Annotated in this window: 44 protein-coding genes, 1 riboswitch and 1 other annotated feature (2 of these 46 running past the window's edge); of the genes, 34 read left to right on the top strand and 10 right to left on the bottom strand. The window is 48.7% G+C overall.

Annotated elements, in window-relative coordinates:
• Positions 1–179, top strand: partial view of an SDR family NAD(P)-dependent oxidoreductase gene (locus tag MUB35_RS04365; protein ID WP_033142625.1) — the 3' end only. Its footprint begins 592 nt before the window's first position; only the last 179 of its 771 coding nucleotides appear in the window; its start codon lies beyond the left edge, outside the window; the stop codon is at positions 177–179.
• 70 nt (positions 180–249) lie between these two features.
• Positions 250–350, top strand: a riboswitch (SAM riboswitch).
• 143 nt (positions 351–493) lie between these two features.
• Complete coding sequence (gene metK / locus MUB35_RS04360) at positions 494–1,681, top strand: methionine adenosyltransferase (protein WP_033142626.1); 1,188 nt, start codon at positions 494–496, stop codon at positions 1,679–1,681.
• Positions 1,682–1,733: 52 nt separating this feature from the next.
• Here the strand turns inward: metK and MUB35_RS04355 are convergent, their stop codons facing one another.
• From MUB35_RS04355 to MUB35_RS30995, 3 genes are all read right to left on the bottom strand, one after another.
• Complete coding sequence (locus MUB35_RS04355; RefSeq protein ID WP_033142627.1) at positions 1,734–1,976, bottom strand: helix-turn-helix transcriptional regulator; 243 nt, start codon at positions 1,974–1,976, stop codon at positions 1,734–1,736.
• Positions 1,977–2,090: 114 nt separating this feature from the next.
• Entirely contained in the window at positions 2,091–3,485 is a 1,395-nt protein-coding gene (locus tag MUB35_RS04350; protein WP_103730932.1) for an ATP-binding protein, read from the bottom strand.
• Positions 3,486–3,614: 129 nt separating this feature from the next.
• A complete protein-coding gene (locus tag MUB35_RS30995; RefSeq protein WP_353963995.1) occupies positions 3,615–3,728 on the bottom strand; it encodes a DUF6783 domain-containing protein in 114 nt (37 codons plus the stop codon).
• A 47-nt stretch (positions 3,729–3,775) separates the two neighbouring features.
• Here MUB35_RS30995 and MUB35_RS04345 point away from each other — a divergent pair, with 47 nt between their 5' ends.
• From MUB35_RS04345 to MUB35_RS04320, 6 genes are all read left to right on the top strand, one after another.
• Positions 3,776–5,272 carry a sensor histidine kinase gene (locus MUB35_RS04345; protein WP_033142628.1) on the top strand — a complete coding sequence of 499 codons (1,497 nt, stop codon included), beginning with the start codon at positions 3,776–3,778 and terminating at the stop codon, positions 5,270–5,272.
• Positions 5,265–5,954 carry a response regulator transcription factor gene (locus tag MUB35_RS04340; RefSeq protein ID WP_033142629.1) on the top strand — a complete coding sequence of 230 codons (690 nt, stop codon included), beginning with the start codon at positions 5,265–5,267 and terminating at the stop codon, positions 5,952–5,954. Before MUB35_RS04345 ends, MUB35_RS04340 begins: the two co-directional genes overlap by 8 nt.
• A gap of 295 nt (positions 5,955–6,249) precedes the next feature.
• The gene (locus MUB35_RS04335) at positions 6,250–7,146 is read left to right on the top strand and encodes a hypothetical protein (RefSeq protein WP_103730933.1); all 897 of its coding nucleotides are present in this window, start codon (positions 6,250–6,252) and stop codon (positions 7,144–7,146) included.
• 310 nt (positions 7,147–7,456) lie between these two features.
• Positions 7,457–8,374, top strand: coding sequence for an ABC transporter permease subunit (locus MUB35_RS04330; protein ID WP_033141246.1), 918 nt, complete (start codon positions 7,457–7,459; stop codon positions 8,372–8,374).
• A 9-nt stretch (positions 8,375–8,383) separates the two neighbouring features.
• Entirely contained in the window at positions 8,384–9,256 is an 873-nt protein-coding gene (locus MUB35_RS04325) for a carbohydrate ABC transporter permease (RefSeq protein WP_033141245.1), read from the top strand.
• A gap of 37 nt (positions 9,257–9,293) precedes the next feature.
• Positions 9,294–11,054, top strand: a complete 1,761-nt coding sequence (locus tag MUB35_RS04320) for a hypothetical protein (RefSeq protein ID WP_033141244.1) — start codon at positions 9,294–9,296, stop codon at positions 11,052–11,054.
• Between the two features lie 90 nt (positions 11,055–11,144).
• On the opposite strand, the gene MUB35_RS04315 is transcribed toward MUB35_RS04320, so the two are convergent.
• Both MUB35_RS04315 and MUB35_RS04310 read right to left on the bottom strand, forming a co-directional pair.
• Entirely contained in the window at positions 11,145–12,992 is a 1,848-nt protein-coding gene (locus tag MUB35_RS04315; protein WP_103730934.1) for a cache domain-containing sensor histidine kinase, read from the bottom strand.
• 14 nt (positions 12,993–13,006) lie between these two features.
• The gene (locus MUB35_RS04310; RefSeq protein ID WP_244805815.1) at positions 13,007–14,596 is read right to left on the bottom strand and encodes a response regulator transcription factor; all 1,590 of its coding nucleotides are present in this window, start codon (positions 14,594–14,596) and stop codon (positions 13,007–13,009) included.
• Between the two features lie 155 nt (positions 14,597–14,751).
• Here MUB35_RS04310 and MUB35_RS04305 point away from each other — a divergent pair, with 155 nt between their 5' ends.
• The 11 genes from MUB35_RS04305 to MUB35_RS04255 all read left to right on the top strand — a co-directional run bounded on the left by MUB35_RS04305 (position 14,752) and on the right by MUB35_RS04255 (position 32,352).
• Positions 14,752–15,771 carry a Gfo/Idh/MocA family oxidoreductase gene (locus MUB35_RS04305; protein ID WP_103730936.1) on the top strand — a complete coding sequence of 340 codons (1,020 nt, stop codon included), beginning with the start codon at positions 14,752–14,754 and terminating at the stop codon, positions 15,769–15,771.
• 16 nt (positions 15,772–15,787) lie between these two features.
• On the top strand, positions 15,788–16,684 hold the full coding sequence (locus tag MUB35_RS04300; protein ID WP_103730937.1) for a D-psicose 3-epimerase: 897 nt from the start codon (positions 15,788–15,790) through the stop codon (positions 16,682–16,684).
• Entirely contained in the window at positions 16,671–18,089 is a 1,419-nt protein-coding gene (locus MUB35_RS04295) for an L-fucose/L-arabinose isomerase family protein (protein ID WP_033141239.1), read from the top strand. The genes MUB35_RS04300 and MUB35_RS04295 overlap by 14 nt, the downstream gene beginning before the upstream one ends.
• A gap of 11 nt (positions 18,090–18,100) precedes the next feature.
• The gene (locus tag MUB35_RS04290; RefSeq protein ID WP_103730938.1) at positions 18,101–21,232 is read left to right on the top strand and encodes a hypothetical protein; all 3,132 of its coding nucleotides are present in this window, start codon (positions 18,101–18,103) and stop codon (positions 21,230–21,232) included.
• A 29-nt stretch (positions 21,233–21,261) separates the two neighbouring features.
• Positions 21,262–22,764 carry a xylulokinase gene (locus MUB35_RS04285; RefSeq protein ID WP_103730939.1) on the top strand — a complete coding sequence of 501 codons (1,503 nt, stop codon included), beginning with the start codon at positions 21,262–21,264 and terminating at the stop codon, positions 22,762–22,764.
• Between the two features lies 1 nt (position 22,765).
• Positions 22,766–23,461 carry a deoxyribose-phosphate aldolase gene (deoC, locus tag MUB35_RS04280; RefSeq protein ID WP_033141236.1) on the top strand — a complete coding sequence of 232 codons (696 nt, stop codon included), beginning with the start codon at positions 22,766–22,768 and terminating at the stop codon, positions 23,459–23,461.
• Positions 23,462–23,475: 14 nt separating this feature from the next.
• Positions 23,476–26,028, top strand: a complete 2,553-nt coding sequence (locus MUB35_RS04275) for a glycoside hydrolase family 2 protein (protein WP_103730940.1) — start codon at positions 23,476–23,478, stop codon at positions 26,026–26,028.
• Positions 26,029–26,040: 12 nt separating this feature from the next.
• Entirely contained in the window at positions 26,041–27,087 is a 1,047-nt protein-coding gene (locus tag MUB35_RS04270; RefSeq protein WP_103730941.1) for an alcohol dehydrogenase catalytic domain-containing protein, read from the top strand.
• 44 nt (positions 27,088–27,131) lie between these two features.
• Positions 27,132–28,100 (top strand): acetylxylan esterase, encoded by a 969-nt coding sequence (locus tag MUB35_RS04265; protein WP_103730942.1) that lies wholly within the window; start codon positions 27,132–27,134, stop codon positions 28,098–28,100.
• A 132-nt stretch (positions 28,101–28,232) separates the two neighbouring features.
• Complete coding sequence (locus tag MUB35_RS04260; RefSeq protein ID WP_103730943.1) at positions 28,233–30,686, top strand: beta-mannosidase; 2,454 nt, start codon at positions 28,233–28,235, stop codon at positions 30,684–30,686.
• Positions 30,687–31,044: 358 nt separating this feature from the next.
• Positions 31,045–32,352 (top strand): apiosidase-like domain-containing protein, encoded by a 1,308-nt coding sequence (locus tag MUB35_RS04255; protein WP_158587243.1) that lies wholly within the window; start codon positions 31,045–31,047, stop codon positions 32,350–32,352.
• Here MUB35_RS04255 and MUB35_RS04250 read toward each other — a convergent pair.
• Positions 32,331–34,244 carry a DUF2961 domain-containing protein gene (locus tag MUB35_RS04250; protein WP_103730945.1) on the bottom strand — a complete coding sequence of 638 codons (1,914 nt, stop codon included), beginning with the start codon at positions 34,242–34,244 and terminating at the stop codon, positions 32,331–32,333. The two genes, MUB35_RS04255 and MUB35_RS04250, sit on opposite strands and share 22 nt — an antisense overlap.
• Before the next feature lie 268 nt (positions 34,245–34,512).
• On the opposite strand from MUB35_RS04250, the gene MUB35_RS04245 reads away from it, so the two are divergent.
• From MUB35_RS04245 to MUB35_RS04205, 9 genes are all read left to right on the top strand, one after another.
• Positions 34,513–36,870, top strand: a complete 2,358-nt coding sequence (locus MUB35_RS04245) for a glycoside hydrolase family 3 protein (protein ID WP_103730946.1) — start codon at positions 34,513–34,515, stop codon at positions 36,868–36,870.
• 172 nt (positions 36,871–37,042) lie between these two features.
• Positions 37,043–37,310, top strand: a binding site (T-box leader).
• A 409-nt stretch (positions 37,311–37,719) separates the two neighbouring features.
• Positions 37,720–39,438 carry a proline--tRNA ligase gene (locus MUB35_RS04240; RefSeq protein WP_054352997.1) on the top strand — a complete coding sequence of 573 codons (1,719 nt, stop codon included), beginning with the start codon at positions 37,720–37,722 and terminating at the stop codon, positions 39,436–39,438.
• A gap of 4 nt (positions 39,439–39,442) precedes the next feature.
• Positions 39,443–40,879, top strand: coding sequence for an aminotransferase class I/II-fold pyridoxal phosphate-dependent enzyme (locus MUB35_RS04235; protein ID WP_103732988.1), 1,437 nt, complete (start codon positions 39,443–39,445; stop codon positions 40,877–40,879).
• 269 nt (positions 40,880–41,148) lie between these two features.
• Positions 41,149–41,739, top strand: coding sequence for a guanylate kinase (locus MUB35_RS04230; protein WP_103732987.1), 591 nt, complete (start codon positions 41,149–41,151; stop codon positions 41,737–41,739).
• Positions 41,740–42,971: 1,232 nt separating this feature from the next.
• A complete protein-coding gene (gene holB / locus MUB35_RS04225) occupies positions 42,972–43,961 on the top strand; it encodes a DNA polymerase III subunit delta' (protein WP_018595388.1) in 990 nt (329 codons plus the stop codon).
• A 1-nt stretch (position 43,962) separates the two neighbouring features.
• A complete protein-coding gene (locus MUB35_RS04220; RefSeq protein WP_033144218.1) occupies positions 43,963–44,841 on the top strand; it encodes a PSP1 domain-containing protein in 879 nt (292 codons plus the stop codon).
• A complete protein-coding gene (locus MUB35_RS04215) occupies positions 44,838–45,608 on the top strand; it encodes a tRNA1(Val) (adenine(37)-N6)-methyltransferase (RefSeq protein ID WP_054350344.1) in 771 nt (256 codons plus the stop codon). Before MUB35_RS04220 ends, MUB35_RS04215 begins: the two co-directional genes overlap by 4 nt.
• Positions 45,605–46,450: a 16S rRNA (cytidine(1402)-2'-O)-methyltransferase gene (gene rsmI / locus MUB35_RS04210; protein ID WP_033144220.1), complete on the top strand. Its 846-nt coding sequence runs from the start codon at positions 45,605–45,607 to the stop codon at positions 46,448–46,450. The genes MUB35_RS04215 and rsmI overlap by 4 nt, the downstream gene beginning before the upstream one ends.
• 46 nt (positions 46,451–46,496) lie before the next feature.
• Complete coding sequence (locus tag MUB35_RS04205; protein WP_054350345.1) at positions 46,497–47,738, top strand: CapA family protein; 1,242 nt, start codon at positions 46,497–46,499, stop codon at positions 47,736–47,738.
• A 52-nt stretch (positions 47,739–47,790) separates the two neighbouring features.
• On the opposite strand, the gene MUB35_RS04200 is transcribed toward MUB35_RS04205, so the two are convergent.
• From MUB35_RS04200 to MUB35_RS30780, 4 genes are all read right to left on the bottom strand, one after another.
• Positions 47,791–48,513 carry a GntR family transcriptional regulator gene (locus MUB35_RS04200; RefSeq protein WP_103732770.1) on the bottom strand — a complete coding sequence of 241 codons (723 nt, stop codon included), beginning with the start codon at positions 48,511–48,513 and terminating at the stop codon, positions 47,791–47,793.
• A gap of 214 nt (positions 48,514–48,727) precedes the next feature.
• Positions 48,728–49,390, bottom strand: a complete 663-nt coding sequence (locus MUB35_RS04195; RefSeq protein WP_033141591.1) for a DUF1638 domain-containing protein — start codon at positions 49,388–49,390, stop codon at positions 48,728–48,730.
• A gap of 280 nt (positions 49,391–49,670) precedes the next feature.
• Positions 49,671–50,201, bottom strand: coding sequence for a nitrilase-related carbon-nitrogen hydrolase (locus tag MUB35_RS04190; protein WP_244805814.1), 531 nt, complete (start codon positions 50,199–50,201; stop codon positions 49,671–49,673).
• The gene (locus MUB35_RS30780; protein ID WP_255785560.1) at positions 50,101–50,472 is read right to left on the bottom strand and encodes a nitrilase-related carbon-nitrogen hydrolase; all 372 of its coding nucleotides are present in this window, start codon (positions 50,470–50,472) and stop codon (positions 50,101–50,103) included. Before MUB35_RS30780 ends, MUB35_RS04190 begins: the two co-directional genes overlap by 101 nt.
• A 171-nt stretch (positions 50,473–50,643) precedes the next feature.
• Between MUB35_RS30780 and MUB35_RS04185 the strand changes: the two genes are divergently transcribed.
• From MUB35_RS04185 to MUB35_RS04160, 6 genes are all read left to right on the top strand, one after another.
• A complete protein-coding gene (locus tag MUB35_RS04185) occupies positions 50,644–51,288 on the top strand; it encodes a nucleoside recognition protein (protein WP_033141589.1) in 645 nt (214 codons plus the stop codon).
• Between the two features lie 259 nt (positions 51,289–51,547).
• Positions 51,548–53,275, top strand: a complete 1,728-nt coding sequence (locus tag MUB35_RS04180; protein ID WP_103731517.1) for a sensor histidine kinase — start codon at positions 51,548–51,550, stop codon at positions 53,273–53,275.
• Complete coding sequence (locus MUB35_RS04175; RefSeq protein ID WP_103731518.1) at positions 53,272–54,897, top strand: helix-turn-helix domain-containing protein; 1,626 nt, start codon at positions 53,272–53,274, stop codon at positions 54,895–54,897. Before MUB35_RS04180 ends, MUB35_RS04175 begins: the two co-directional genes overlap by 4 nt.
• 103 nt (positions 54,898–55,000) lie before the next feature.
• Positions 55,001–56,257, top strand: a complete 1,257-nt coding sequence (locus MUB35_RS04170; protein WP_033141586.1) for an ABC transporter substrate-binding protein — start codon at positions 55,001–55,003, stop codon at positions 56,255–56,257.
• A gap of 31 nt (positions 56,258–56,288) precedes the next feature.
• Entirely contained in the window at positions 56,289–57,161 is an 873-nt protein-coding gene (locus tag MUB35_RS04165) for a carbohydrate ABC transporter permease (RefSeq protein ID WP_033141585.1), read from the top strand.
• A 13-nt stretch (positions 57,162–57,174) separates the two neighbouring features.
• Positions 57,175–57,671: the 5' portion of a carbohydrate ABC transporter permease gene (locus MUB35_RS04160; protein WP_103731519.1), read on the top strand. 328 nt of this gene lie beyond the right edge of the window; the window shows 497 of its 825 coding nt (coding positions 1–497); its start codon is at positions 57,175–57,177; its stop codon lies beyond the right edge, outside the window.

The following is a 57,671-nucleotide window of genomic DNA, read 5'->3' as shown; positions in this document are numbered from 1 at the left end:
ACAAGGCGCTTATGGATCCGGAAAATCCAAGATTTGCGTCTATTTCGGAGAGAATCCCGGCACACCGCTGGGGAACCGGGGATGACATGAAGGGCGCGGCTATTTTCTTGGCCTCCCATGCAAGTGATTACGTGAGCGGTGCGGTGATCCCGGTCGACGGCGGGTATCTGGTGAAATAAATCCATTACCCATTGACAAACCATAGAAAAAGCGTTATCGTATATAAGACAAGTGAATAGGTTATAATTTCTCTTATTCAGAGTGATGGAGATACATAGGATCTGTGAAGTCACGGCAACCCCTTGCAAAAGGAAGGTGCCAACCTGAGCGAAATAGTCGAACAATAAGAGGATTCATTTATGTAAGATATGGGTCCGCTTAAGCGGACCCTTTTTATTGCATACGGCGAGCAAGAGGAACATAACCGCAGGCGGCCGCGCTTCGGCGCAGGAATCAGCCGCAGGATAAATCAATCTTAAAAAAGGAGAACAACATGGAAAAAAGATTATTTACATCCGAATCAGTAACTGAAGGCCATCCGGATAAAATGTGCGATGCCATTTCTGACGCCATTCTGGATGCATTGATGGAAAAAGACCCCATGAGCCGTGTGGCCTGCGAGACCTGTACCACAACGGGTGTGGTTATGGTAATGGGCGAGATCACAACGAATGCCTATGTAGATATTCCGAAGATCGTAAGGGAGACCGTACGTGAGATTGGCTATACGAGAGCCAAATACGGCTTTGACGCGGATACCTGCGGTGTGATCACCACGATTGATGAGCAGTCAAAGGATATCGCCATGGGTGTGGACAAGGCTCTGGAGGCAAAGGAAAACAGCATGTCTGAGGAAGAGATCGACGCCATCGGCGCCGGTGATCAGGGTATGATGTACGGCTATGCCACAGATGAGACAGAGGAGTTCATGCCTTATCCCATCTCCCTGGCACATAAATTGTCACGCCAGCTGACAAAGGTTAGAAAGGATGGCACACTGACTTATTTGAGACCGGACGGCAAGACACAGGTGACGGTTGAGTACGATGAGAATGACCGCCCGATCCGCCTGGATGCAGTGGTACTCTCCACACAGCATGACCCGGATGTCACACAGGAGCAGATTCACGAGGATATTAAGAAATACGTGTTTGACCCCATCCTTCCGGCAGACATGGTGGACGCAGAGACAAAATTTTTCATCAATCCTACAGGACGTTTTGTTATCGGCGGACCTCACGGGGACAGCGGCCTGACAGGACGTAAGATCATTGTGGATACTTACGGCGGATACGCCCGTCACGGCGGCGGCGCTTTTTCCGGTAAAGACTGTACAAAGGTGGACCGCTCCGCAGCATATGCAGCCCGTTATGTGGCAAAGAATATGGTGGCAGCAGGTCTTGCAAGAAAATGTGAGATTCAGCTTTCCTATGCCATCGGCGTTGCGCATCCCACATCCATCCAGGTGGAAACATTCGGCACAGGTAAACTTTCAGACCAGAAGCTGACGGAGATCGTACGTGAAAACTTTGACTTAAGGCCCGCCGGAATCATTAAAATGCTGGATCTGAGACGTCCGATCTACAAACAGACCGCAGCTTACGGACATTTCGGAAGAAATGATCTGGATCTGCCCTGGGAGAGACTGGACAAGGCTGAAGACTTAAAGAAATATTTATAAGAAATTAAAAGGTTCCGCATTCTCTGCTTGAAGGAATGCGGAACCTTTTCTGCTATTGCTGCTGTTCACGGAAATTGAACAGGTCTCTGGGCTGTATGTCCAGTGCATCTGCAATATCAAACAGACTTTCCAGGGAAAGGGATGTTTTGATCCTGGGCGCTTCGATATTACTGATGTGTGTACGGCTCAGACCAACGGCATTTGCAAGCTGTAATTGTGTGAGCCCTTTCAGTTTTCGGTAATACGATATAGTCAGTCCCAGTTCCCGAAACTGGCGTTCTCTTTTCTCGTCCATTTCTGCCGTGTCTCCTTTTTTCTTTTAGTATATCCAAAAGGAAACTTGATAAAAACTAACTGGGAATTGACATTTATATCGTAAAAATTGTCATGTGCATCTATTTTACCAATTTTAGCAGATATCTGGTGTGCAGACAACGGCATCTGCCCGGGTACACATCTGTTCCAGTGTAAAGACTTTCACAGTGTCCCCGAAGATGGTTTCCATGCCGGAGACAAAGTCGGATTTGGCAAACAGGCAGTACCAGATTGTACTGTGCGGGAACAGGCCGGCATGTTTTTGAAGACCCTGCAGGCCCTCCAGATCGATCCACTGGTCTGTCCAGAAACAGTCTCCCAGAAGCATGTTGCTGTCATCCGCGGCAGCGATGGGGACGTACTCGGTGCGTTTTCTGGTGGGATGCTGTCCCCACCAGCTTCCCGCGTGGTCATAGGGGAAAGGAGCCTCTCCCAGAGAGGCGAGAAGATCCAGATACTGCCTGCAGATATCCTCAAAGGTCTCTTTGGAGTAGCTGTCCAGGGCAGGGAGTATTTCCTTTTCAAATACATCTCTTCCGCACCCGAGTTCAATGGCGCTGCGGTGAGGCGCGGCAAAGGTATACCAGAAGCGGAATACGCCGTCAGCAATCCGGTAGAGCGTCCTGCGGCTTCCCGCGTCTTCCGTGACGGGAATGATCTTATCCACCAGACCAAGCAGGTCCAGGGTATTCATAAGGCTCCCCGCGGCGCTTGGGGTCAGTTCTGTCCGCTCGCAGATCTCGTGGAGCTTGCGCCTTTTTGCGCCGAGACACAGAAGGGCAGAGTGGGCCAGTTCCGGCTCGGACAGATGTACTTTTAAAAACTTGGTGGGACGTCGGTAAAAGGCACCTTCCTCCGTGAAAAATAACTGATACAGATTCTCCTGAAACGGCCTGCCATTGACAAAGTAGGCCAGATAGCCGGGCACGCCTCCCGTAATGCCGAATATACAGATTTGCTGTTCTATGGGCAGATGGCGGAATAGCTGCCGCGTCTCGAAGAAAGTAAAGGGCTTTAAGAGCAGTGGATTGGCAGCCTGGGTACTTTCTTTTTCGTACAGGGAAGCTGGTTTACATAAAATCACAAAAAGTTTGGAAGTTTTCCACTCTTTTGTCATATAAGACTGGATCAATGTGGATAGTCTGCGGTTTTTATTGATGAGATGTGGAAAATCGTCAATAATAAAGAGCAGAGGTTCCTCTTTGGCGGATCTTCCTATGGTGCGGAACAGTTCCGCGAATCTTTTGGCAGCTTTCAGTTTTTCCAGAGCACCAAGCACACGGATAGCCTCTTCCTTCAGGGCCAGGAAGTTTTCACGGTCCGTAGTCTCCAGGGGTTTGAAATACAGGGTGCGTTTTCCAGCTGAAAATTGTCTGAGAAGAGTGGTCTTTCCCATACCGGCGTCACAGTAGAGGGAGGCGGACTGAAAGCAGTTCTGCCCGTACAGTTCATTTAATTTTGCGAGATGGTTATCTTTATCTAAAAACATAGTTTCTCCTCGGTGGGTCCTGCGGTCTGGCCGCTTTTCCTGTTGATTATATTTTAGAAGGTGTTTCAGGTAAAGTCAAAGGATTTTGCAGGGTTTTTTATAGAAAGTTTAGATTTGATTCACTTTTGTTTAGAAGAAAATGCAGCAAATTATGCTATAATATTTACCAGAAGACATTATGCCCGTTTTAGAGCGTGTTTGAAAATTGCTTTCGGCAAGCTGTGCGCCACAGTTTGTCGGAATGAATTTTCAAACAGGCTCTAGGGCAGAGGACAGAAAGGTGCCGGAACATGAAATTAAAGACAAGGATTATCGTTTCTTTTTTCATCATCATACTGGAGCCTCTGCTGTTTACCGGTGTGGCGTTCTGGGGTTTCAGCCAGTATCAGCTCAAGGCCATAGAAAAGCAGTATGGAATTGAGAATGCCACATATGAAAGCCTGACCAACACGGCAGAGGTGATCAACAGCATGACGAGCGGCGCTATCGGCCGGTTGTCGGAGGCAGCCAAGGAATCTCCCAAAGATTTGGAAAATATCGAATATCTGGATTCCATTAACAAGGAATTGGAGCAGGTACACTCCTATCTTATTGTGCGGGAAGATGATAAAATAAGATATATAGGATGTGATCCCTACCCGTCGGAGCTTATCAGCAGGCTGCCGGATTACAAGGATGACAGCGGTGACAGCAGCGATGGTTTTTATCTGGGAGGCAAGATAAAGGCGCTGGTTAAGCAAATTGACTTTGAGACCAGCGAGCACGGAAAAGGCAGTCTTTTTGTGGTTTCCAGTGTGTTTAAAACGCTGCCGCAGATAGAGGAGCTGATTCGGAATATGCTGGCAGCCGTGGTGATCATCCTCACGGTTACGGCTTTGGGGCTTACCTGGTGGATTTACAGGGGCGTTATCTCACCCCTTGATAAGCTGCGGACAGCGACCCAGAAGATCAAGGAAGGGAACCTGGACTTTTCTATTGCCAGCGAGGGTGTGAATGAGATATCCGATCTGTGCCAGGATTTTGAGGCCATGAGGCAGAGACTGAAGGAGAACGCTGAGGAGAAGCTGGAGTTTGACAAGGATAATAAGGAACTGATCAGTAATATTTCCCATGATTTGAAGACACCGATCACTGCCATCAAGGGATATGTGGAAGGAATCATGGATGGCGTGGCAAATACACCGGAAAAGATGGACAGATATATCCATACAATCTATAATAAAGCTAATGACATGGACAGACTGATCAATGAGCTGACGTTCTACTCCAAAATGGATACCAACAGGATACCCTACACCTTCAATAAGATTTCTGTGACGGAATTTTTTGATGATTGTGCAGAGGAGCTGGATTCTGAGTTGGAATCCAAGTCCGTACAGTTCCAGTATTCCAATTATGTGGGACCTGAGGTGCTTGTCATTGCCGATGCGGAGCAGATTAAAAGGGTTATAAACAATATTGTGAGCAACTCCCTCAAATACATGGGCAGCAGCAGAGAGCGGAGGATCAACCTGCGGGTGAAGGACGTAGGGGATTTTGTCCAGGTGGAAATTGAGGACAACGGAAAAGGAATCGCAGCGAAAGACCTGCCCAATATTTTTGACAGGTTTTACCGTACGGATGCTTCCAGAAATTCTTCCAAGGGAGGAAGCGGCATTGGCCTCTCAATAGTCAAGAAGATCATGGAGGATCACGGAGGCAAGGTCTGGGCAACGAGCAAGGAGAATATCGGAACGGTTATGTACTTCGTTCTTAGAAAATACCAGGAGGTACCGATGAATGAGTAAGATATTAATTATTGAAGACGAGGAGGCAATTGCCGACCTTGAGAAGGATTACCTGGAGCTGAGCGGCTTTGAGGTGGAGATTGAGCACCGCGGTGACGTGGGGCTTAAGAAGGCGCTGGAGGGAAATTATGATCTGTTCATTCTGGACCTGATGCTTCCGGAAGTGGACGGATTTGAGATTTGCCGTGAGATCAGGAATGTAAAGAACAATCCGGTGATCATGGTCTCTGCCAAAAAGGACGATATTGATAAGATCCGCGGTCTGGGTCTGGGAGCGGATGACTATATGACAAAACCGTTCAGTCCCAGTGAGCTGGTTGCCAGAGTGAAAGCACATCTGGCCAGATATGAGAGACTGATCGGTACAGGCGTGCAGGAGAATGACATTATTGAGATCCGCGGCCTGAAGATTGACAAGACGGCAAGGCGTGTGTGGATCAACGGTGAGGAGAAGAATTTTACAACCAAGGAGTTTGATCTGCTTACCTTCCTGGCACAGAATCCCAACCGGGTATTTACAAAGGATGAGCTGTTCAAGGAAATCTGGGCTATGGAGTCCATCGGTGATATTGCCACAGTGACAGTGCATATTAAGAAGATTCGTGAAAAGATTGAATTTAATACGGCGAAACCGCAGTATATTGAGACCATATGGGGTGTTGGATACCGGTTTAAGGTGTGAGAGGATTTGAGGATAGCAGTTGTGAGTTTTATGCACTGCTATCCTTTTTTACTGCCTGTTGAAAGGAACCTTTCTCTGTGATATACTGAATACACTTATGATTTATCAGTTCATAAGTTCTGCTTTTCGGCCGAGAGGCTGTCAAATGGGGAGTTCCCCCGAATTTACCAAATCAAAATAAAATAAGGGCCGTTTTTCAGGGGAAGGTCTTGAATAATCCATAGGTTTTTTCTATACTATAAAATATAGAAGCAAGTCTTCCTTTGGCCATATGGCCTGTAAAAGGAGGGCATTTATGACAGCAAAAGAGAACCAGAAGTACAAGAACAGTGTATTTGTGGATTTGTTTTTCGAGGATGAATCTGCGGAGAAAAATGAGATTTCACTTTACAATGCACTGCATGAGGACCCCCTTCCGGAGGGGACGAAAGTCCGGAAGATCAGAGTGGATGATGTGCTTTATATGAATTTCTGCAATGACGTATCCTTTGGTATTGAGGATAAGGTAATGGTGTTTGGCGAACACCAGTCAACGATCAATGAGAACATGCCGCTGCGGGAACTGTTGTATATAGGCAGGGCCTTAGAACAGATCGTTCCGGTGCGTGACCGGTACAGAAAAAAGACGGTAAAGATTCCGACCCCTGAGTTTTATACCTTTTATAATGGGAAGGACCCCTGGGCAAAGGAGAAGATGCTGTACCTCTCAGATGCATATGCGCAGAAGGAGGATACCCATTCCCCCATGCTGGAACTCTGTGTGAAGGTCATCAATATCAATCCGGAGCAGGGCCATGAGATCCTTGACAGGTGCAGCATACTGAGGGAGTACAGCGAATTTGTAGAGATTCTAAGAAAACACCAGCAGACAGGCAGCTCTGATGCATACAAAAATGCCGTAGAGGAATGTATGAAGGCAGGAATACTGACCGAATATCTGAAAAAGAAGGGCAGTGAGGTGGTAAATATGCTGATAGCAGAGTACGATTATGATTTGGATGTGGAAGTACAGCGTGAAGAAGCCTATGCGGCTGGGAGACAGGAAGGGCAGCAGGAAGGACAGCAGGAGAAGCTGAAGGAATTAGTAAAGAGAAAGCTGGAAAAAGGAAAATCCATAGATGTAATTGCGGAAGAACTGGAGGAAACCACGGAAGAAATCGCCAGGATCATCAAGAGTATACAGGAGGCATGAGATATGGCCCCCGAGACATTTCTATAAAAGAAACCATTTCTTCCCCTGCGTGATCACTGCAGGGGAAACACCTTTCATGTGATCAGTTCTGATATTATAAATCAATAAATTTCCTAAAAATCATAAAAATCCCCTATATTTCTAATCCTCATAATGATTTATTTTCCGTTTTAACGGCCCCTCTTTTTTTATATACGAATTTTCTCCGGAAAATCATAATTCTCTCCATTGAGACACCCCCCTTCGGACAATATAATAGAACCATCAACAAGAGATACGAATCCGGAGCGTATAAAATAAGAGAGGAGGAATGAAAGTGGGAAAATTTAGGGCTGGAAAGATAAAACCAAAGTACAGGCTTTTTTTCATGGCCCTGCCCTTCATAATCTTTGTATTTGCATTTGCTTATGTACCTATATTTGGCTGGATGTATGGCTTCTTTGATTATAAGCCGGGACTGGCGCTTAGTGATATGGAGTTTGTGGGACTTAAGAACTTTATGAAAATCTTTACTGATTGGAGAGATCTGTCGAGAGTCCTGCGCAATACGCTGGTTATGAGCGGTCTGGGACTGCTTGCGGCACCGATACCCATGTTTTTTGCAATATTTTTAAATGAGATACGGAGGCCGTTTTTTAAAAAATTTGTACAGACGACAACCACACTGCCTTACTTCATCAGCTGGATCATAGTATTTGCGCTGAGCTTTGCCGTGTTCTCCAATGAGGGTCTGATTGCCAATATCCTGAAGATGATGGGGTCAACAAAGGCTTTCACTAATATTCTGGGAGAAAACGACGCGGTATGGTGTATGCAGTGGGTACTGGGAATCTGGAAATCCGTTGGATGGAATGGAATCATCTACATAGCAGCCATCGCCGGTATCGACGCGGAACTCTATGAGGCTGCCAGAGTGGACGGTGCAAGCAGGTTCCAGCTTATCAGGAATATTACGATTCCAAGTCTGTATCCTACATTTTTTGTACTGCTGCTGCTGAGTATCAGTAATCTGCTGAATAACGGATTTGACCAGTATTTTGTATTCTTCAACCCACTGGTTGCGGACAGGATCGAGGTTCTCGATTATTATGTGTATAAAGTAGGTATCCTGATCAATGATTATTCTTATTCAACCGTACTGGGTATGCTGAAGACACTGTTCAGTGTGGCTATGTTGTTTGGGGCAAATCAGCTTTCAAAAAAAGTCAGGGGCGAGTCGATCGTATAGGAGGAAGAAATGAAACAGAAATTTACAGTATTTGACGCAATCAACTACCTGTTGTTTATCCTGATCACGATTGTCTGTATCTACCCGTTCTACTATGTGGTCATATATTCCATAAGCAATCCGGAACTGGCATCAAAGGTAGTTCTGCTGCCGAAGGGATTTTCCCTCCAGACGTATAAGACGCTTTTTTCTCTGAATAATATTGTGGGAGCTTTTGGAATCTCTGTGGCGAGAACGTTTTTAGGGACTGCGCTTACCGTGGTGTGTACATCATTTCTGGCGTACCTGGTGACAAAGCAGGAGATGTTTGCAAGAAAATTTGTTTACCGCTTTTTTGTTATCACAATGTATATCAATGCCGGACTGATTCCCTGGTATCTGACCATGAGAGCATACGGGCTGAAGGATAACTTCCTGCTTTACATTCTGCCCACAGCAGTTTCTGCATATTATATGATTCTGATAAAAACGTATATGGAGTCTCTGCCGATTTCCATGGAGGAATCAGCAAGGATTGACGGGGCCGGTTATTTCAGGATATTCCGCTCCATTATCTTTCCGCTGTGCAAGCCAATCGTGGCAACCATTGCCATCTATGCTGCGGTAGCGCAGTGGAATAACTGGACAGACAATTACTTTCTGGTAAATGATGAAAATTTACAGACAATGCAGATGATACTTTACAACTATATCAACCAGGCCCAGAATGTGGCAAATGTATCTTCACAGACTATGGCCGACACTGCAAACGCTGTAAAGATAACGCCGATGGCGATTAAAATGTGTATTACGGTGATCGCAACCGTACCAATTATGTGTGTATATCCATTTCTGCAGAAACACTTTGTAAAGGGAATCATGATGGGGGCAGTGAAGGGATGAGTACAGCAGGAAAAATACAGGTTTAAGGAGAATGAGTATGAAAAAAAGAATGAAGAGACTTACCGCATTATTTTTGAGCACAGCCATGGCAGTGTCCATGCTTGCAGGATGCGGCAGCAAAGACGAAGCGAAGAAAGACGCAGGGGAAAAAACAGAGAAACAGGAGGAGGGAAAGGACAGCAGCAGCGGCGGTGAGGTGGAGATCACCTTCTGGGATAAAGATGCTCTGGAGACAGGACCTCAGAATACCACCATCGCAGACGCTATAGCTGAGAAGACAGGGGTGCGCCTGAATGTCATCAACGGTGACGCCCAGAAGTTCAAAGTGCTTCTGGCCGGCGGTGACCTTCCGGGCATAGTGAACAGCAATTACGGGGATCTGGGTGTGGATGCCCAGGCACTCTTACAGAGCGGACAGCTCCTTGCTCTGGATGATCTGATCGAGGAACATGCACCGAACATCAAAGAGAAATTCGCGGATGCCATTGAATACTCCAAAGAATTTCTGAGCAATGACGGGAAACTGTATTATCTTCCTGTCCAGATCAACAAGGCCACGGACACAAAAGTGGTGGACCGCTCAGGTGCCAATCTTGCCCTCTATACAAGATATGATCTGTACAAAGAGATCGGTTCCCCGGAGATTAAGAGCACAGATGACTATCTGGAAGCTTTAAAGGCTATGCAGGATGCAGAACCGGAGACAGAAAACGGCAATAAGACCTATGCCATCTCAGGATGGAGTGACTGGGGCCTCTGGATGTGGACCATTCCTTATCAGGCTATGTCAGGCGTTACAAACTGGTCCTACGGCATGTGCTATGACATGGTAAATAAAGAGCCGCTGGCAACCTACTATTCCGAGCCGTTCTGGAACTGCATGGAATTCTACAACAAAGCATACAACATGGGAATCCTGGACCCGGAAATCTTCACACAGAAATACGATAACTATATGGACAAGCTGAAAAACGGACAGACCTTTGTGACCTATGCAAACTGGCTGTACAATACGGCAAATGACGCTTACGCGGCAGCCGGAACCCCGGAAAAGGGCTTTGAGATCGTGCCCACCGGCCTGGATTATATGTACGGTGCCTATGAGGGCGACAAACCTTTCGGATGGGCACAGGATTATCCGCTGGCACTGACAAAGAACTGTGAAGACCCGGTAAAAGCCATTGAGATGATTGATTATCTGTTCAGCGAAGAAGGCGCAAGGCTTTTAAACAGCGGTGTTGAGGGGGTTCACTGGGAAGTAGTGGATGGTGTTCCGCAGATGACAAAAGAGTACCGCGACGGCGTGGCTGCAAATGCCACTTATGCACAGAGTGAAGGCTTTGCCTATACAAAACTTTCTGGCCTCAGCTCCAGCCAGATCTTATCTGACGGATATCCGGCCAGTCTGTTAAAAGCTGCCGAGGAAGTTAAAAAATCCACCACCAAGATTGACGAGATCTTCATTGCAGACAGCGGTGTTGCTGATGCCAAGTATCCGGGACAGGTGATCGAATCCAAGATTGCATCCGGTGAATATAAGCTGAGTACAGAAGTGGACCTGACACCAAACCTGATCAAGGAACCTTCTGATGAGACAAAGAATCTGTCCGCCCAGGTGGATGAGTATGTGAAGGTTGGAGTGGCTGATGTGATCATGTCAGACCCCAAAGACTTTGACGCCAAGAAAGATGCGTTTATCCAGTCTGTGGAGGATAAAGGATATGCGGATGTGGTGAAAGAGATGGAAGGTATCTGGTCCGAAGCACAGAAGACAGCAAAAGAATTTGCAGATAAATAAAGGACGCTTCCGAAGATAAACACGTACTCGTACGGAGAAGGCGCTGCCCGGGAGTGTGCTTTGACACACTCCGGTACGGGCGGCGCCTTTTTATACCCTTTCGGTAACATTTACAAGAGTCAGTGTGATAGAAGTCCCGCGTCCCGGAGCAGATGCAACGGTAAGCCCGCAGGCATTGCCGTACTGGAGTTTGATGCGGCGGTTGGTGTTCAGGATACCGATACCGATACCCTGGGGCAGGGAGGCCCGGTCCAGGGGTTTGGTGCAGTCCTCATTGGAGGCCAGAAGTTCCTGAAGAACCTGTAGTCTGTCCGGATCGATGCCGAGGCCGTTGTCGGTGAGGACAAGGAAGATTGTGTTGTCCTCCCTGTGCCCGGTAAGGGTGATGGTGTTCTTTACCTCCGGGGATGGATTCTGATGGGATATGGCGTTCTCCAGCAGTGGCTGCAGGATGAATTTCGGCATCAGGCAGGGCAGGATGGAGGGATCGATTTCCGACGTAAAATCAATAGGTGTTCCTGTCCGGTAATTCATGATGCGCAGGTAGTTTTTCAGATAGTTCAGTTCATCGCTGAGGGGCCAGGTGGTCTTGGTGTTTCGGAACAGAGGCTGCAGCAGATTGCCCAGAGCGGTCACACAGTCAGCCACATTTGTGGCCTTGCTGACGATAGCCATCCATTTGATCGTGTTCAGGGTATTGTAGAGAAAATGAGGGCTGAGCTGGTTCTGCAGGTTCTGTACTGCCAGTTCGTGGCGTTCCTCCTGTATGATCTCATTTTCATCTATCAGATGCTGGATGTTCCGGGACATCTGGTTGAACTGGTCTGTCAGGAATTTAAAGTCCGAGGATTTGGCAGCCTCCATTCTGACCCCGATCTGCCCGCTTCCCATGGTCTTCATGGCAGCAATCAGGCTGTTGAGCGGTTTGGTGATGGCGTATATCCAGAACATGCTGATGATCAGAGCCAGGACCAGGAACACGGCCAGCAGAGTGATGATCATGACCTTTAACTGATGGATATTCTCGAACAGGATCTCAAAGGGCATCTCATAGACAATGGAAAGCCCGTAATGCTCATAGGGATAATAGATGATCTGATTGTTCTTGTTCAGAAGATCATTGTCCCCCAGAGACAGGGTAAGATGCACGGTATTGTCCGTATCCAGCGGACTGGTCACGGCTTTTGTGCCGATCAGTTCCTTGTTCTCAGCGGAGATGACAAGGTCGTGGGCATCCAGCAGCAGGCTTTCTCCTGATACGTTTTTCTTGTCATCGTGATACAGGGAACGGAGGTAGGACTCGCGGATATTGATGACTACATAGCCGGAGGTCTGTCCCGCAGTCTGAAGCCTTCTGCCCAGAGTGATGTAGCGGGTGTCCATCTTAGAGGAATACGTTCCTCCGAAGAAATCGCTGTATCGCAGGCCGCCGCATACAATCGGTCCGCCTTTCTCCTCCAGGTCCTTTTTCAGTTGGGTCTCATAGAAAGAGCCGGTCAGGCTGCTGTCAAAATTAAAGTAATTTTTATTATCGCTGGAACCGATGATTAGGCCGTTGTCACCGTAATAGACAATAGAGTGTATGTAATCGTAGCTTGTCATCATCTCGGAAAAGTAGTCGTACACATCGTTGATGAACTGGACATCGTCCGGGGAGCTGATCTGGTCCAGCTTCATTTCCTCTGAGAAGTAGGAGGATACCAGGATATTCCTGCTCACAGTATTGACCGTATTCAGCACAGTGGTCAGATTGACCTCAAGCTGGGACAGAGAACTGAGCGTGGCTTTTTCTGACTGCTGCAGAAGCGTGGTGGATGTATAGCGGTAAAAAAACAGGGCAAACAGCAGAAGGATAAAAACACTGGTGAGCATAAAGGACAGGATCAGTTTTGATTTCAGCTTCAGGCTGATGGCTTTGTCTTTCAGCAGTCGGAACATGGACAGGTACTCCTTTACTCATTGGATGTGGTGAAAACACAGGACTTTTTGTATTCATTGGGTGTCTTGCCGGTGAACTTCTTGAAGGTCTTTCCATAATATCCCTCATCGGAAAAGCCGCATGCGTAGGCGATCTCATAGGATTTCATGGAAGTATTCTGCAGAAGCTTCATGGATTTTTCTATGCGGTAACGGTTCAGATACTCTAAAAAGGAAGTCCCCAGTTCTTTTTTGAAGATGCTGCTGAAGTAATTGGGGCTCAGTCCCACAAGGCCGGAGACTTCGTTCAGGGTAATCTGGCGGTGGTAATTATTCTGCAGGAACTGCAGTGCCTGGAGAATCTCCCGGCTGCAGGACATACGTTCCCGGGACAGCTTTTCCAGCTTCTGCGCGTGTGCCACAAACTGTTCCAGCATCTCGTAATAATTCTTGCAGGCAGAGAGCGCCTGCAGAAAATCGCGCACCCACAGATAGGAGTCGCCGTCACCGGGACCCTGGTTGTGCAGGTAGACGATATAGCTGTCGTAGAAGATGTTCAGCACGGCTTTGGATGAGAATTCTTTCTTTAACTGCTCCTCCAGGGGCTGTAAAAGGAAACCGGAGGTGAACCCCGGGTCCATAAAGGCGTTCAGTGTATGTCTGGTCCGTGTCAGCAGTGTCTGGCACAGGGAAGTCTTCCAGGAACTGTCATAGTGGTTCACTGAGCCGGGAAAGAGAAAGAACTCCTGTTCATCCAGCAGAAGGCACTGCTGATACAGTACCCGCAGCCGGGAAAGGTCCTGTGTCATCTCGCTGATACAAAAATGCGGCGTCACATTAAAATAGTTTTTCAAAACCGTCATGATCTCACTCAGCACCCCTGAGATCAGATGGAAGGAACGCTTCTCTTTCTCGTTGTGGAAGAGAAGCAGATAGCGGGAGCCTGAGACATGGACCACAAGTCCGGAACCGCTTTTTGCCAGGATCTCGTTGATGATATTCAAAAGAGAGAACTGTATAAGCTGTCCGTGGCTGTCCTGGTATAAGTCCTGGAGCTGTTCGTACTGGTCAACCACCATCAGTGCGGTTACCAGATCATGGGGATGGATGGTGACAGAATATTCCCTCAGGGTGGACAGGCACTCGGACAGGGAAGGGACATTGTATGTAAGATGGCTCAGCAGACTGTGTTCCAGGACATCATAGAGATTGACGGGAGCCACGGAACTGCCTTTGGTTTTTGTGACTTTATCAAGAGTCTGACAGGCGTTTTCCAGAACCTCCTCCATCTCCTCTGTGGTCATGGTGAGTTTCAGGATATAGCCGCTGACACCAAGCCGGATCGCCTCCCTTGCCAGGGAAAAGTCGTCCAGACAGGACAGAATGATGATCTCCGTGGGGCTCCCGGTGTCACGGATTTTGCGGATAAGTTCAATGCCGTCCATAAAGGGCATTTTAATGTCAGTGAGCACCAGATCGGGCTGATGCTTCCGGTAAAGCTCCCAGGCAGTCTGCCCGTCGGCTGCCTCATCCACTACATACATATTGAATTTTTCCCAGTCGATGGATGCGCGTATGCCGGTCCGCACCAGCATCTCATCCTCAGCGATCAGTACCTTATACATGTGTAAATTCCCCCGTATTTCTTTTCTCAGAAATGATATGGCAGCCATGCGGGGATAGACCTGCATGGCTGCGTGATATCTTTAGTATATCAAGAATCGGGAAAATAACAAGCGTTAAAACAAAGGAAATAAATAGGAAGACAGGAGTAAATACAATGAAAAACGGAAAAGTCAGTTTAGGTTTGATAGGCGCAGGCAGGGCAGGAATGATCCATGCCAGAAATTTCAGGGCCGCTGTGCCGAATGCAGCGCTGACCGCAGTGGCGGACCCCTGCAGGGAAAATGTGCAGGCAGCGCTTCAGGAACTGGAGATAGAGAAAGGATATGAGGACTACAGGGAACTGCTGAAGGACGAGGAGATTGACGCGGTGATCATCGTCACGCCCACCAAGTACCACTGTGAGATCGCCGTGGAGGCAGCCAGGGCGGGAAAACATATCCTCTGTGAGAAGCCCATGGCGATCACGGTGGAGGAGTGTGAGATCATGGAGGAGGCCGCTGCCAGATACCATGTGAAGCTCCAGGTGGCCTTTATGAGGCGGTTCGACAGTGCCTTTATGGAGGCCAGAAGCGTTGTGGACGCAGGGGATATCGGCGATGTTGTCATGGTCCGGTCCAATACCAGAGGTCCCAGCATACCGAAGCCCTGGATGTATGACATCAGCAAGAGTAACGGCCCTCTGGCGGAGGTGAACAGCCATGATATTGACACCCTGCGCTGGTTTACGGGAAGTGAGTTCAAGACGGTCTATGCCATGGGCGGCAATTACCGCTGCCCGGACGCGAGAGAGGAATTCCCGGATTTCTATGACAATGTCATCCTGTCCGCAGGGTTTGAAAACGGTATGCAGGGTATGATAGACGGAGCACAGGGCGTTCTGTACGGCTATGATGCCAGGGTGGAGATCCTGGGGACCAGGGGATGCATTTTCCTGGGAAAGACACAGGAAAGGCCCATTACGGTGTGCCGCAGTGATATGCACAGATACGAATCTTTTACCAACAGCTGGAAGTTTCTGTTCAAGGATGCCTATCTGGAGGAGGATATGGATTTTGTGGACTGTATCCTCACAGACAGGGAGCCTAAGGTGACAGGGCATGACGGCAAGATGGCAGTGAAGGTAGTGAACGCGGGAAATCTTTCGATCACCTCCGGCAAGATCATCACATTATAACAGGGAGGATGCAGGTATGAACAAGATAGGAATTTATTTTGCCTTCTGGGAGAAGGAATGGGAGGCAGATTACTGCAGATATATTGAGAAGGCCAAAAAGCTGGGCTTTGATGTGCTGGAGCTGGCAGCGGGATGCCTGCCGGACATGACAGCAGCGCAGAGAAGGGAGATTGCATCCAGGGCAGAGGATGCGGGGATCGACCTCACCTACTGTATCGGCCTTCCCCCTCAGTATGACCTGGCCTGTGAGGACGCATCTGTCAGAGCATCGGGAATCCGGTATGTGGGAGAACTGTTAAAATGTATCCGCCAGATGGGCGGTGATACGCTGGGCGGTATCATTTACTCCTGCTGGCCGGGCGGTACGGTCACATATGACTATAAGCAGAAGGCCAGAGAGAGAAGCCTGGACTCCCTGCGGGAACTGTCCCATATGGCAGAGGAATATGATATCAATTACTGCCTGGAAATCGTGAACCGTTATGAGCAGTATCTGCTCAATACAGCCGCCGAGGGCGTGGACTTTGTCCGTGAGCTGGACAGTCCAAAGATAAAGCTGCTCCTTGACTGCTTCCATATGAACATTGAGGAGGATTCCTTCTCCGAGGCGATAAAGACGGCAGGAGAGCTTCTGGGACATTTCCATATAGGGGAATGCAATCGCAAGGTTCCCGGCAGGGGACATATGGACTGGGACGATTTGATCCGGGGGTTAAGAGACATAGATTACCGGGGGAAAATCGTCATGGAACCCTTTGTGCGCCCGGGCGGACAGGTGGGAAAGGATATCAAAATATACCGTGACCAGAGCGGAAATGCTTCCGAGGTACAGATGGATGAGATGGCAGAAGAGGCATTGACATTTATCAGAGAAAAATTAAGATCAGGAGGAGATCAGGATGGAAAAAATTAAAGTAGGTCTTTTGACCATGTCAGACGGCAGGGAATATCTGCATGAGGAATACGCGCAGTTAAATATGGATTACCAGAGAGAGATCAAGGAGGCTCTGGAATCCACAGGCCTTTTCGAGGTGACAGCAGGGGATGTGCCTGTGCACAGCAATGAGGAGGCAAAAAGAGAGGCCAAGAAGCTGCAGAGGGCAGGTGTGGAGGCGACGATCTTCAATTATACGATCTGGTGTTATCCGCAGTTTACCGCAGTGGCTCTGAATTTTGCCCCGGGCCCTTATCTGCTGTTCTGCAACCTCCATCCCTCTGAGTGCGGTATGGTGGGAATGATGGCGGCAGCGGGAACCCTGGAACAGTTAAATGTAAAATTCCAGAAGCTGTGGGGTTCTATTAATGAGCCGGAGGTTCTGGGAAAAATGGTGGATTTCCTGAAGGCAGCGGCTGCTGTCAAGAGACTGAAGGGAATGACGTTCGGCAACTTCGGCGGACGTCCCCTGGGCATGTACACAGCCGTGGCGAATCTGGAGCAGTGGCAGAAAGAATTCGGGATCGATGTGGAGAATGTGGAGCAGGATGACATCATCCGGGCAGGAGAGACCGTGGCGGAGGAAAAGGTGGAGCATGCCTTTGCGTGGCTGGAAGCCAATGTGGGAAGCATTGCGTATGACGGCATCGGCCTGACGCCTGAGAAGCTGAAGCTGCAGATCCGCTCCTACTACGGACTGCGGAAGATCATTGCGGACAGAGGCCTGGATTTTGTGGGCATCAAAGCGCACGGGGACCTGACAGACCGCTATATCACCATGGATATCGCGGAGGCATTCTTAAATGACCCGTATGATTTTGACGGGCCCAAGGAACCCATCGTGGCTGCCACGGAGTCGGATATGGACGGCGCTCTGACTATGCAGTTATTCAAGCTGCTCACAGGGAAACCGGTTCTTTTCGCGGATGTGCGCCACTATGACAAGGAGAATGACGTGTGGTTCTTCTCCAACTCAGGCACCCATGCCACATACTTTGCAGGTGCATCCATGGACCCGGCGGAGAACTTAAAGCACGTGACCTTCTGCCCGGAGACGCATTATTATCCCGCAGGCGGCGCCAGCGTACATCATTTTGCCCGTGCAGGCAGGGTGACTCTTGCAAGGCTTGCCAGGAAGAACGGAAAATACGTGATGACTATTGTACCTGCCGAGATCGTGGAATTTGACAAGGAAAAGATGACTGCCATGGGAAACACCACCACCCCGGCCTGGCCGGTAGCCTTCACAAGGCTTCAGGTGACCGCGGATGAATTCCTGGAGAAGTTCCCCTGTAACCATATCCACGGTGTGTACGGGGACTGTACGGAGGCTCTGAAGCTGACAGCCAGGCTGCTTAACATGGATGTACAGATATTACAATAGGAGGTGGCGCCGTGTATTTAGAGCACAGACCTGAGAAGATGCGGGAGGAGGATTTCAGGAATCCTCCGGCCCGGTTCAGGGGGACGCCGTTCTGGGCGTGGAATTGTACCCTGAAAAAGGAAAATCTGAGGAAACAGATTGGATATTTTAAAGAAATGGGAATGGGCGGTTTTCATATGCACTGCCGTACAGGTATGAATACGGAATATCTGGGTGACGAGTTCATGGACATGGTGTCAGACTGCAATGAGACGGCAAAGCAGAAGGACATGCTCTGCTGGCTCTATGATGAGGACAGGTACGCATCGGGATTCGGCGGCGGCTATGTGACAAAGGATATCCAGTACAGAGAGCGGTATCTTCTGTTTACGCCATGCAGGCAGGACGGATACGAGAAGGACAGGGAGACATTCCAGAGAAAGTGCCGTCAGGGGGAGGAACCTAAAGGATACTTTGTCATGGCATACAGGGTGCGGCTCACCATGGGATATCTGGAGGGATATGTGGCAGAGCAGGAGGAGAGTATCCGGTGCGGGGACGGGGAAACTATATGGTACGCCTACCTGACAGTTGATGAGAAATCTTCCTGGTGGAACAACCAGACCTATGTCAATACCCTGGATAAGCCTGCTCTTGACCGTTTTATCCACATCACCCATGAGCGGTATTATGAGAAAGTAGGGGCTGACTTTGGAAAGAGCATCCCTGCCATATTTACAGACGAGCCGCAGTTTGCGGAGATGGAAAACCTGAATTTTGCGGAGGAGAAAAAGCCTGTCCGCCTGCCCTTCACCGATGATTTTGATGAGAGCTTTCAGACTGCATACAGGGCTTCGCTCCTTGAACATCTGCCCGAGGTTATATGGGAAAAGGGAAAAGAGACGGCGGCCACCTTCCGATATCAGTATATCAACCATCTGACAGACCGTTTTGTGGAAGCGTACGCGGCAAATGTGGGAAGTTGGTGCGAAAATCACAACCTGGCGCTGACAGGACACATGAAGGGGGAGGAGACACTCCGCTCCCAGACCGTGTTCACAGGGGAGACTATGAGGTCCCTGCGGCATTTTCATCTGCCGGGCCACGATGTGCTGTCAGACCAGCGGGATTATCCCACCGCAAAAATGGCCCAGAGTGTTTCACGGCAGTTCGGGCGTTTCGGTGCTCTGAGTGAGACATACGGGGTGACAAACTGGGATTTTGATTTCCGGGGACACAAAATGTCGGGAGACTGGCAGGCAGCCCTGGGCATTGCCGTGAGAGTGCACCATGTGAGCTGGCTCTCCATGGAGGGGGAGGCCAAGAGGGATTATCCGGCATCCATAAACTATCAGTCACCCTGGTATAAGGAATACCCCCTGATCGAAAATTATTTCGGACGGGTCAATGCGGCTCTGACAAGCGGGAGGCCGCAGGTAAAAGTCGGTGTCATACATCCCGTGGAATCCTTCTGGATGACTTTCGGACCTTATGACCAGACCTACGAGAAGCAGGAAGCCTTGGAAAACCAGTACAGAGATCTGTGCGGATGGCTCACCTTCGGTCAGATGGATTTTGATTATATCAGTGAAGCGCTTCTGGCGGAAGAGACGAACGGCGCATTTGACAGCCAGGGCTTCTGTATGGGGGAAATGCGTTATCAGGTGATCCTGGTTCCGGGCTGTATCACGCTGCGGGAGAGCACGGTGGACCGCCTTCTGGCTTTTGCCGGCAGCGGAGGCAAAGTGGTGATCCTGGGGGAAGCGCCCGTCTGCATGGACGGCGTATTCTCCGAAAAGGTAAGGGAGTTTGCCGGAAAGTGTGAGGTGCTGACCTTTGAAAAAGGGGCGGTTCTCAAATGTCTGGAGCCATGGCGCGATGTGGATGTGCTTCTGGACAGCGGCGGACGAGCGGACAACCTGGTATATCAGATGAGGCAGGATGAGGACGGCAGATGGCTGTTCCTGGCACATGGATATGAGAAAGTGCGGGATACCTTCTGGAGCATGGTGGACTGTGAGGATTACCCTTATGTGGAGAACATACACCTGCGGATACAGGGGGAATATGACCTGACGGTTTATGATGCCATGACAGGAGAGACAGAAAAACTGCAGTGTACACACAGAAACGGACAGACCAGAGCGGAATGGAGACTGGGCGTGCATGACAGCCTGCTGATCCGGCTGGCTCCGGCTGCAGAGCGGCAGCAGGGCAGCGGAAACGCGGCGGAGATAAGGGAACCGTCCAGCAGGATCCGGCTGACTCAGCCTTTCGAGGTGATGAGAGAGGAGCCGAATGTGCTGCTTCTTGACAAAGCAGAATACAGGATCGACCGGGAACCATGGCAGCCGGAGGAGGATATTCTGAAACTTGACAATATCTGCCGCAGACGTTTTGGCTATCCGCCCAAAGAGGAGGCAGGAGCGCAGCCCTGGACCGTGAAGGATGAAAAGGGATTTCCCAATGTACTCTCTCTCCGGTTTGCCGTAGATTCCCTTACCGATACATGGGCAAGCCTTGCCCTTGAGAGCCGGGACAAAACAGAGATCTATGTGAACGGCAGCCTGGTGGAAGAAGAATCTTCCGGATGGTTTACCGATGAATCCATAGAGGTGGTGAAGATACCGCCGCTTCGCCGGGGAAGCAACACCATAGAGCTGAGGATGCCCTACGGGGAAAAGGCCAATGTGGAAAGCTGCTATCTGCTGGGGGATTTCGGGGTGGAAGTATTCGGAAAAGAAAAACGGATCATCCCGGCGCCCGAAAAGGTGGTATTCGGTGATCTGACCCGCCAAGGCATGCCCTTTTACGGAGGGAACCTTACATACCGATGCAAGTTTACAGCTCCCGGAGGCCATATGCGCCTGAGAGCCCAGTATTTCAGCGGACCGCTTCTGGGTGCTGCAGTCGATGGGAAACGTACGGGAAGTATTGCCTTTGCCCCCTATGAGGTGGATTTGGGTGATCTGGAGGCAGGGGAGCATCTGCTGGAGATCACAGCATTCGGAAACCGTTACCACACCTTTGGGCAGCTCCACAACTGCGACAGGAATTATTCCTGGTTCGCCTCCTGTTCCTGGAGGACGAAAAATGACCGCTGGAGCGATGAGTATATGCTGAAGGAGCTGGGAATCCTTGTGACCCCTGAACTAATATATTGAAGGAACCAAAATGCGGGAAAGGATGACATATGAAGTTACAGTATGCGGTTGGTATAGACATCGGAACACAGGGAACAAAGGCTGCCCTTTTTTCCCTGGACGGAAAGAAAATGTCGGAGGCCTTTGAGAAGTCAAATCTTATATACGGCGGACCCGGGGAGGTCTGCCAGAACGCTGAGGATATCTATGGTTCCGTTCTGCGGACCGTAAACGCGCTGATGAAAAAGAGCGGTGTCCCGCCAAAACAGGTGGCTGCCATGGGAATCGACGCGCAGATGGCGGGCATCATGGCAGTGGATGCTGACTTTGAAGCGGTTGGCCCTTATGATTCCTGGCTGGATACCCGGTGTGAACCGTATATCCATACAATGATAAACCGGGCCGGGGATGAGGTCATCCGCCGGACCGGGGGACCGGTCACTTACACACACGGTCCGAAGATATTATGGAGAAAGGCAGAAAGGCCGGCAGAGTATGAGAAGGCTGCCAAGTTCGTCCTGCCCGGGGTCTTTGTGGCCGGAAAGCTGTGCGGGCTGAAGGCGGAGCAGGCGTGGATCGATTATACCCATCTGCACTTCTCCGGATTTGCGGACAACAGGAGGAAAGTCTGGGATGAGGGTCTGCTCTCGGAGTTCGGCATAGAGAAGGATAAGATGCCCCGGATCGTAAGCCCCTGGACCGAGGTGGGCAGGCTGACCGAGCAGGCGGCAAAGGCCTGCGGTCTCACAAGCGGGACAAGGGTGGTGGCCGGATGCGGGGATTCTGCGGCTTCCGCTCTGGGTGCGGGGATCGTGGAAAAGGATATGATTTATGATGTGGCCGGGACTGCTTCCATTTTTTCCTGCAGCACGGACCGCTTTACGCCGGATCTGGAGACGAAGACCATACTGTTTTCCAGGTCAGTGATAGACGGGCTTTACACGCCCCTGGCATATATCGGAGGCGGAGGACTCTGCCTGCGGTGGTTTCTGGAACAGAACGGCAGGGATTATGAATATTGGAACAAACAGGCCGAAAGGCTGGAGGCAGGCAGCGGCGGATTGTATTTCGTACCGCATTTTTCAGGCCGTACCTGTCCAAATGATCCCGGGGTGAGAGGCGCATACTGGGGGCTTTCTTTTCATCACACCGGAGCTCATATGTACCGGAGTATTATGGAGAGTATCGCATATGAATACGCGTACTATTATTCCATTTTGAAGAGGCAGAATCCACAGATTTCACCCAAGTATATTTACGGAGCCGGGGGAGGCGCCAGAAGTGCAGTCTTCAGCCAGATAAAGGCAGACGCACTGGGGATACCTTACCGGCCCCTGCAGGAAGCGGATACGGCAGTGTACGCCAGTGCCATGCTGGCGGCTTACGGTACAGGACTGCTTGGGGATTTAAAAGCCGTCATGAAGGCGCCTCTGAGAGAAGAGGTATATCTTCCGGATAAAGAGAGATATGAGATATATCACAAAAACAAAGAAATTTATGTAAACCTACTGGAGGCCCTTGGGGCTTTCGGAGAAAAGGAAAGAGGAGAATGACATGAAAAATAATCTTACACCACAGAAACTTGCAAAAATGATTGACCAGACACTGTTAAAAGCATATGTGAGCGACGAGGATTTCCAGGCGTTTTGTAAGGAGAGCGCAGCGTATGATTTTAAGATGGTGGCGATCAATTCAGCGCCGGTAAAAAAATGCAGGGAGTTCCTTAAAGACAGCGATGTGCATGTGGGCGCAGCCATAAGTTTTCCTCTGGGCCAGACAACCATCGAAACGAAAGTATTTGAGACGGAGACAGCAATCCGGGAAGGCGCGGATGAGATCGACTATGTTGTCAATCTTGTGGAGCTGAAGAACAGGAATCTGGACTATATCCGCAGGGAGATGGAGAGCATTGTGGAAATCTGCCGGAAAGCGGGCGTGTTATCCAAAGTGATTTTTGAAAATTGTTATCTGACCCAGGAGGAGAAGGAGATCCTCTGTAAGATCGCCCTGGAGGTAAAACCCGACTTTATCAAGACATCCACCGGATTCGGTACAGGGGGAGCCACAGCGGAGGATGTGCGTCTGATGAAATCCCTGGTCGGTGATGAGATAAAAGTAAAGGCAGCCGGAGGAATCCGGGATCTGGATACTGCCCTTACCATGATCGAGGCCGGAGCGGAACGAATCGGGACCAGTGCCGGTGTGAAGATCGTGGAGGAGCTGAGAGAACGGCTTGCGGCAGAAAACTGAGAGGAGGAGAAGCGATGACTCAAAGGCTGGGAATCAGAAAATCCCTGGACGAGCTGGAGAAAGAAGCCTGGGCGCCGAAGCCGTCCATGCTGGAGACACCGGCTGTTATGACAGGGCTGGATGCGGACAGAAAAGTCGTGATAAAGGATACGGAGAACCGTGTATCCCTAAACGGCATCTGGCAGATGGTCTGGGACGGGGACGAGAGGGAGAGGCTGGATCTATCGGTGCCCTGGAAGGACAGTATTCCGGCCAATGTACCGTGCAGTGTACATACGGCCCTCTATGAAGCCGGGATCATTCCGGACCCTACGGTGGGGCTGAATGATAAAACTGCCAGGGAGTACAGTTATAAGACCTGGTGGCTGAAAAAGGAATTTTCCCGGGAAGATGGCTGCAGAGCGAATCAGTTGTACTTTGAAGGAATCTGCCATTATGCAAAAATCTGGCTGAACGGTCATTACCTGGGAGAGCACAAGGGAATGTTCGGACGTCCTGTATTTGACGCCGCTCCTTATCTGCAGAGGGAGAACACCCTGATCGTGAAGATAGAAAACTCGCCGGCCAGGCCCCAGCCCATGTCCGAATATATGGATAACGACGAGGGGTGGCATGACGGTGTTGTCATCAACTGTGTGTATGGGTGGCATTATGCCTGCATTCCCAGCAGGGGTATATGGGCACCCGTCGGGCTGGAGGAAAAGAAACCTTCCTGCTGCAGTGAGAAGCCCCTGGTATCCTGTGGGGATACAGATGAGGGGATTGTGGATATCTGCATGAAATTTCACGGAACAGGTGGAAAAGTGACCATCACCGGCGAGATAGAAGGAAAGAACCACAAGGGAAAAGGCGGCAGTTTTGTCTTTGGGACGGAGATCCACACGGATGGACAGGTCGTCCATCTGCAGACCAGAATCGAGGATCCAAGGCTCTGGTGGCCGGTCAATATGGGAGAACAGAATCTGTACACACTTCGTCTGTCGGTGGTGACAGAACAGGGGGAGACACAGTATTTTGATACCACTTTCGGTATGCGCACCATTGAGATGGGCCCGCTTCCGGGAGGACCATATGAGGACAAGCATAACTGGACATTTATAGTAAATAGACGCCCTGTTTTCATCAAGGGTACGAACTGGTGCACGCTGGATGTGCTTCTGCGGTTTGACAGGAATCTGTACCACAGGTTTTTAAGCCTTGCCAGGGACCAGAATATCCAGCTGCTCCGTGCTTGGGGCGGCGGAATGCCGGAGTCGGATCTGTTTTATGACTTGTGTGACGAATTGGGGATCATGGTCATGCAGGAGTGGCCTACCTGCTGGGACAGCCAGAAGGACCAGCCCTTTGACGAACTGGAGGAGACGGTGCTGGTACATATGCCGCGGCTGAGAAACCATCCGTCCCTGATCATGTGGTGCGGCGGAAATGAGTCGGCCAGGGCTGACGGCAGGGCCATGGATATGATGGCACGCTGTGCCTATGAGCTTGACGGCAGCAGGGGATTCCACAGGACTTCACCGTGGGGAGGCGCCCTGCACAATTATTCCACGTACTGGGATATGCAGGATATTGATGTGAGCCTTAACCTGAGGTCTCATTTTATGGGGGAATTCGGCATGGCTTCCGCGCCGAATCACAGAAGTGTGATGCGGTATCTGCCAAAAGAGGAGGCAGAACAGTGGCCGCCCAGCCGCTTTGGCTCCTTCGGGCACCACACCCCCAGATTCAACCAGCTTGAACCTGATGATATGGCACATCTGAGTAAACGGGTGCCGGAATTCTGTGCAGGGGATACCATGGAGAGCTTTATCTGGGGAACACAGATGGCCCAGGCAACGGCGGTCCGCCATACATTGGAAGCCTACCGGTGCAGGTGGCCTGAATCCACGGGAATCTGTTACTACAAGCTGACAGATGTGTACCCGGCATGCTCCTGGTCCACAATTGATTACTACGGCGTGCCGAAGCTTTCCTATTATGCAATCAAGGACAGTTATGAGCCGCTCCACGCCTGCATTTTATTTTCATCCATGCGGATGGAGGAAGATGTGAAGCTTCCTGTATACCTGCTGGATGACGCAGACCGTCTGGATGGGAGTGCATGGAGTGTACAGGTGAGGGCTTACGATGAAAACCTGCATGTGATCAGCGAGGCGTTGTACAGCGGAAGAGACAGCGCAAATGTAACCTATCTCGGGCACTTGCCTGTGGACAGAGCAGATGTGGGCAGCGGACCGGTCCTGCTGACTACAGAGGTGTATGTGGAAGGAGAAAAAGCGGACGATACCTTTTACTGGTTCAATTATCAGCAGAAACAGGGCTGTCTGCTGGCACTGCCCGGAACAACGCTCACCTGTAACGTAAAAGAGGGCCATGCCGTCATTTCCAATACCGGGGATGTTCCGGCAGTCGGAGTCACCGTGGAATGCCCTGACAGAGATACGGAATTTGTAACCGAAAGCAGTTTGTTCTGGCTGAATCCGGGGGAGGTAAAACGCATTGCCGTTTCCCATACGGACAGCCTGGTGGTCCGGGCCTGGAATGCACCGGAAGCCACGGAGAGATGAGAGGGATAGAGAATGAAAGCAATACAATTTTATGGAAAAAATGATTATGCGCTGACCGATGTGGCCAAACCGGAGATCGGGGACGGTGAGCTTCTTCTGAAAGTAAAAGCGGCAGCCATCTGCGGCAGTGACCTGCGGATGATCCAGAACGGATACCAGGGAGTGACAAAGGAGACACCACGTATCTACGGACATGAGATATCCGGGATCATTGAGCAGGCCGGGAAAGCTGTGATCGGCTATGAGCCGGGAATGACTGTGGCGATCGCTCCGAATATGGGATGCGGCACCTGTGACGCCTGTGTATCAGGCAACACCCATCTGTGCCGGGAATACCGTGCCTTTGGGATCAACATGGACGGGGGATTTGCGGAATATGTGGTGATCCCCGAGGCGGCGGTCCGCCAGGGCAATGTAGTGAAGATAGAGATCGACGGGGACATGACTTTTGAGAAGGCGGCGGTCCTGGAACCGTTATCCTGTGTATACAATGGCTTTGAGCAGGTAGGGATCAAGCCCTGTGACACAGTGCTGATCATCGGCGCCGGCCCTATCGGCATCATGCACGGTATGCTGGCAAAGATGGCCGGTGCGGCAAAGGTCATGATCACGGATCTGAATGAAAACAGGGTGGCTATATGCAGGGAGTTTGACCCGTTCTTCACCACATACGCAGGCGGAGATCTGAAGGAATTCGTCATGGAGCAGACACAGGGCCAGGGTGTTTCTGTCTGCATCACTGCGTGCCCGTCTCCCCAGGCGCAGGCACAGGCTTTGGAACTGCTGGCGGTGAACGGCAGGGTGAACTTTTTCGGCGGACTTCCCGCTGACAGGTGTGAGGTGACGATCAATACCAATCAGGTACATTATAAACAGCTTGTCCTCACAGGGAGCTGCCGTGCCAGTCTGACCCAGTACAGAAAATGCATGAAGCTGGTGCAGGCAGGTGTCCTGAATATAGATAAAATTGTTTCTGCCACATATGCTCTTGAGGAGTACGAGGAGGCTTTTGCCGCGGCAAGGGAAGGCAGGAACCTGAAAAACATATTTGTATTGTAACTATTTGGCGCGGGAAAACGCGGACCTGAATCGGGAGGACAGAGATGGGATACATAGAAGACAGGAAGAGAGAGCTGGAAAAATATCTGCCGCCCCTGACCCGGAAACTGGATTTTGATCTGTTCTGGGAGCAGTCTCTGGAAGAGAGCCGGAGGCTGCCGCTTGGACTGGAAGTGAAAAGGCTGGAGGATTATCCGGCGGAAAAGGTCCATGTGTATGACATCAGTTATCAGGGGATGGAGAATACCAGGATTCACGGCTGGTATCTGGCTCCGCGGACGGCGGGCGGGGGAAGACTTCCCTGTGTGATCCAGTATCATGGATTTTCCGGCAGCAGAGGGATGCCCTCAGACCATCTTTTCTGGACAGCGCTGGGGATGGCGGTTCTGGCTGTGGACTGCCGAGGACAGGGCGGGATCACAGCAGACCATGCCTGTTATCAGGAAGCTTATTTTGACGGGCCTGCATGCAGAGGGATCTTAGATCCCCATGAGTATTATTACCGGCATGTTTATCTGGACAGCGTCCGTGCCGTGGACGCGGCCTGCGCCATGGAGGAGACGGACAGGGACAGGATTGTGCTCCACGGAATCAGCCAGGGCGGAGCCCTTGTCATGGCAGCCGCGGCATTGGACAGCCGGCCTGCCGCAGCACTGGCGGATGTACCGGGCAACAGTGATCTGGCAGTGAGGGTGGAGGGGGAGTACGGCAGCTTTGGTGCCGCTGCCGCGTACCTCCGCAGATTTCCTAAGCATACGGATACGGCTTTCGGCACATTGAGCTACTTTGACACAATGAATCTGGCGTCCCGCATTACCTGTCCTGTCCTGTGTTCTGTATCCTTAAAGGATAAGACCTGCCCCGCAGAATGCTTTTTTGCTACTTATAACAGGATTGAATCGGATAAACAGATAGAGATCTATCCGTTCTGCGGACATGAGAATGCTTACAGCATACAGATGGAGAAAAAGCTGGTGTTTCTGCGGCACTGTAATATCATAGGTAACTGTTAAGCACCCCTCAGTTCCGGGAGGTGTTTCGCCGAGCGAAACCCGAGTCAGCCGGCGCCGGACTGCTGCAGGGATACACGGTTAAGAAACATGGCATCCGGAAGGATGGAGACTAGACTGGAGGATAAACGAAATATGAGGAGACAGGAGATTACACAGGGGTGGACTCTCCAGGTTCAGGGAGAAAAGGAGAGGATTCCCGCCCAGGTGCCGGGGTCTGTTTACTATGACCTGCTTCGCACGGGCAGGATGGAAGATCCCTTCTGGAGGGACAACGAGGATGAAGCCCTGAAATGGATGGAGAAGGATTTTGTCTATGAAACCCGGTTCATACCGGAGAGCGGACTTTTTGATACAGATGAGATCAGACTTTGTTTTGACGGTCTGGACACCATTGCAGACATTTATCTGAATGGATGCCTGCTGGGCCGGGCTGACAATATGCACCGCGCATGGGCATACTCCGTGACCGGGATGCTGCTGCGGGGAGAAAACAGTCTGAGGATTTATTTTCACAGTCCTGTTAAATATATCCGGGAGCGCTATGCGGAGTGTGTGACTATGGGATCTGAACACTGTATGGACGGGTTTCCCCAGATCAGGAAAGCACACTGCATGTTTGGCTGGGACTGGGGCCCAAGGCTTCCGGATGCGGGAATATGGAAGAATGTTTTTCTGCAGGGAGTAGAGAAAGGAAGGCTGGAATCCGTATATGTGGCGCAGGAGCATGAGGAGCAGAAGGTCACACTTTATATCCGCACAGAGATCGCTTCCGCAGGAGAAACACAGGAGGACAGGGCAAAAGCACAGGGGCTTTCCTACAGGGTCACAGTCACAGACCCACAGGGAAATGTGAGGACAGAGGAGGATTCACCGGAGTGTCTGGTCATCACACAGCCGCTTCTGTGGTGGCCGAACGGATACGGGGAACAGAATCTGTATGGAATCTGTGTGCAGCTTATGGACGGCAGCCGTGAAGTTGACCGATGGGAGAAGCGGATAGGCCTTAGGACCATGACCGTGCACAGGGAGAAGGATGTATACGGCGAGAGCTTTGCCCATGAGGTAAACGGCGTGCAGATTTTTGCCATGGGCGCGGATTATATACCGGAAGACAACATTTTCGGCAGGATCACCGGGGAGAGGACCAGGAAACTGCTGGAACAGTGCCGGGCGGCTAATTTTAACTGTATCCGGGTATGGGGAGGCGGATTCTATCCCCATGACGATTTTTATGATGCCTGCGATGAGCTGGGACTGGTGGTCTGGCAGGATCTGATGTTTGCCTGCGCTGTCTATGAACTGACAGAGGATTTTGATAAAAATATCAGGGCGGAGATCAGGGACAATGTGCGCCGCCTCCGCCATCATGCCAGTCTTGGACTCTGGTGCGGGAATAATGAGATGGAAATGTTCGTGGATGAGGGCCAGTGGGTGAATACGCTGAAGCAGAAGGCGGATTATGTCAAGATGTACGAGTATATCATCCCGCAGGTGCTGAAGGAGGAAGACCCGCAGACCTTTTACTGGCCGGCAAGTCCGTCTTCGGGCGGAAGCTTCGACGCGCCCAATGACCCCGACCGGGGAGATGTGCATTACTGGGAGGTATGGCACGGAGATAAGCCATTTTCCGAATACCGTAAGTATTATTTCCGGTATGCCAGTGAGTTTGGATTCCAGTCTTTTCCGTGTCTGAAGACAGTGGAGGCGTTTACGCTGCCGGAGGACAGGAATATTTTTTCCTATGTGATGGATAAGCATCAGAGGAATGACGCGGCAAATGGGAAGATCATGAAGTATCTGTACCAGACCTTCCTGTATCCCACGGATTTTGATACGCTGCTGTATGCGTCCCAGCTCCTGCAGGGAGAAGCTATAAAATACGGAGTGGAGCATTTCCGAAGAAACAGGGGCAGGTGTATGGGAGCAGTGTACTGGCAGCTCAATGACTGCTGGCCGGTGGCTTCCTGGTCCTCCATTGACTATTACGGAAGGTGGAAGGCACTGCATTATTATGCCAAAAGGTTTTTTGCTCCAATCCTGCTGTCCTGCAGGGAGGAGGGGATGATGACGCAGAACACCAATGTGAATGCGCAGCCCTTTCAGATGGAGAAGAGTGTGACGTTCAATGTGTCTAATGAGACGCCGGAGGATAAAGTGGTCCGGGTCGTATGGGCTGTACGGGACCGGTTCGGCGGTATTCTGCAGAAGGAGGAGACAGAGCTTTCCGTGCCGGCACTCTCCAGTGTGTGGATGGAAAAAAGGGAGCTTCCGGACATGAAAATCCGGGAAGAGTACATCAGCTATGATCTTTTTGAGGATGACCGGTGGGTATCCGGTTCCACAGTGATACTCACACTGCCGAGATTTTTCCGATATGAAGATCCGCAGCTTACGGTGGAGTCCGGAGACGGTGAGGTCATCGTCAGGGCAAAGGCGTATGCGAAGAGTGTTGAGATTCGGAACAGGAATGAGGATCTGGTGTTGGAGGACAACTATTTTGATATGAATGCAGGGGAGAGAAGAGTGAAAGTGGTTTGCGGTGAGATGGAGGATCTGACGGTACGGAGTGTGTTTGATATTCGGTAGTGAAGGCAGCCGGCGCGATATAGAGCAGAATGTTCCATATCTGTGCATTGCGAAGCGTGTTGCTGGGCGCGCAGTGAAGGGTAACTGCTTTGGTATATTCAGAATAGAAAATGCAAATGGGTACTTGAGAAATTCAAGTACCCAGTGTATAATTGATTTAAAAGTAATCAATAGATAATCGTTATCCATTGATTGCGCTTCGGAAAACCATAGTAATTTATAGTTGCCAGCTATCCTCTACGGCCTATAGAGGATAGCTATTTTCTTTTCTGATGATTGTCTAATATATCATTTAATCTTAAAATCAATGATACCCTTACCTTTTATCGCTAAAAATCTAATAATATGGAGGCGAAACATGAAAAAACTGAAAGTACACCATGAGAAACAGTATCTTATGTGGGAGGACGGGACTCCTTTTTTCTACTTGGGAGATACAGCCTGGGAATTGTTTCACAGACTGAACAGAGAGGAAGCGGATGAGTATCTGAGCCTACGGGCAGCACAGGGATTTCATGTGATCCAGGCGGCAGCGCTGGCGGAGCTGGATGGAATCTATACAGGAAATGCGTATGGGGATAAGCCGCTGCCGCTTTGCAGCGGGAAGGTCTGCCTGCCGGGGACGCAGGGAGAGGTATTTCCGGAAATGGAGGACTGCGAAGCGTATTGGAGGCATGTGGACTGGATCGTACATAGAGCAGCAGAACTGGGGATGTTTATCGGGATGCTGCCCTGCTGGGGAGATAAGTGGAATAAGAAGTGGGGATGCGGGCCGGAAATCTTTAAAGATCCCGGAAGTGCTTATGACTATGGTGCCTGGATTGGGGAACGGTATAGCAGAGAATGGAATATCATATGGATCCTGGGCGGAGACAGACCGGTGGAAAACGAGGAGCAGGAGAGCGTGATTGACGCAATGGCAGCCGGAATCAGGAGCAGGGATACAGAACATCTGATGACCTTCCATCCCTGCGGAGCGTCCTGTTCCACCCATTTCTTGCGGGATAAGTCATATATTGATTTTAACTGCTGCCAGTCCGGGCATGGACTGGAGGGTTATGAGAGCTGGAAATTCATAAGGAAGATGCAGGAGGAGGAAGAGAAACCCTGTCTTGATCTGGAACCGAGATACGAGAGTCATCCGGCCTGTTTTCAGCCCGAGTATGGTGTGTTCTGGGGAGAGCGGGAAGTGAGGCAGAATGGGTATTGGAATCTGCTTCAGGGAGCCTGCGGCTGTGTTTACGGGAACCATGCAGTGTGGTGTTTTTGCAGGGAGAAGGACCAAGGTCATCTGAAGACCTGGCGTGAAGGGCTTTTGGAGAAAGGTGCGGGACAGATGCGGTATATGGAAAAACTTCGGCTTGACAGACCGTTTTTTGAACTGCGCCCGGCACCTGAACTTGTGGAGCAGGAGGAGTGGTGCGGACAGTATATCTCTGCCGCCAGAGGAGATACATATGCTTTTTTGTATACCCCCTATGGGCAGGAGATAAAAGCCCATCTGGAAAAAATGGGAGAGGGACCGGTGCTGTGCAGCTGGTTTGACCCTGAGGATGGAACAGTTAAGAAAAAGGAAATATGGCCGCCCTGTCCGGTGGTCTTAAGACCGCCGGATGGAGGGCGGGACTGGATTGCCGTGCTGGATCAGATGCGGGCAAAGATCTGATAGCCGTATTCATTCCAGGTCACATGGTCAGGAGATAACGGGCTACCGCAGGGCTGAGGTTCTATGGTGATAGTGATGTCCGATTTTCCGGCAAGATATCTGCGGGGAATGATGAACTCGTCTTCCAGCCATCTCTTATATGGATTATGATCCGGAAAATACCAGGGGTATTCTTCCACCGCTTCCTTATCTACAGAAACGAAAGCTTTTTGGCGTCCGTACTTTTGGTCGCTGACCCGGCGGAGGATAACTGCCTGGGCGTCCGGTGGAACAGGGACAGTGAAGGAGCGTTTTTTTCTGCTGTAATGCCCGTAAAAAGTAACAGGAATATGGTCATCGTCCCCCTCAAAAAAGGAAGTCAGCGAAACGGGCACAGGGCTGTCCTCGCAGATATAATGAAAAGCTTCCAAAGTGCCGGGGTCCTGAAATTGGATCTCCCCTATTTTCTTAAGCTTTATCTCGTCTCTGCCGTAATAAAATACCATGCCGGAGTGTTCCATATACAGGTCATTGCACCCGCCGGATTCGATTCCGAAACGAAAACAGGAAGAAAAAGGATACCAGTCCCCCGGAAGGGAGCGATGCATGGACCAGTCTTTGTGTTCATGCCCGTCATAGCCGCTGGCAGGATTACACTCTTTGGGAGTCTCGAATCCCCAGCCGTAGCAGGAATAGCTTTCAGAACCGTCACTCTCAATCTGCGGTGTGCGTAGTCCGTCAAAATGGATGCGGACATCACCTTCACAGTCAGCCCTGGATTCGGGGGTCTCGCCATATGCGGTGATGATGGAGGAGATGATATGACCGTTTCCGGATACCTGTGCGATCAGGCTGTCAGCACCTTCCGTATGTTTTCGGCTGTAATAGGGAGCCCCTCTGAAATATAGGAATCCGTTTTCCTGATAGTATGGATTCCATTCACGGGTCCAGAGAATCTCGGCAAAGGGGATTTGTACCGCCAGGTCCCCGGTATTTTTCAAGGCCAGATCAGCACTATGGGAAAAAGGCATGGGGTAAAAATTATAATAATACCCGTCTGTATTCATGCCTGACAGCAGATACTGTACACTGTGATACCCCAGTTCATTGGAGAAAAGGCAGCCGAATGAAGCATCGAAGTCAGGGGAGGAATGTCCGTCCCAGCGTGCGCTGAGAGACAGAGTGTGTAGCTGGGAGGCGGTATACTCCCCTGTGAGAATGCGGATACCGGCTATACAGCCGCTTTCCTCACAGGTAAAAAGCGGGAACTCTTCCCCAGGCTTCAGAACCAGGTTTGTCAGTTGGCGGCGCAGGGGGGACTGCAGGCTGTGTATACAGCTTCCGGTCTGTTTCCAGAGAGCGGTCAGCCTCTGCTGTGCCGGGTCTTCTGCAGGGCTGAAAGTTTCCACGCCGTCTCCGTTTTCATAAGAGTGATAGACAACATGGCCCCAGCCGCCCTGGTTTTTACTGCGGTCACAGCCTTCCAGCCGGATACTGCTGGTGATTTTACAGCTTTTTTTATAGGGCATGGGCACAAAGCTGCGCACCACGCGGATAGGACCTCTGCCGTTGTCATAGGGCCCGATATAGCGGGAGGCAAGAGGTTCTGTAAACGGGTATTTTTCACCGAATTCCGAGTGCCGGATGGTAAAGCGGGGGGTCTCTTCCCCGTCAAAGTAAAAACGGAAAACCGGCTCCTCACAGGACGGATAGCGGTGCTGGACAAAATTATAGATACATCCGGGGCCAAGGTGTTCAAAAAGAACCCATTCACCGTCTGCATCCCGGTAGAGCGCCCAGTCCCAGTCAGCATTTCCGCCTTTTTTATCAATACTTCCCTCATAGTGGGCTCTGCAGCCTGTCTTGGGGACCGGGAGGGACTTTAAGTCTGCCATGGTTTCGTAAATATTCATATGGATATCTCCTGTCTTTTAGTGTTTTAGGATATTATAAAAAAAGGGGGGATTATCTCAATGGATAATATTAAGATTTTTCGGAAAAAAGAAAGAAATGCACTGTGAAACAAACGGAGCGGCAAGGGTGGATGGAAGAGGTTAATATCAGGAATATTTATGTCAATATAAGCTCTTGTTCCCCAGAGAATGGGGAGATAAGATAGAAAAAAGATTACGAGGAATCCCGCCCATAGAGGCGCGAGAAAAAACAGGAGGATTTTTAATTATGAAGAAATGGGCGCGTGCGCTGTATCAGCCATGCCTGCCTTTAGGCAGGAACGGACAGAGAGTGACAGGATGTGAAGAACACATTCTTTTATCCAGAAAAGCAGCAGCCGAGGGAATGGTGCTGTTAAAAAATGAAAAGAGTATCCTGCCCTTTGAGAAGGGGACCAGACTGGCATTATTCGGAAAAGGCAGTGTGGATTATGTAAAAGGAGGCGGAGGCAGCGGTGATGTGACTACCGCTTATGTGCGCAGTCTCCAGGATGGTCTTGAGATAAAGGAAGAAGAGGGAAAGGTACAGGTACTGGCGTCTCTCGGCAAATTCTACAGGGAAAATGTAAGTGCACAGTATGCCGGCGGGATTCAGCCGGGTATGACTGCAGAGCCGGAGATTCCCTGTGATCTGCTTGAGAAAGCCAAAGCATGGGCGGATGCGGCTGTAATATCCATCTGCCGGTTTTCCGGCGAAGGCTGGGACCGGAAAGGGATTCCGGGAGATGGAGATTTTTATCTTACCCGGGAAGAGCAGAACATGGTGGATACAGTGACTGCCAATTTTGAAAAGGTTGTTGTTGTGCTGAACGTGGGCGGTATGGTGGATACCTCCTGGTTTTGTGATTCTGAAAAGATACAGGGAGTTCTCCTTGCATGGCAGGGAGGCATGGAGGGCGGACTGGCAGCGGCGGATCTGCTGTGCGGGGACGTAAACCCATCCGGAAAGCTGACAGATACCTTTGCCCGTACATTTGATGACTACCCATCTTCTGCAGGTTTCAACGAATCCGAGGATTATGTGGATTACACAGAGGACATCTATGTGGGATACCGGTATTTTGAAACGATTCCGGGCGCTGCCGAGAAGGTAAATTATCCCTTTGGATTCGGACTCTCCTACACGGAGTTTGCCATTGAGCCGCTTCGGGCAGGGGAAGAAGATGGGACCATTTGTGTGGATGTGAGAGTCACCAATATGGGAAGCAGAGCCGGAAAAGAAGTCGTACAGCTTTATTACCGGGCACCTCAGGGTGTTCTGGGAAAACCGCTTGAAGTGCTGGGGGCATTTGCCAAGACAGAGCTTTTGGGAGCCGGGCAGTCCCAGGTGCTCAGACTGAAAATGCCGGTCAAGGCCATGGCTTCGTATGATGATCTGGGAAAGATCCAGGCATCTGCTTATGTGCTGGAGGCCGGAAATTACAGCTTCAGAATCGGAAACTCTGTGAGAAATACAGTAAAACTGGACTATGAATACCAGGCAGCGCAGACGGTTGTGACAGAGCAGCTCGAAAGAAAATGCGCGCCGGCTGCCCTTAAATCACGCCTGTTGGCAGACGGGTCCTACGAGGAACTACCGCAGGGCGGAGACGTATATGAGAAGAACCGTCTGATTCCTCAGGATATTGATACGCTGGAAGGGGTGGAACCCGATGTACAGGGAATCACGTATCAGGAGAAAAAAGAATGGCGAAATGCGGACAGGATTACCCTTGAAGATGTAGCGGAAGGGAAGGCCGATTTACGCCGGCTTCTGGCACAGCTCAGCGACAGGGAATTAGCCGGGCTGCTGGGCGGTCAGGTAAATACAGGTACTGCCAATACATATGGAATGGGCAATCTTCCGGCATATGGAATTCCCAATATTATGACTGCGGACGGCCCGGCAGGACTGAGAATCAGGGAGGAGTGCGGTGTCTATACGACGGCATGGCCCTGCGCCACACTGCTGGCCTGTACCTGGAATCCGGAGATAGTATTTGAGGCAGGGGCAGCAGGAGCGGCTGAAGTGAAGGAAAATAATATCGGTGTCTGGCTTACCCCGGCTATGAATATACACAGAAGTCCCCTGTGCGGAAGAAACTTTGAATATTATTCCGAGGACCCGCTGGTATCAGGAAAAATGGGAGCAGCTATGATCAGGGGCATCCAGTCTCAGCATATCGGGGCGTCCATGAAACATTTCTGCTGCAACAATAAGGAGACTAACAGGAAGGACAGCGATTCCAGGGTGTCGGAGAGGGCGCTCAGGGAAATCTATCTGAAAGGATTCGAGATCGCGGTAAAGGAAGCCCAGCCCTGGACAGTGATGACATCCTATAATCTGATGAATGGATATCCCACTTCCTGTAACCCGGAACTGCTTAACGGAATCCTCAGAGAAGAGTGGGGCTTCGAGGGAATGGTGACTACGGACTGGTGGAATCACGCGGAGCATTATCTGGAAGTAAAGGCCGGGGGAGATATCAAGATGGGATGTGGTTATCCTGACAGGATTCTGGAGGCTAAGGAGAAGGGATTCGTGAGCAGGGAAGAGATGGAGAAGTGCGCGGAGAGGATATTGGGGATGATATTGAAAGTGGATTAAATATTCTGGACGGGACTGTGTACTTGCTGATTTGGAATTTTGATGCCATCGGCCTGAATATACCCTGCGGGACAGGAACGTGTAAATGGTAATCACAGGCGGCTTTTAGCAGCGGTTTTGTTTTTAATATCGTTGACATGGATGCGGTTTTGTGATAAGATTCGGAATCAAGAGAAAGGCGTTGAGAAGAGATAGTAAGCGTGTCTGGACGTTGCAGAGAGAAGCCGGGTGGTGCGAGGCTTTATGGAGGGGCGCTGAACCGGTCTTTGAGCTGCAGGCTGAAAGGTGACGAGTAGGTTATGACGGGTATCCTCCGTTATGGGGATGGAGTATCGGATGGCTGATGATCTTTGGATGGATGGCGTCCTGTACTTGGAGAGAGCAGAATGGAAATTCTGAATTCAGGTGGTAACACGGATATTTGAGTATTCGCCCTGAACTGGCTTAGCTGGTTCAGGGTTTTTGTTTTTTCTGCCGCTCGCTGTCCCATCGGTTCCGGGCAACGTGGTGTGTTGCGTTTGTATGCAGCCGAATTCTACACCGAGGGTATTTCGTCCGCCTGAGACGAACAATGGGTTGTACGGCTCAGACGGACGAAATACCCTCGGTGTAGCTTCGGAATGCATACGGCACTGCAACACACCACGTTGCCCGGAACCGATGGGACAGCGGCGGCAGAAAAAAGCACTTCGTGCAGGGTGAGGGCGGGAGGTTGTTTTATGTGAGCAAGCGATAATTCCATTGTTAGATGCAATTCAGGATGGATTTTGCCTTTAGATGTGAGGGGTGCTGAATAGTTGGTAGATTTAGATATATGAAATAAAAAAATGTGAATGGAGGAAGAGTGTTATGAAGATGGAGAAAGTTGTGGGGGAAAGGTTTCGGGAGAGGCCGGCGGATTGTGTGATCGACAGCCATGCTTTGATGGTGAGAGGCGGGTATATGAAGTATGTGGGGAATGGGATTTATTCGCAGTTTGGGCCGTTGAGGAGGATTTGCAGGAAGATTGAGGGGATTATTCGGGAGGAAATGGATGGGATTGATGGGCAGGAGGTGCAGTTTCCTGTTGTTATGCCAGCCTCGCTTTGGGAGGAGTCGGGGAGATATGAGAGTGTGGGGAGTGAGCTGCTGCGGTTTTCGGATAGAAATGGGAGTAAGATGGTACTGGGGATGACACATGAGGAGGCTTCGGTGCAGTTGGTGCGGGAGTATGGAAAGAGTTATGCTAAGTATCCTTTTATGATTTATCAGATCCAGACAAAGTTCAGGGATGAGGCAAGGCCGAGGGCAGGGCTGATCCGGGTGAGAGAGTTTACAATGAAGGATGCTTACTCATTCCATACTTCTCAGGAGGACCTGGAGGAATATTATCAGAAGTGTTATCATGCTTATGAGAGGATTTTTGCAAGGGCCGGGATTCCGGAGACGATTGCCGTGGCTTCGGATTCGGGGATGATGGGCGGCAGTCTGTCTCATGAATTTATGCTGCTGACTCCTGTGGGGGAGGACTCTGTTGCGGTCTGCCCGGAATGCGGGTTCAGGGTTAATGTGGAGATGGCTGAGAGTATTGTTGAGAATCCGCAGGATGATGTGCAGGAGGAACTGAAACTGGTGTACACACCGGATATTCATACGATTGAGGATGTGTGCGGATTTTTGGGGATGCCTGAGGAGAAATCCTGTAAGGCTGTGGTGTATCAGAAGAATTCGGATGACAAGTTTGTGGTGCTGTTTATCCGCGGGGATCTGGATGTGAATGAGACAAAGGTTACCAATTTCCTGAAAAGTGAGATTCGTCCGGCGGAAATAACGAAGGAATCCGGACTGCATCCCGGATTTATCGGGCCTTATGATCTGCAGGGGGATTTTACGGTGCTCTATGACAGGTCTTTGCAGGGGGGAATGAATCTCTCCTGCGGCGGTAATGTGGAGGAACATCATTATACAGGACTTTGTATGGAAAGGGACTGCCCGCAGGCGGAGTATCATGATTTTGCCAAGATTTCAGAGGGCGGCGTGTGTCCCGGATGCGGTAAGCATACGATTCAGGTATGCAGAGGTATTGAGGTGGGAAATATTTTTCAGCTCGGTACAAAGTATACGGAGAGTATGGGGATGCAGTATCTGGATAAAGATGGGAAGGAAAAGTATCCTTTGATGGGGTGTTATGGGATAGGGATCGGAAGGCTGGCAGCCTCCGTGTGTGAAGCACATCATGATGAGTACGGGCCAATCTGGCCTATGGCCATTGCTCCCTGGCAGGTGCATCTGTGCTGTGTAAGGCCGGATAATGAGGAAGTGAAAGCATTTGCGGATAAGCTGTATGAAGACCTTCAGAGGCAGGGCGTGGAGGTGCTCTATGATGACAGGAAAGTGAGCGCCGGGGTTATGTTCTCAGATGCGGATCTTATGGGTGTGCCTGTGCGTGTGATCGTCAGCCCGAGAAATATGAAAGAAGGGTGCTGCGAGATCGTGACAAGGGATAAAAATGTTCAGAAGAAAGCGGCGCTTCAGGATGTTAAAAAGGAGATTGCAGTGCTGATTGAGGAATTGTCTGGGAGAGGATGAGAAAATGGAACAGCAGAAGTGGCTGGATGAGGCTTTATATGAATATGGAAGAAAGGATTACTATCCATTTCACATGCCGGGGCATAAACGGGAATTTTGTCCGGGGACGCTGAAAAACCCTTATTTGGTTGACATAACTGAGATAGACGGGTTTGACAATCTGCATCACGCCGAAGGGATTCTGCTGGAGGCTCAGCAGCGGGCTGCCTCTCTTTACGGGGCGCGTGAGACATGGTATCTGGTAAATGGCAGCACGTCGGGAATTTTGGCCGCTGTGTCCGCATGTACGTCCAGAGGCGGTGAGATACTGATGGCAAGAAACTGTCACAAGGCAGTTTATCACGCGGCTTATCTGAGAGGACTGACAACACATTATCTCTTTCCGGAGGCCGAAAAAAGTGTGGGATTGAACGGTGGAATTTCGCCTGAGGCTGTCAGGGAGATGCTGGAGAGGTATCCCGGCACAGAGGCAGTGCTTATCACGTCTCCTACTTATGACGGAGTGGTGTCTGATGTGAAGAGGATTGCGAAGATTGCTCATGCATTTCATGTGCCTTTGATCGTGGACGAGGCACATGGGGCGCATTTTCCGTTTTCGGAATATTTTCCGGAATCCGCGCTTGCATGTGGGGCGGATGTGGTGATTCATAGTTTACATAAAACTCTGCCATCGCTGACGCAGACCGCGCTTCTGCACAGGAACAGTGAGAGAGTGAGTGAGGAAAAGCTCAGGCGTTTTCTGGGGATTTATCAGAGCAGCAGTCCGTCTTATCTGTTTATGGCCGGGATGGATGCGTGCGTAAGGCTGATCCGGGAAAAGGGGAAGGAGCTGTTTGCGGGCTATACAGAGAGGCTTAAAACCTGCAGGGGGAGACTGGCGGCCCTTAAGAATCTGCATCTGGTGAGTAAGGATGATATTTTGGGACGGGGTTTAGTGTATGACCTGGATGAATCAAAGATTCTGATCTCTACGGCAGATGCGGAAATAGATGGGGCAAAGCTCCATGAAATTTTGCTGGAACGGTATCATCTGCAGATGGAGATGGCGGCAAGCCAGTATGTGATCGCGCTCACTGGCGTAATGGATACAGAGGACGGGTTTGACAGGCTGGAGCAGGCGCTTCTGGATATTGATCGTGAAACGGAGAGAACAGAAGCAGTGAAGGATGGGATTTGTACCTATATCGTCGGTGAAGTCTGCAAATCTATAGCGGAGGCTGTGGAAGGGGACCAGGAGGAAATTAACCTGTCGGACAGTGAGGGAAGGATTTCTTCGGAATATGCGTATCTGTATCCGCCCGGAATCCCGTTTCTGGTTCCGGGAGAGAGAATCAGCAAAGATGTATTGCGGCAGATTTGTATTTGGAAGGAACAGGGTATGGACATTCAGGGCTTAAATGACTATACTCTAAAGAAGATTCACGTGTTAAAAGATGTTTGAAAGTAACGATTCGGCAGGTCTGCGCATTTACTGCGCTGCCCTTAAGAAAACACTTTGCAGCGAAGCAAAAATTCTATTGCCAAAGGTGAATTTGCATGGATTTTTGCCTGTAACGGTGAAGATATTGAACAGTTACGTTTGAAAATCCATTTCTGCAGTCCGTGTACCAGCCGGGGAAGGTGTCCCATAGTTGGAGGAATGATAAGATGAAGACATACTCTTTGAAATTGCCGGGCGGGGATGGAAATAAGAGACAGAGGAACAAAAGAATGGGCAGAATTTTTTATATTATGGGTAAAAGCTCTTCCGGTAAAGATACCATTTACAGCAGACTTCTCCGTGACAAGGAGTTTGGTTTAAAGAATGTTTTGTTATATACAACACGTCCGGTCCGACAGGGGGAGGCTGATGGGAGAGAGTACCACTTTGTGGATGAGGAGCGTTTCAGACAGTTTATGGATGAGGGAAAGGTGATCGAGTACAGAACTTATGAGACTGTGCACGGCCCCTGGACTTATTTTACGGCGGATGACGGGCAGGTGGATTTGAAGGCGCGCAGTTATCTGGCAATCGGGACGCTGGAGTCCTATGAGAATATGAAGAGATATTTTGGGGAGGAAAATGTCTGCCCCATTTATGTGGAAGTGGAGGATGGGGAGCGCCTAAAACGGGCCCTCGCCAGGGAAGAATTGCAGGAGAAGCCCCGTTATGCGGAAATGTGCCGGCGTTTTTTGGCTGATACAGAAGATTTCTCGGAGGAGAACCTGGAAAGAGCGGGAATCAAAAGGCGTTTTCAGAACGTGGAGCTGGAAAGCTGTATGGAAGAAATTCGGGAGTATATCCGCAGCCGGAGCGTCTGATATCCATTCCGGGCACGGACAGCGGCTGTTTGTACATTATCTGGAAGGTCCCGGAGTTTTTGATGCTTTGCGGGGCAAGGAAGCCTGGGACCTGTATCAGGTTATCTGTAAAGCAGGGAGAAACCGCGGTGGTGTCTCCAAAATTACCGGCGAAAACCCAAGACAACATTCAAATTATCTGCAAAGTAGGCAGAAACAGTAGCCGGGCGGCTCAGAATTACCGACGAAAGCCTAAGATGACATTCAAATTATTTGTAAAGCCAGCAGAAACCACGGCCAGGCCGCCAAAAATTACCAACGAAAACCCAAGACAGCATTCAAATTATCTGTAAAGCAAGCAGAAACAGTGGCTGGGCGGCTCAGAATTACCGACGAAAGCCTAAGATGGCATTCAAATTATTTGTAAAGTAAGTAGAAACCATGGTTGGGCCGCCAAAAATTACCAACGAAAACCCAAGACAACATTCAAATTATCTGTAAAGCAAGCAGAAACCACGGCCGGGCCACCCAAAATTACCAACGAAAACCCAAGACAACATTCAAATTATCTGTAAAGCAAGCAGAAACCACAGCCGGGCCGCCCAAAATTACCAACGAAAACCCAAGACAACATTCAAATTATCTGTAAAGCAAGCAGAAACCACGGCCGGGCCACCCAAAATTACCAACGAAAACCCAAGACAGCATTCAAATTATCTGTAAAGCAAGCAGAAACAGTGGCCGGGCGGCTCAGAATTACCGACGAAAGCCTAAGATGACTTCAAATTATTTGTAAAGTAAGTAGAAACCATGGTTGGGCCGCCCAAAATTACCAACGAAAACCCAAGACAACATTCAAATTATCTGTAAAGCAAGCAGAAACCACAGCTGGGCCGCCCAAAATTACCAACGAAAACTCAAGACAACATTCAAATTATCTGTAAAGCATGCAGAAACAGTAGCCGGGCGGCTCAGAATTACCGACGAAAGCCTAAGATGACATTCAAATTATCTGTAAAGTAAGCAGAAACAGTGGCCGGGCCGCTCCGAATTACCGACGAAAGTCCAAACAGTTCACACAACCACAGTATTCGGGAGGGGACACCAACCGGGGATGAAATAATAGAAAAGTAAGAACACCAGACGTTGCAGGACCCGGAAAACCTGTGCTATAATGATAGAAACGAGCCGGTGCAGGCCAGCTCTGAATATAAATGCCCTTATTGCAGGGCGGAAGGATAGAGGTGATTGCAATGCAGGAAGTTGAAAAGGTATTAGGACATGAGGAGGTTATCCGCCATTTACAAAATGCGGTTGCCATGGATCAGGTTTCTCATTCCTACATTTTTGCAGGAGAGAAAGGGAGCGGAAAAAAACTTCTGGCGAAGCTGTTTGCCATGACATTGCAATGCGAGAAGCACGGAAAAGAGCCGTGTCTGCAGTGCGGCTCATGTAAAAAGGCCATGAACAGGAATCATCCGGACATTATCTATGTCAGCCATCTGAAACCAAATTCCATTGGTATTGAGGATATCAGGGAACAGCTCATTGCGGATGTGGAAATCAAACCCTATACAGGGCCTTATAAAATATATATTGTGGACGAAGCAGAGAAGATGACAGTCCAGGCACAGAACGCTCTTTTGAAAACCATTGAGGAGCCGCCGGCCTATGCGGTGATTCTGCTTTTGGCGAACAACAATACCAGTCTTCTTCCAACCATCACGTCCAGGTGTGTGACCCTGAATTTCAAACCGGTCAGGGATGATCTGATCAAGAGTTATCTCATGGAGGAGCTGCACGTACCGGACTACCAGGCAGAGGTCAGCGTGGCGTTTGCCCAGGGAAATGTAGGGAAGGCTAAGCAGATCGCAACGGCCGAGGATTTTGCCGACATGATGGATGCTGCCCTGAAGATTCTGAAGAAGGGGGACGGCATGGAGGTCTACGAGATGGTGGATGCCATCAAGACACTCTCAGAGGAGAAGCATACGGTATATGAATATCTGGACCTGTTTTTAGTGTGGTTCAGGGATGTGCTGATGTTCAAAGCTACAAAAGAAGTGGACGGACTGGTGTTCCGTCAGGAATATAATGCAATCAAGGATCGTGCAGACAAGAGCTCTTACGAGGGACTGGAGAAAATCATCCAGGCGATCGAAACAGCTAAGACACGTCTGCAGGCAAACGTTAATTTTGACTTAACCATGGAACTTCTGTTCCTTACAATCAGGGAGAACTAAAATGACAAGAGTGATTGGAGTCAGATTCCGGAATGTGGGAAAAATCTATTATTTTTCTCCAAAGAATCTGGAGATAAAATCCGGCGACCATGTAATTGTGGAGACCGCAAGAGGTGTAGAATACGGAAACGTGGTTCTGCCCCCCAGGGATGTAGAGGATGAGAAGGTGGTTCAGCCTTTGAAAGAGGTCATCAGAATCGCCAATGCACAGGATGACAAGAAAGAGGAGAGCAACAGAAAGCGGGAAAAAGAAGCATACCAGATCTGTTTGAAGAAGATCAAAGAGCACGGGCTTGAGATGAAGCTGATCGATGTGGAATATACATTTGACAATAATAAAGTACTCTTTTACTTTACCGCGGACGGACGGATTGATTTCCGTGAGCTGGTGAAGGATCTGGCAGCTATCTTTAAGACACGCATTGAACTGCGCCAGATTGGTGTCAGGGATGAGACAAAGATTCTGGGAGGCATCGGAATCTGCGGGCGTGCCCTGTGCTGTCATACTTATCTGTCTGAATTTGCACCTGTTTCCATCAAAATGGCCAAGGAGCAGAATCTCTCTCTGAATCCCACCAAGATTTCAGGAGTCTGCGGAAGGCTTATGTGCTGTCTGAAAAATGAGGAAGAGACATACGAGGAGCTGAACCGGAAACTGCCGGTTGTAGGAGACAGAGTGAACACACCGGAGGGTCTCAGAGGCGAAGTACAGAGTGTAAATGTGCTGCGCCAGCTTGTCAAAGTCATTGTAGATGTGGATGACGAGAAGGAAATTAGGGAATACGCTGTGGAGGATCTAAAATTCAAACCGCGGCAGAAAAAAGAAAAGATAAAACTGTCTGATGAAGAATTAAAAGCATTAAAGGAACTGGAGAAATGAAATCTCTGATTATGGAAAATGAACGTCTGGATGACCTTCAGAACGGCTACATGCTGATTCAGAATCCAAAACAGTTTTGTTTCGGAATAGACGCAGTGCTTCTCGCCTGGTTTGCCAGGGTAAAACCGGGTGAGAATGCATTGGATATGGGGACGGGGACTGGCATCGTCCCTATTTTGCTGAAAGCCAGGTACCCGCAGGGGCATTTTACGGGACTGGAGATCCAGGAGGAGAGCGCGGCGCTGGCCAGACGGAGCGTGGCTTACAACGGACTGGATGCAGATATTTCCATTGAAACGGGTGACATCAGGGAGGCGGCGAAGACTTTCGGAGCATCCTCTTTTGACGTGGTCACTACCAACCCGCCTTATATGATCGGAAGTCATGGTCTCGTAGGGGAAAACATGGCAAAGACCATTGCCCGCCACGAAACCCTCTGTACACTGGAGGATGTGATCTCCCAGGCAGCCTCTGTTCTGGTGCCGAAAGGGAGATTCTACATGGTACACAGGCCATTTCGTCTGGCAGAAATTATGTCAACCATGGTAAAATACAGGATTGAACCCAAAAGGATGCGCCTTGTCTATCCCTATGTGGACAAGGAACCCAATCTTGTGCTCATAGAGGGTATGAGAGGCGGAAATTCCAGGATTACTGTGGAAAAGCCGCTGATCGTCTATGACAGACCGGGAGTCTATACGGATGAGATACTGGAGATCTATGGACGGAAGCGGCAGGAAACGGCTGCGGGAGAAGAGGAAACATGAGCGGAAAATTGTATTTGTGCGCCACACCTATCGGCAATCTCGAGGATATGACCTACCGGGTGGTGCGTATTTTAAAAGAGGCGGATCTGATCGCGGCAGAGGATACCAGAAACAGTATCAAGCTGCTGAACCATTTTGACATTAAGACGCCCATGACCAGTTATCATGAATATAATAAGATAGATAAGGGAAGATATCTGGTGGAACAGATGCAGGCAGGGAAAAATATTGCACTGGTCACAGATGCGGGAACACCCGGGATCTCAGACCCCGGCGAGGAGCTGGTAGCCATGTGCTGGGATGCGGGGATTACGGTGACCGCCCTTCCGGGAGCGGCTGCGTGCATCACAGCACTGACCCTGTCGGGACTTCCCACAAGGCGGTTTGCCTTTGAAGCTTTTCTTCCCTCAGACAAAAAGGAGAAGAGAAAGGTTCTGGAGGAGCTGAAAAATGAGACCAGGACCATTGTATTATACGAGGCGCCTCACCGGCTTGTAAGGACACTCCAGGAGCTGTTGGAAGCTCTTGGCGAGCGCAGAATCTCCGTGTGCAGGGAGCTGACGAAAAAGCATGAGACCATATTCAGGACTACATTATCGGAGGCGGTCACCTATTATGAGACCAATGCCCCCAAAGGAGAATGTGTGCTGGTTTTGGAAGGAAGAAGCCGGAGTGAGATGGAAGCTGAGGAACAGCAGCGCTGGAGTGAGATGCCGTTAAAGGAACATATGGAGTATTATGTAAACCAGGGAGCCGACAGGAAAGAGGCGATGAAGAGAGTCGCAAAGGACAGAGGAGTCAGCAAACGTGACATTTACCAGGCTCTTTTGGAAGAGGAGTAGAGGTACCGGGCAGTGCAATACTGTCCGAAAGAGAAGGGGATCATAAATGGCGTACCATTACAGAAAAAAAGAACAGGAACGAAGAAAGAGGGAAAGGGAGCGGAAAGTAAGGCGGATCAAGCTTATTTTCGGAATGGATCTGGCTCTGGTCCTGGTGCTTCTTGTCATTCTGGCTGTGAGCAGAGGCATGTCTGCCGGTTCCGGAGAAAAGGAGACAAACGCAAAGGCCGAGACAGCCAGGTCAGAGGCTGGTCAGGATAAGGAGACAGTCCAGGACAAAACGGCAGCCCAGGACAAAGCGGAGAAAAAAGACAGTACCGGGGATGCGGATAAGAAGTCGGGTGCAGGCGGGGAAGAGAAAAAGGCAGAGGAACCCGTAACGATCACAGTCAGCGCAGCGGGAGACTGCACACTGGGAACCGATGAGTTCTTTGACTGGAGTGACAGCCTTCCGGCTAAATATGAGGGAGTGGGAGATCCGGCTTATTTCTTTCAGAATGTTCAGCCGATTTTTTCGCAGGATGATCTGACCATTGTGAATTTTGAGGGAACTCTCACAACCAGTGAGGAACGCGAGGACAAACAGTTTGCATTTAAAGCGGATCCCGCCTATGCAGAGATACTCACTGCGGGAAGTGTGGAAGCGGCAAATATGGCAAACAACCACAGTAAGGATTATGGTGAGCAGAGTTATACAGATACCATCAAGGCCCTGGAGGATGAGGGAATCACCACATTTGGATATGACAGGACTGCTGTGATGGAGATAAAGGGCGTAAAGGTGGGGCTGCTGGGCACCTATGTCCTGAGGGAAGGCCTTGGAATCAAGGATTCCATGATCGCCAACCTGGAATCCCTGAAAGAACAGGGAGCGCAGATCATTATCGCCAGCTTTCACTGGGGTTCAGAGAAGGCATATGAACCGGACTCCACACAGATTGAGCTGGCACACGCAGCCATAGACAACGGGGCGGATCTGGTCCTGGGACATCATCCCCATGTGCTGGAGGGGATAGAAGAATATCAGGGGAAGAATATTGTGTACAGTCTGGGCAATTTCTGCTTTGGCGGTAATGCCTATCCGTCTGACATGAACACCATGATCTTCCAGCAGACATTTACCATAAAGGATGGAGCGCTGCAGCAGGACAATGTGAAGAATATCATTCCGTGCAGGATTTCCTCTGAGGATGGATATAATAACTATCAGCCGACGCCTGCCAAGGGAGAGCAGGGGGATGATATATTGAAGAAGATTAAAGAGTATAGTTCCTGGGTGCAGGGATAAAGGGAAACGGCAGCAGATTTTGCAGGAAAAATCTGCTGCCGTTTTAATAAATTTAACAGGGTTCAAAATAACCGGAACTGGCTTTTAGCCTGCCGTAATTCTGCCGCATATATTTTTTGCCGAATCCAATACAACGTCCATCCTGGTCTATGAAATACCTGTATATTACAAGCAGTGGATCGGATAGTTCACACTGCAGTGTATGTGCTGTTTTCTCATCTCCGGATTCCACACCTATCTCCATTTGGGTGCAGAAGGCGAAGGGAGCTGTCTTTGCGGCAACGATTTCGGGAAAAACGGAATAATTAATTTCATTTTCTATAATAGGACATCCCTTATCATAAGGGATATATTTAATGTCAAAGGCAGCAGGGATTCCATTCCTGGAAATGACTCGGCTGATTTCAATTACTTTATCAGACGAATTCAGTTCTAAAGCATTTCTGATTTCTTCTGAGGGTTCTATCACTGTGATATTTCTGTATTTCGTTTGGTTTCCGGAATCATCTTCGGAAAAAGACATAGAGAATACATTGTGCTGAGGAGACGATATATAAGAACCCTTTCCGGCTCTGGAATAAATGAAACCTTCTTTTTCCAGTATATTTAAACTTTTTCGCACCGTCTCGCGGCTGGTATGATATTGGGTAGATAATACATTTTCAGAAGGAAGTAAATCCCCGGGATTAAATTCACCACCCATAATTTTCCTGCGCAAGGATTCTGCTATCGTAATGTATAGAGGCTCTCCAAAGGTATTATTATTTTTATCCATAGCTTTTTGCTTTCATAGAAGACTTGCAGATTACAGCAGTTTCGATGGGGTCCTGTGAATAGGCATCTTTTGAATTTCAAGTGTTTATATTATCTTCCAATTAAATTTTCTCCCTCCATATGATGTACACGGGCAGTGCAGCCACATTCTGCCATCGGGTATATCATACTGGTATATCATACCGGTATATACAACTCAATATAAACAAAGGGGGTTAATAAGTATATAGATCCTCAATTGCAATTTCTGAGTCTGCAGGAACCTGCAGAAACTGTTCGGCAGGCCAGGGGCCTGATAAGAGTTGTGACAGATAACGGGTCGAGGCCGGTATGATTTTTGGCGATAAGTCAAGAGTCCGGGCAATTTTTTCTGTTTCTTCCATGAGTGAATCCAAAGGACATATTTTTGTATCGAGAAGGCCCAGAGTGCTGTAGTGGCCAAACATGGCATGAAAAATTTCACGGCCTGTTTCAATCCCATATTTTTTAACTGTATATTGATATTCCACCCAGATATTCCGCTCACCTTTCATCCATCCTTTTGAAAGAAAATAAGTTGGATTTGTGTGATTCAGCGCAGCTTTTACAGACACGGATCCCAGAAGCAGTGATATACAGTCATCTACTCTTGGCAGTATCAGTGTATAATTTCCGGTCTTTAAATGAAGAACAGAGTTACCGCAAAATCCAAATGCCATGATCACCAGTTCCTGCCCGGTGATTTTGTCTAACTCTTCCTGTAAGCGTTCGTGCAGGTGGGCTGGATTATTGTGCAGGCCGGATTCCAGCCACACAACAGGTGGATGCATTGACAGGGATTCCATAACATAGAGCAGTTCTTCTTCCAAAGTTTTGCAGGCAATAATTGTGGATTTCATTAAAATGCCACCTTTCTTTTCGGCAGTGCAGAAGTGATAAGCTGCTCAAATTATATCCTGTTTTTTTTGTTAAGTCAAATATAGATTTAAAATATTGTATAAAAACAAAAAATGACAGAAAATAATCAGTTTATATAAAAAGTGTAAAAATATTGATGAGAGATAGTTACGGGGTAGGGGAGCAGTATTATGAAAGGTTCCGAGCTGCCAGTATGGCACATAATACGATGATTCCAAAGCAGTTTGAGGGATTTGCCGTATACGCCTGTCTGATGTTAATTTAATATAAGTCAGTGCGCCTGTTTACAAGCGATGGTATCCGGGAATGGGCATCCCTGGTCAGGCCGGGAGTAACAGGAACAAGGAGGAGCTCATTTTGCGGCCCTCCCTCTGCCAGTGTATTGCCGAAAGGGTCACAGGCAAAACTTTGTCCAATGAAAGTATCCTTTGCGTATTGGCTGCATCCTATAACGGTTATACCGTTTTCTATGGCTCTTGCTGATATGAGAGTTTTCCACTGCAGTGCTTTCAGAGGGCCATCCACCCAGGCAGAAGGATAGATAAGGAGTTCAGCACCCTGTAATGCCGCATGCAGGGCTACTTCCGGAAAACGAAGATCATAGCAGGTGCCGAGTCCAAGCCTGCCGAAAGGCGTTGCTATTGGTAAAAAAAGTGAATTGCCTGCAAGTGTGTGGCCGGATTCCTGCCAGTCAAATGCATCGAACAAATGTGTTTTTTGATAAGTACCGCGTATTATGCCGCCACTGTCCAGAATGACCAATGTATTGTAGCATTTTTTTTTCATGCACATCAGAGGATTTTTCATTCATTCCGAAAAGAAGCCAAATGTTATATTTTACTGCAAGCTCTTTCATACAGAGAACAAACGGACCGTCAACCGGCTGGGCATGCGCTGTATAAGATGCGGTATCTCCTGTGCAGGGATACATAAAGTATTCAGGGAAAACAATGAGAGATGCCCCCTCTTTCTGCGCTTCAGCTATAAATTTTTCGGCAGTTACCAGGTTTTGGGATATGTCCGGCAGAGAGGTACATTGAGCCAGTGCAATCGTATATGACATAAGAATCCCCCTTTCAACGGGTATTGGCAGTCTGCTGGAAAACGCTGTTTTACGTGCGCTTTTTGCCATTGTAGCAGATACACAGGGAAAGTCAAGCGCCTGTGTCCGGCTTTTCAGAATAAATGAAACCTACAAAGCATATAGTAGAGAAAAAGCCTGTGAGGCGTGTAAATGCTGAATATTCTCTGGGGAGCCATGATGCTCATAGGAATTACATACGGTGCCATGACGGGACGCATGGGAGAGATCACGGATGCGGCTCTATCATCTGCCAAGGAGGCGGTGGTGCTCTGCATTACCATGGCGGGAATCGTTGCCATGTGGATGGGGGTCATGGAGATTGCCAGATCCTCCGGCATGATAGAGAAGATGACAGAGAAAATGCAGCCGCTGCTGCGTTTTTTATTCCCGAATCTGCCCAGGGATCATCCTGCCATGGAGTATATATCCGCCAATATCATCGCCAATTTTCTGGGGCTTGGATGGGGGGCAACCCCGTTTGGCCTGAAGGCTATGGAAAAGCTGGCAGAATTGGAAGAGGAACGGAGGCAGGAGAACGGACAGGAGGCAGACATAAATTCCCGGGGAAAACTGCGGATACTGCCCAGGGGGACAGCCAGCAATGAGATGTGTACTTTTTTAATTTTGAATATTTCTTCCCTGCAGCTGATTCCGGTAAATATCATAGCATACCGGAGCCAGTACGGAAGTACAAACCCTGCAGGAATCGTAGGGCCGGGGATTGTGGCTACGCTGCTCAGCACGGTGGTGGCTGTGGTGTTTTGCAAGATGAAGGACAGGAAGCGGAGAGCGTGAGCTCTCCGTTTTGTATTGTATAGAGATTCCCACTTACATAGAAATAAGTATCACCTTAACTAAAAATAATATGGAAAAATCAGGGTATAGTGGCATTTTGCGCATGGATATTCCTTATGCAGAGATGCGGAGTGTTGATTTTGCCCAAAAATTACTTTATAATGAGAATGCTGTTTTTAAAAATGACAATGACTGCCGTGTGCGGCATACAAAAAACGGTTAATGAAATACAATTAAACAGAAATGCAGGGGACAAGAGATGAAGATTAAAATGCAATTTGTATATAAACTTTTTTTAATCCTGATATTGGTACTGTTGTTGACCATGGGGACAGTCTCCTTTCTATGGTATGCTCCAAGTAAGGAGATGACAGTTTCTGCTGTACTGAATACGACGAAAACTGTGCTGCAGGAGAAAGTGCTGAATCTGCAGATGATTCTGGGAGATGCAGATTATGTAAGTCATGTGATTTCCAGAAATAACAGGCTCGTTGACCGTTATATTGGCAGCAAGTGGGATGAATCTTATCTGCAGAAACAGGCAGAGACCAGACTGAATGAATATATTGACAATATTTATGTGAGTAAGCAGTATGTGCAGTCCATCTATCTGAGTAACGGAATAGGTGACAGGATCGGGCGGGGAAGCAGCATTGATGATGGCAGATTTATTGAACTTCTTCAGACAAAATATACAAAGCTGCAGGATGAAAATGCCGTGGTGCTGCCTTACGGGAAGCACGAGGACAGCCGTGAGCTTATGATCGTGCGGGAAGTCCACTATTATGAGAATGATATTGGATATTCTGTGGTGAGCATTCCTTATCATATTGTACAGGAGAATTTTGATGGTGTATTTCCTGAGCATACCATGCTGGCAGTTTACAATACCTATGGGGATGTTTTGTACCGGAACAGGAAACATGAGCAGGATTTAGGCGATGCGACTCCTGTCTGTGAACAGGAACCGGGGAGCAGCATTGTGAATATAAGCGGTGAAAAGTGGTTGGTTGTCCGTAACAACATTGATGAACTTGGCATTTTGGCAGAAGCGAGGATTCCACTCAATGATATTCTTATAAACGTGACACAGACATTTCATAATATTTTCTTTACCCTTCTGGCAGCGGTCTGCATTCTGGGGGCAATCATGTATATCCTGGCCCGGTGGCTCGGTAAGAATATTACAACTCTTTCAGAGGCCATGGGACGCTTCAGCAGTGGTGATATGGACACTGTAGTGACGATACACAGTAATGATGAATTCAGTGTACTGGGTAATTCTTTTAATGAGATGACGCAGAATATCAGACAACTGCTTGAGACTGTGCGTCAGAAGGAAAAAGAAAAGGTGGAACTTCAAATAAAGTCTCTGCAGGGACAGATCAATCTACACTTTTTATTCAATACACTAAATACAATAAAGAACCTTTGTTATATACAACGAGTTACAAATGTGGAAAAACTGGTCAACGCTTTGATGGAGCTTCTGCATATCAGTATGGATAACAGCAGTGAGTGGGTCACACTGGAGACAGAGATAAATTATATCAGCCAGTATCTTGAAATTTACCAGTACAAATCCCTGGATGATATTATGTGTTATATTGACATGGAGGACGAAGTAAAGCAATGCCTGGTGTTGAAGTTTATGGTGCAGCCCATTGTTGAGAATTCCATAATTCATGGATTGGAGGGACAAAAAGGAAAAGGTATCATCCATATCAGCGCACAGAAAAAGGAGACAGATCTGGAAATCGTGGTAAAGGATAATGGAAACGGTTTTGATGTGTCAAAGCGGAATACCCTGAATTCTATTGGACTGAATAATATCGAGGAGCGTATCCATATCCATTTTGGAAAGGGATATGGTCTGAAAGTAGAAAGTGTGGAAGGTGTCTCCACAACGGTGAGCATCCATATTCCTTATCTGTGTACAGAGAAGAGCAATACGTCAACAGAGGAGGAGCAGGAGGAGAAGGCATGATAAAAGTAGTGCTTGTAGATAATGATGTATTAGACTTGATGCAGCTTAAACAGCTCTTGAAAGTGCCGTTAGACTGTGTAGTAAAAGATTTTATTTATCCCAGGGAAGCATTGGAGTATATGGAACGTGAAGGTGCGGACATTCTTATAACAGATATGAAGATGCCCCACATGGATGGTATTTCCCTGATCAAAAATGCTAAAAAACTACTGCCGCTGCTGCATACTATCGTAATCAGCAGCTACAAAGATTTTGAATATGTGAAAGAGAGTTTTAAAGAGGGGAGCCTGGATTATATTCTGAAGCATACCCTGAGTGAGCAGGTGTTAAAAGAAGCATTTGATCAGGCAGTCTCTAAAATGGAAGAGCACAGGCTGAAGGAGAAAGATCCGGAAGTGTTGAACAGAAGCAGGCAGCTTCTGAAGGTGAAGATGATTCAGCAGGTCATCTTGGGTGAGATCACACCTGAGACGTTTGAGAGGCAGATGAAGAAGTACGGAATTGAGATACCGTCTTCTCTGTTTGTTCTAATGGTCTGTGAAATTGATGATTATCAAAACATTACAGTTTCTTTTAACCGGGCAGACACCAGAATTTTCTGGGATTCTGTTATGGAGACCGTAGAGAAATCTCTGGAGGGATTCCGGAATGCAGAGGCGATAGCAGGAAGAGACGGGGAACTGCTGCTGCTTCTTCCTATGGGGGAGATCAGAAGCGAAGCAAGGATGCAGTCAGAGACGGAGGCAGTCATAGAGCGAGTTAAAAGAATGCTGTTTAGAATGTTCAATATGAATTTGAGCATCGGGGTCAGCAATCCAGTTCCTGTCAGGATGCTGCCTCTTCAGTATGAAAGCTGCAGAAAATATTTAAATCGTAAGTTTTTGGAAGGAAAAGGCGGGGTATACCGCACTGAAAGCACAGCGAAAATATCTACGGGAGTGAAGATGGTGAGTGGCAGTGAACGGCCGTACAGGGAACTTTTGCAGAAGATCAAAGAAGGGAATACTGACAGGGAGATACTTGACAGGCTGTTTACATACTATAAGAGCAACTATTATCCGCGGGAGATGGTTGAGCTTCAAATGGTGGAGGTGCTTCAGTGTCTGTGGGCTGTTGCAGGGGAAAAAAATCTGGAATTAGAGGAGGACTATCAGCTTCCGGTCTTTTATGACCGTTTCTGCAGACTTGAGACAATAGAAGACATGCAGCAGCAGATAAATATATTTTTTACCTGCTTTGAAAAGGCGAAGCAGGAACAGGAGGAAAAGGAACATACGGGTTTCAACAGGTATACAATTGCCTGTCTGGATTATATCCGGAAGAATTATGCAAATCCATTGTCTCTCCAGGAAGTGGCAGATTACATGGGGGTAAATCATACATATTTGAGCAAACTGTTTAAAGAGGACACAGGAGAAAATTTCGTGGGATATCTGACAGACTACAGAGTCGGAAAGGCAAAGGAGCTTATAGAGAGGAGACAGTATAAGATTAAAGATATCTATGCACTGGTAGGATTCAGCAGCTACAATTACTTTTTTAAAGTATTTAAAAAGGCAGTGGGCTGCAGCCCGCTGGAGTATGAAAACAAAAAAAGTATAGTAAATCCAAAAAAAGTATAGCCTTAAAAGAGGCTATCTTTTTTTATAATAAAATCATAAAAAAGAAGACTTTTTGAAAAAATATTGTAGCAAAAAGTTATATTTATTGAGGAGGTAGAAAAAAATGAGGAACAAAATGACGAAACTTACCGTATTTTCAATGGCAGCTGTTGTAGGGGCTTCGGTACTTACAGGCTGCGGGGGAGGCAGCACAAAAGGGGATGATGGAAAGGAAACCAAACAGAATGACGGGGATAAGGTAGTTTTGAGATTTGTGACAGCATCTGCATATGATTCACAGGAGAAGGTAGTACAGGCATTTAACGAGTCACAGGATAAAATTGAGGTAAAACTGGAAAACTACGGTTCTGCATTTGACCAGAAACTGGCGGCCGCGATAGGCGCAGGAAACACACCGGATATCATAAAACTCTGGAATTTCCCTGCTTATTATGAAAGTATTATCCCACTGAATGATAAAATAGAGACGCTGGAGGATAAAGACGATATTTATGATATGTTGTTCCAGTATTCCACGATGGAAGACAATATTTACGGTGTTCCGGTAGGCTTCTCTACGAGAGCTATACACTATGATAAAAAACTTCTGGATGAGAATAATATCACAATCTCACCGGACTGGACGTGGGATGACCTGAAGGCCTGCAGCAAACAGCTCACAGATGATCAGAAAACAGGAATGTTTTTATATTTCAATCCGGATCCTTATTCCTTTGAGCATTTCCTGTGGAGCAATGGAGGAGAGTGGATTGATGACAATGGCAAACCGGTTATCAACAGTAAAGAGAACGTGGAGATGATTCAATACCTGCACGATATGATCTATGTGGACAAAGTTGCAGCAGCAGATGATTTTAATCAGGATTTCGCACAGGCGTTTCTTTCGGGAAAATATGTTTTTGCAGAGAATGGAAAATGGCAGGTGGAAGATATCAACAAAGGAGGTATGGAACTTGGGATTGCACCTATGCCGGGATTTAATGGCAAACCGGGAAAATCCGTTGTCCATTCGGATTTCCTGACAATCGCAAAAGATTCAGCCTATCAGGATGAGGCATGGGAATTTATTGAATTTTACAGTTCTTATGATTCTGTGAAGACATTAAGTGATTCCGAAATGCCGATTAGAAAATCTGTTGCTAAAGACATGGGACTTTTAGATGATCCCCAGATGAAACCTTTTTATGACATGCTGGAGACTGTGGATGCAGACAGACCTTCCCTTGTAAAAACACCACACTGGCCTGAGATCAGCGCGGAGATTCAGGACGGAATGGAAGCGATTTTCATCCAGGAAGATGCGGATATTCAGCAGATTCTTGATGAGGTGCAGAAAAAATCAGAAGTGGTCACCCAGTAAGCCCGACAGCAGGGAAGGAAGAGGAGAAAGTATGTATCTGAAAGGAAAACAAAAATGGGTTCCCTATCTGTTTATCCTGCCGTGGCTCATAGGACTTCTGGTGTTTGTAGCGTTTCCAATGATCTTTTCGCTGGGTATGAGCCTGTTTGACTGGGATATTGTGGGAGACAGGATATTCATAGGATTGAAAAATTATATCGATATGTTTCACGATGAATTGTTTTATCATTCTTTAAAAGTTACATTTCAGTATGCGGTTATTTTAGTGCCGTTAAATGTGGGACTTGCCCTGGCACTTGCCCTGCTTTTGAACAAGCCGCTGAAGTGCCTTGGGGCTTTTAAAACTATCTTTTATCTCCCCAGCGTTCTTTCAGGGGTAGCGCTGGCCCTGATATGGGGATGGATTTTAAATGACCGGGGTATCCTGAATTATCTGCTGAGTCTGTTTCATATAAAGGCTGTGCCCTGGCTGAAAGATCCGGATGTTGCGGTGTGGTCTATGGTACTTACAACGGCATGGGCGTTAGGCTCTATGATGATGGTGTTTTTGTCTGGATTAAAGGAGATTCCCGAGCAGGTGATCGAAGCTGCCAGAATAGACGGGGCAAGTGGTTTTAAGAGTTTTTATCGGATTACATTACCGCTGCTTGGGCCTACGATTGTATATAATATTATTATGGCTATCATCGCATCCATGCAGCAGTTAACGGTGATCATCAATTTGACAAACGGCGGGCCAATGAAATCCACCTATATGTATTCCATGTATTTATATGAGAATGCATTTACAAAGTTTCGTCTTGGCTATGCATCGGCAAATGCATGGGTAATGTTTATTATCGTAATGGCACTAACAGGTGCAGTAATGTTTATTTCAGAAAAATGGACCTATTACGAGGTATAGAAGGGGTGATTATATGAAAAAGAAAATATCAAATGGAATTTTATATTTTATTCTGATTTGTTTGTCTCTGATATTCTTATTTCCATTTTTCTGGGCACTGGTGACGGCTCTGAAGTCGCCGGCCGAAATTTTTGCATACCCTCCCAGCTTTTTCCCGAAAGAACTGCATTTTGCCAACTTTGCGGAGGCGTGGACTGCGCAGCCTTTTACCAAATATCTGATCAATTCTTTGATTGTTACATTCTTTGCGGTTGTGGGCATGACATTTTCCAGTGCCCTCACCGCATACGGATTTGCACGCTTTGAATTCCCGGGTAAGAATTTGTTATTTATGATCTTGCTTTCCACAATGATGATTCCCTGGGAAGTGCTGGTTATTCCGCTGTATATGCAGTATAACTTTTTCGGATGGCTGGATACACTGAAACCATTGATCATTCCGTCTTTTTTTGGAGGGGCCTTTTATATCTTTCTCATGAAACAGTTCCTTCGCACGATTCCTAAAGACTT

This window comes from Blautia sp. NSJ-175, assembly GCF_022867815.1.
Taxonomy (GTDB): domain Bacteria; phylum Bacillota; class Clostridia; order Lachnospirales; family Lachnospiraceae; genus Blautia; species Blautia celeris.
This window is presented reverse-complemented; position numbering and strand designations above follow the sequence as displayed.

Excerpts from the sequence above, each read along its gene's own strand:
- metK (WP_033142626.1), top strand. The coding sequence starts at position 494 with ATGGAAAAAAGATTATTTACATCCGAATCAGTAACTGAAGGCCATCCG.
- MUB35_RS04355 (WP_033142627.1), bottom strand. The coding sequence starts at position 1,976 with ATGGACGAGAAAAGAGAACGCCAGTTTCGGGAACTGGGACTGACTATA.
- MUB35_RS04350 (WP_103730932.1), bottom strand. The coding sequence starts at position 3,485 with ATGTTTTTAGATAAAGATAACCATCTCGCAAAATTAAATGAACTGTAC.
- MUB35_RS04345 (WP_033142628.1), top strand. The coding sequence starts at position 3,776 with ATGAAATTAAAGACAAGGATTATCGTTTCTTTTTTCATCATCATACTG.
- MUB35_RS04340 (WP_033142629.1), top strand. The coding sequence starts at position 5,265 with ATGAGTAAGATATTAATTATTGAAGACGAGGAGGCAATTGCCGACCTT.
- MUB35_RS04335 (WP_103730933.1), top strand. The coding sequence starts at position 6,250 with ATGACAGCAAAAGAGAACCAGAAGTACAAGAACAGTGTATTTGTGGAT.
- MUB35_RS04330 (WP_033141246.1), top strand. The coding sequence starts at position 7,457 with ATGAAAGTGGGAAAATTTAGGGCTGGAAAGATAAAACCAAAGTACAGG.
- MUB35_RS04325 (WP_033141245.1), top strand. The coding sequence starts at position 8,384 with ATGAAACAGAAATTTACAGTATTTGACGCAATCAACTACCTGTTGTTT.
- MUB35_RS04320 (WP_033141244.1), top strand. The coding sequence starts at position 9,294 with ATGAAAAAAAGAATGAAGAGACTTACCGCATTATTTTTGAGCACAGCC.
- MUB35_RS04315 (WP_103730934.1), bottom strand. The coding sequence starts at position 12,992 with ATGTTCCGACTGCTGAAAGACAAAGCCATCAGCCTGAAGCTGAAATCA.
- MUB35_RS04310 (WP_244805815.1), bottom strand. The coding sequence starts at position 14,596 with ATGTATAAGGTACTGATCGCTGAGGATGAGATGCTGGTGCGGACCGGC.
- MUB35_RS04305 (WP_103730936.1), top strand. The coding sequence starts at position 14,752 with ATGAAAAACGGAAAAGTCAGTTTAGGTTTGATAGGCGCAGGCAGGGCA.
- MUB35_RS04300 (WP_103730937.1), top strand. The coding sequence starts at position 15,788 with ATGAACAAGATAGGAATTTATTTTGCCTTCTGGGAGAAGGAATGGGAG.
- MUB35_RS04295 (WP_033141239.1), top strand. The coding sequence starts at position 16,671 with ATGGAAAAAATTAAAGTAGGTCTTTTGACCATGTCAGACGGCAGGGAA.
- MUB35_RS04285 (WP_103730939.1), top strand. The coding sequence starts at position 21,262 with ATGAAGTTACAGTATGCGGTTGGTATAGACATCGGAACACAGGGAACA.
- deoC (WP_033141236.1), top strand. The coding sequence starts at position 22,766 with ATGAAAAATAATCTTACACCACAGAAACTTGCAAAAATGATTGACCAG.
- MUB35_RS04275 (WP_103730940.1), top strand. The coding sequence starts at position 23,476 with ATGACTCAAAGGCTGGGAATCAGAAAATCCCTGGACGAGCTGGAGAAA.
- MUB35_RS04270 (WP_103730941.1), top strand. The coding sequence starts at position 26,041 with ATGAAAGCAATACAATTTTATGGAAAAAATGATTATGCGCTGACCGAT.
- MUB35_RS04265 (WP_103730942.1), top strand. The coding sequence starts at position 27,132 with ATGGGATACATAGAAGACAGGAAGAGAGAGCTGGAAAAATATCTGCCG.
- MUB35_RS04260 (WP_103730943.1), top strand. The coding sequence starts at position 28,233 with ATGAGGAGACAGGAGATTACACAGGGGTGGACTCTCCAGGTTCAGGGA.
- MUB35_RS04255 (WP_158587243.1), top strand. The coding sequence starts at position 31,045 with ATGAAAAAACTGAAAGTACACCATGAGAAACAGTATCTTATGTGGGAG.
- MUB35_RS04250 (WP_103730945.1), bottom strand. The coding sequence starts at position 34,244 with ATGAATATTTACGAAACCATGGCAGACTTAAAGTCCCTCCCGGTCCCC.
- MUB35_RS04245 (WP_103730946.1), top strand. The coding sequence starts at position 34,513 with ATGAAGAAATGGGCGCGTGCGCTGTATCAGCCATGCCTGCCTTTAGGC.
- MUB35_RS04240 (WP_054352997.1), top strand. The coding sequence starts at position 37,720 with ATGAAGATGGAGAAAGTTGTGGGGGAAAGGTTTCGGGAGAGGCCGGCG.
- MUB35_RS04235 (WP_103732988.1), top strand. The coding sequence starts at position 39,443 with ATGGAACAGCAGAAGTGGCTGGATGAGGCTTTATATGAATATGGAAGA.
- MUB35_RS04230 (WP_103732987.1), top strand. The coding sequence starts at position 41,149 with ATGGGCAGAATTTTTTATATTATGGGTAAAAGCTCTTCCGGTAAAGAT.
- holB (WP_018595388.1), top strand. The coding sequence starts at position 42,972 with ATGCAGGAAGTTGAAAAGGTATTAGGACATGAGGAGGTTATCCGCCAT.
- MUB35_RS04220 (WP_033144218.1), top strand. The coding sequence starts at position 43,963 with ATGACAAGAGTGATTGGAGTCAGATTCCGGAATGTGGGAAAAATCTAT.
- MUB35_RS04215 (WP_054350344.1), top strand. The coding sequence starts at position 44,838 with ATGAAATCTCTGATTATGGAAAATGAACGTCTGGATGACCTTCAGAAC.
- rsmI (WP_033144220.1), top strand. The coding sequence starts at position 45,605 with ATGAGCGGAAAATTGTATTTGTGCGCCACACCTATCGGCAATCTCGAG.
- MUB35_RS04205 (WP_054350345.1), top strand. The coding sequence starts at position 46,497 with ATGGCGTACCATTACAGAAAAAAAGAACAGGAACGAAGAAAGAGGGAA.
- MUB35_RS04200 (WP_103732770.1), bottom strand. The coding sequence starts at position 48,513 with ATGGATAAAAATAATAATACCTTTGGAGAGCCTCTATACATTACGATA.
- MUB35_RS04195 (WP_033141591.1), bottom strand. The coding sequence starts at position 49,390 with ATGAAATCCACAATTATTGCCTGCAAAACTTTGGAAGAAGAACTGCTC.
- MUB35_RS04190 (WP_244805814.1), bottom strand. The coding sequence starts at position 50,201 with ATGTGCATGAAAAAAAAATGCTACAATACATTGGTCATTCTGGACAGT.
- MUB35_RS30780 (WP_255785560.1), bottom strand. The coding sequence starts at position 50,472 with ATGTCATATACGATTGCACTGGCTCAATGTACCTCTCTGCCGGACATA.
- MUB35_RS04185 (WP_033141589.1), top strand. The coding sequence starts at position 50,644 with ATGCTGAATATTCTCTGGGGAGCCATGATGCTCATAGGAATTACATAC.
- MUB35_RS04180 (WP_103731517.1), top strand. The coding sequence starts at position 51,548 with ATGAAGATTAAAATGCAATTTGTATATAAACTTTTTTTAATCCTGATA.
- MUB35_RS04175 (WP_103731518.1), top strand. The coding sequence starts at position 53,272 with ATGATAAAAGTAGTGCTTGTAGATAATGATGTATTAGACTTGATGCAG.
- MUB35_RS04170 (WP_033141586.1), top strand. The coding sequence starts at position 55,001 with ATGAGGAACAAAATGACGAAACTTACCGTATTTTCAATGGCAGCTGTT.
- MUB35_RS04165 (WP_033141585.1), top strand. The coding sequence starts at position 56,289 with ATGTATCTGAAAGGAAAACAAAAATGGGTTCCCTATCTGTTTATCCTG.